Origin of the sequence: Sutcliffiella halmapala (genome assembly GCF_050107295.1) — a bacterium.
In the GTDB taxonomy this organism is placed as follows: domain Bacteria; phylum Bacillota; class Bacilli; order Bacillales; family Bacillaceae_I; genus Sutcliffiella_A; species Sutcliffiella_A halmapala_A.
This window is the reverse complement of sequence record NZ_JBNIKR010000010.1, coordinates 57672-115204: the sequence shown is the minus strand read 5'-3', so window position 1 is coordinate 115204 and position 57533 is coordinate 57672. Positions and strand designations below refer to the sequence as shown.

Sequence of the window (57533 nt, the reverse complement as noted above, 5' to 3'; positions counted from 1 at the left end):
ACTTCTGTAATATCTTCAACAAAGAGAATATCCTGGTTTTCCATTTCCAGTTTGTCGCTTGTTGGCTTTCCTGTCAATTCATCCAATATTTTTCTTTGAATCGGTTCCTTATCCGGCTGCCACGGACCAAACAAAGCAGGATGAACCACCAATGTTGGTTGCAAGTCCTCCAGATGCTTTTGCAGGAGTTTCCCTCTTTGGGCCACGTTGTGGGGAGCAACTAAGTACACCTTTCGCGATAGATTTGACAAATAGGTGAACTTCTCGAGATATTCCCTTTCGTACAGGTCCTCAGCCTCTAGAAAAAAATAGGCAGCATCAAATTTCTCACTGCCATTTAAGTGACCCTTATTTACTTTACCTTGAAAATGAAAGAAGGCATTCCGACCAATTTCCATCAGTTTATCTTCCTCAAGGTCAAACTTCTTTTCTTGAAGTTCCATCCCGTACACTTCCACTTCTCTACTTATCAGCTTCTTACATAGTGAGAAGCCGACAAAACTTGTGGCCCCAGCGACTATTGCATTTTTCATCATGCTTCACTCCAACCAATGTTTAATACTGTATCGTATGCATTTGACCATAATAATAGTCCCTATCAATGGATAATCGGATAGGGACTTTCTATAAATGCTGTTCAAATTTTTTGAAGAATTGGCAAATGGAACCTCCATATGCATAACGCTTTTCCACCAGATGATAGGTGACTGTAATCGGAAACCCGCTTTTTTGTCTGAGTTCTTCGTATCTTTTACAATGAAGGTTTGGGTCATAGCTGATATTGGTGGTTGTTTGCCAAATTTTCACTGGCAGTGAAATCAGCAGTTGCTCCAATGCCGGGAAGTCAGTAAAGTTCTTGAGCTCATCCACAGAAATATCGTATGCCATGGCCAGCTCCTTTTGCAGCTTTTTATAAAAGAACTTCCTATCCTTTTCCTGTTCCATTTGGGCGCTGAGATTAATGCAAGGATTGATAAGTGCGATCGATCGGATCTGCTCTTTCAAGATTCCCGCCAATTGAAGTCCAGTCAGCGCTCCCATTCCTTCAGCCAGAATATGAATCTTATCATTCAAAATTTCCTGCTTTTGAATAATATGATACAGCTGCCTTGCAAGCAGGACGGATCTCGAACTTCCCCAGTGCATCCCATATAAATTGGAGTAGAAAACGGTATATCCAGCTCTTACAATCTCATCTATGATGCGTTTTCTTCCGATATGCTGGATCCATAGGCTGTTATGATCATCAACGAAGTGATTTGTATCACCGATTATCAATACACCAAAGCCATTTGGTTTTTCCGGCACATGAACGGCATTCCATTGTCCGCCCATTTGAAAAAAGCGTTGATTTTCTTCCATATTCCTCACCCTGCCTCCGGATTACAAACTTGTATAGAATATGCTATGTAAAAGAATCCTGCTCTGTTAAAGGCAAAAGGCTTAATTTTACTAAAAAGCACTATTAAACACCGCTATTGATTTCCGCACTAGGCACAGCGACCCAAGGGGCTTGCGAGAGCCTCCTCGGCTGCGCCTGTGGGGTCTCCTCTAAACGCTACCTCCCGCAGGACAAGGAAGGCTGCGGCAGCAATACATCGCACGAAGAAAATGCTCGCATTTTCGAGGAGTCTTCGCCTATTGCTCCAATCAACAGCTAGATTCTTAATAATCAACAATCTTCTTTTACAGAGACAAAAAAGAAATGCATTCTCACAAACACAATTGGGAGAAACGGCATGAACCTAAAAATAAAAAGGGAAAGATTAGCTTGATCTTCCCTTTTTCATTCAGACCCATATTGAAGCTCTTGCTTAAGCCTATGCAAGGTTTCTATTCCTAGCTCAGTCAAATTGCTCTGTTCCTGGGATAGGAGCATTTCAAGCTCCTGCATCTTTTCTTCACTATTCATAAATATTCAACCCCTTTTTTTACAAGCTTAAACATTTTACATTTATTATATGCGCTGGTTGTGGTAAAATATCCGATGGATACACAAAAGCTTGGCACCTGGCTTCTTAAGGTGTTGAACAAACATATTTAATGCTTTATCTATCAAAAGAGAATGGAGGGGAAGTCAAGATGCGAGTATTCTGGACTGTTTTCTGGTCACTTCTTCTGATAAACATGCTTTCATATGTTGTTGCAAACATGGTAGGTGATACATATAATTACATGTTAGCTTCAACTGTTGCTATCGTCTTTTCCGTAATTGTTATGTTAATTGGGGAAGCGCTGCCAAACGAGCCTGTTGAAAAACACTGATAATCACGATTGAAAAAGAACTTGGCCTTCTGGGACAAGTTCTTTTTTCTTTTTTTTTTAGAAAAATGTACACATTAAAATGTAGCCGTTCATTTCCGCTACGGACACTTGCTTTCCGCGTGGACGGATGGGAGCCCGCGGAAAGCGAATGCCTGGAACGAAGACCAACAGGGTGTTTAATGTTGACATCTTATCTTTAGCCTAGCCCTATCTTTAGAACAACAATCTTTCGAAAAGAGCCTATCTAAATTAATTATTTGCCGCGATTTCCAATTTTCCTGCTTGGAGGTCGATAATAATTTCTTGAAAATCCTGGATGGACCCTTTGATGATTTCTTTTGCAATCAGCGTTTCGATATGTTTCTGGATAAAACGCTTCAGCGGACGTGCACCGAATACTGGATCAAAGGCACGGTCAGCGATATGCCTTTTTGCTTCCTCGGTAATCTTAAGTTGAAGGTGCTTGCTTTCGAGCCTCTTTTGCAATTCATTGATCAGCTTTTCCACTATCAGCCCGATATCATTTTTGGATAGCGGGGAGAAGATGACGGTATCATCGATCCGGTTCAATAATTCCGGTCGGAAATGAGCCTTCAATTGCTGTAGCACCCTATCCTTCGTTTCTTCCGTAATCTCCCCCTCAAGAAGAAAATGCGACCCTATGTTGGAAGTCATAATGATGACAGTATTTTTAAAATCAACCGTTTTACCTTGGGAATCGGTTATCCTTCCTTCGTCCAAGAGCTGCAGAAGGATATTGAAAACATCAGGATGAGCCTTTTCTATTTCATCGAGCAGTACGACCGAATACGGTTTTCTCCTCACTGCTTCAGTCAGCTGGCCGCCTTCGTCATAGCCGACATATCCGGGAGGTGCCCCGATAAGCCTGGAAACAGCATGCTTTTCCATATACTCGGACATGTCCATCCGGATGATATGGCTCTCATCGTCAAACAAGGACTGTGCCAATGATTTTGCCAATTCGGTTTTCCCAACACCTGTCGGACCGAGAAAAATAAAGGAACCGATCGGACGGTTCGGGTCTTTAATCCCCGCCCTTGCACGAAGGACAGCTTCTGAAACAAGCTGTACCGCTTCTTCCTGGCCAACTACCCGTTCATGAAGAATATCCTCGAGCTTCAAGAGCTTTTCACGTTCTCCCTCCACTAGCTTCGTAACTGGGATTCCGGTCCATTTGGCCACTATCCCTGCTATTTCATCCTCTGTCACTTCTTCTCTAAGCAGGGAATGTGCCCCTTTTTCCGACTTCGCCTGTCCTTCAATCTGTATCAGTTCCTTTTCAAGAGCAGGTATCTTCCCGTGGCGGAGTTCTGCCGCTTTATTCAAGTCATAATTGCTTTCCGCCGCTTCCAGATCTCTTTTCGCCTTTTCCAATTCTTCACGCTTTTGCCTTACATGCTGAATGGCATCCTTCTCCTGCTGCCATTGCATTATCATTCCGGACGACCTTTCCTTCAAATTCGCCAACTCCTTTTGCAGAAGCTGCAGCCTATCCAAGCTCGCCTGGTCCTTTTCTTTTTTAAGAGCCGCCTCCTCGATCTCAAGCTGCATCACCTTTCTTGTCACTTCATCAAGTTCAGATGGCATTGAGTCGATTTCTGTCCGGATCATGGCACATGCTTCATCAACAAGATCAATGGCTTTATCCGGTAAAAAACGTTCGGAGATATAGCGGTCGGAAAGTACGGCAGCCGACACTATTGCCCGATCATGGATATTAACCCCGTGGTGGATTTCAAATCGCTCCTTAAGTCCCCGTAAAATCGATATAGTATCCTCTACAGTAGGCTCTTCCACAAGGACCTGCTGAAAACGGCGCTCCAATGCTGGATCCTTTTCAATGTATTGACGATGCTCATTCAATGTCGTGGCACCAATACAATGCAACTCTCCACGTGCAAGCATCGGCTTGAGCATATTCCCTGCATCCATGGCACCTTCCGTTTTTCCGGCTCCGACAATGGTATGGAGCTCATCAATGAACAGGAGGATTTTACCATCACTTTTTTTGATTTCCGAAAGCACCGCCTTCAATCTTTCCTCGAATTCCCCGCGGTACTTGGCTCCAGCGACCAAGGAACTCAAATCGAGAGAGAAAATCGTTTTATCCTTCAGACCATCTGGTACATCCCTTCTGACAATTCGTTGAGCCAAGCCTTCCACTATGGCTGTTTTCCCAACTCCAGGCTCACCGATCAGTACAGGATTGTTTTTGGTTTTTCTGGAAAGTATCCTGATGACCCTGCGAATTTCCTGATCGCGGCCTATAACCGGATCAAGCTTACCCGCTTTTACCTCCTCAATTAGATCTCTGCCATATTTCTTTAATGCCTCATATGTATTTTCCGGTTCTTGTGATGTCACTTTTTGGTTCCCCCTTATTTCTAAAATCACTTTCTCCAGCTCTGCTGCCGTAACTGAAAATTTTCTAGAGAGTTCCTGCCATTGTAAAGGGTGGATTGCTGGATCGAATAGCCCCAATAGGATATGTTCGACTGACAGATACTCATCCTGCCATTTTCCTTTCCACTCTTCCGCCTTCTGAAATACCTTTTGCAAGCTTTTACCTATATAAACGTCTGAGGTTCCGCTTATTTCAGGTCTGCTCTTCAATAGATTTTTTATTTCCGTTATTAACAAAGGAACATCTATGTTTAATTTTGAGAGAATTCTTTTCCCTAACCCATCTTCCTGTTGCAGCAAAGCAAGTAACACGTGCTCAGACTCCATTTGCTGGTGATTCATGCTTGTCGCCAAATCCTTTGCCTGGATAATCGCTTCCTGCAGTTTGGTCGTCATGCTTTGAATGTCCATTTTTCAACACCTACCCTCGGTTTGACCTTTTTTGACCTTTTTGTTTTTTATTATAATCCAAAAAACGCCACCTCTGCAAGAAAGGTGACGTTTTATCCTATGGTCTACGCTTTTTAGCCCACAGTCGGTTATGATTGGCAGTCTCTGGAAAAGTATCCCCCGCTTTAAGATTGATTTTCTGCGGGTTTTTCACCATACTTCCCGTTTCGCCTATTTCCAAGTATATTCCATTGTTCGGCGCTTTCTGTCCAGGTCTGAATTGATGATTTTGTCCCATTCCGATTCCCTCCTATAAAAAGAGCCATGTCTATTCACTTCAGGTAAATGGGGTTACATGAGATAACCTATCTCGTTTCTATTTTTCCCAAAGTCCAGATTTTCATGTCATCAATCCATTTAGAGGGGGAGGGATTTTAGGCGATGGTCAGGACTTCATATTCCGCTGCCAGTTCAATAAAATGAGACATTCCACTGATTTCCCCACTTATTAACTGCGCTTCCACCTTGTAGTGGTCGACACATGTTTTACATGCATAGACAGGAACACCAGATTCATGGATCTCCTTTAAATGTACGGAAACAAGGGATTGCTCCGTAAGGGTATACACCCCTGTATTCATCAGAAAAATGGCTTCCGGCTTTTCATCTCTTTGTTTAATAAGGGTGAAAAAAGTTTCGAGAACGCCTTCCCCAAGGGGCTCGTCCCCTTTGCCCAACTGATTGGAACTGACTAGGATTACTTTGTTTTTCATGCTTGATCCTCCCTCTCCAATTTTTTATGTAGATTAATCAGTCACATTCAAAGCGATTTTCGCAAGACGTGACATTCTCTCTTTGCCCCAAGGCGGATTAAAGGTGATGTTTACATCCACTTCATTGACTTCTTCCATTGGTGATAGCTTATTTTTTACTTGTTCAACAATTTCACCTGCAAGGGGACATCCGATGGAGGTTAGAGTCATCGTTATCAATACATTTTGCTGTTCATCCATTTCTACATCATAGACAAGTCCCAAATTGACGATGTCTACGCCAAGCTCAGGATCTTCCACTTCTTCCAGCGCTTCCATAATTTTATCTTTCAATTGTTCGTTCATCAAAAAGCTCCTCCACTATTTATTTTGCAATTGGCTTCCTATCGTGCTTCCCATATGAGCGGCAAACCAATCCACTGCAGCAAGAACACCTTTTCGGGACACCTTATGTTCTGCTTGCTCATCTATAATCAGGCTGATATTCTCCGGTTTATTCTTATAATAACCTCTTAAAGTTTTTACAAACCCTATTACAGGTTCAGAGGGTACTTCCTGATCCTGTGAGCCGTGCCAGCACAGGACCGGACGTTCATTCATTTTTTCAGGTTCCTGCGACAGATCATACGCTGCGAGTTTATTCAGATAGTGCTTTATCTGCTCTTCATCAAAAGGCAATGTAAAGCCCATTTCTATCACTTGATCGATTTTCCACTTGGCAAATTCCTGATAGCTTGGACAACCCATCAAGCTTACTGCCGCTTTAATCCAAGAATATCTTTTCAATGCCCCGAAGGTAATGATTGCCCCCATGGAGGTACCTGCTACACCAATTTCATCTTCCAAGGACAAGCGCTCGTTTATCAAATGATTTTTCAGTAATTCCAGTTCATGAATGGACTGGATGACAACCTCCCAGAAGGATTGAGTCAATTCAAGAGAAGATAGACCACTATCGCGATCACCATGATGGATACAATCCGGCAAAATGACACGGAAGCCCTTTTCCGCCAACAGATAGGCATAGTGCAGATTGTTTTCTTTGGCACTTTTAAAGCCATGGTAAAAGATGACGGTCGGTTTCGGCGCATCCACAGCTAAGTCTTCATATATATGTAAAAAAGAAACTGCTCCTGTCTTCCCTTTGTTAACATGTATCAATTTACTTTCCCCCCTAAGGATCCAACTTATCATGTATTTAATAAGTGTAACATGTAGACAGTTAAAATTGAAAAAGGTTACACTTGGAATAGGAAAGTTTGAACAGGAAACTTTAAAAGGAGTTTGATCTCTTTGGAAAAACATTTAATAGCAGTCGATTTAGATGGAACATTATTAACCGACGATAAAAAAATATCAGCCCGCAATAAACTCGCCCTTCAAAAGGCGCGTGAACAGGGCCATGAAGTGGTCATCGCTACAGGTCGCCCCTATCGTGCAAGCTCCATGTACTATGAAGAATTGGGACTGACCACTCCCATTGTCAATTTTAACGGTGCCTTTGTGCATTTTCCCGGAAATGATGAATGGGGTGTATTCCATGAGCCTCTTGACCTTTCAACCGTAAAGGAAATCATTGAAGTCAGTGAAAAATATCAAATACATAATATCCTGGCGGAAGTGATCGATGATGTTTATTTTCACTTTCATGATGAAAAGCTGTTGGACATTTTCGGCTTTGGTGATCCCAAAATGGAAACCGGAGATCTGCGTCAGGTACTGAAAAAGGATCCTACATGTATTTTGATCCACGCAAGTGAAAGTGAAGTAGCAAAAATCAGAACTTACCTGACAGAGGTCCACGCAGAAGTGATTGACCACCGACGCTGGGCTGCGCCGTGGCATGTCATTGAAATTGTGCGTACCGGTATGAGTAAAGCGGTGGGACTGAAACGGATATCCGACTATTATAATATTCCCAAGAATAACATCATTGCTTTCGGTGATGAGGACAATGACTATGAAATGATTGAATTCGCCGGCATGGGGGTTGCAATGGGAAATGCGATTGACGGCCTTAAAGGGAAAGCAAAGGAAACAACCCTTTCCAATCAGGAGGATGGCATAGCAGTGTTTCTCGAAAAATACCTGAAGCTATAGTCCTGCCAATTATTTGTCCAAATAAATTTGCCCGATTGTCTCACACTATATAGTGGACGCTTGTTGTCCTATATGAAAAGGGGGGCTTTCATAATGGGTAGAAGCAGCAAATCCAAACGTTTTGTACAACAAGGCAAGAACTCTGTACAGCAGCATGATCAGCAAATCCCGTACCATCTGACAATGGAGCAAGCTGAGGAACGCAAAGCCCACAAGGCAGAACAGAACTCGCTTGGAGGGTTTTAGATTATGGGCAATCAGCTTTTTCAATCCGCACGTGAGGCAGTCATGAATGCGGAAAAAGCCAACATGCAGTCTTCATCCGTACAAAATGAAATAGATGTTGCAAAGAACGCATTATCCTCCGCCTATGCAAACACAACCGAGGCAGAACAACGCCAGCTTCGGGAACTGCAGGACCGTTTGCAATCATTAGAAGGTAAGTAAAAAAACAGCGCAGCCACTCTCGGAGGAGGCTGCGCTGTTTTTCTGCTATCAGTCCTTGCGGAAAAATCCAAAGATGCCAGCAGTCTGGACAATATTGGTGAAAGCATTGGGATCAGCATCCTTGATGATGCGTTCTAAGTCATACATTTCATACCGGGTAATGACAATCATCAGCATTTCCTTGTCTTCGCCAGTAAATGCACCCTTAGCAGGGACAGATGTAATTCCACGAACCATTTTTGCATGGATCGCATCCTTGACATCCTTGCCTTTTTTCGTGACAATCATGGCCGTTAATTTCTCATGGCGTGTATGAATCGCATCAATTACCCTTGTTGATGCATATAGCGTCACGAGTGTATAAAGCGCTTTTTCCCAACCGAACACAAGTCCAGCTGTGATAATGATCACGGCATTCAATGCGAAGAAATAGGTTCCAACAGGCTTGTCCTTCATTCGTGAAAGGATCATGGCGATAATATCCAATCCTCCAGTTGAAGCCCCCCACTTCAGGGTTAATCCAACCCCTACAGCTGCAATGACTCCACCGAATACTGCATTGAGGAGAATATCGTCATTCACCTTATAGATAGGGACAATCTCGAGAAACAGGGACATCAGGAACACACTTAAGAAACTATAAATGGTAAAAGAACGACCTACTTTTTTCCATGCTAATATCGTCACTGGAATATTTAATAGAAACAACGAAATACCTGTGGAAATGGTAAACGGTAAATAATCCTCGGAGATCCTGAATATCAGCTGCGACACCCCTGTAAAACCACTTGCGTACACATCTGCGGGTATTAAGAAAAAATTCATTGCAATGGCATTCAGAAATGCCCCGATTAAAACGATCAATACTTTCTTCACATGCTGTTGCATCATCATATGACTCTATAACCTCCTAACCAACCTACTGCCTTATTCTATGTATTTTTCCTCTTTTTACCCATCTCAAACGATTGCTGCGATTTCTTTTCTTGAAGAGTTTTCATTTAATAGGTAAACTGAAAAAAAGGAGTAATCTTCCACGGCAGGGAACAAAAAGAATACATGGATGTAAGTATAATAAAGAAGGTGACAGAATGACAATAAAAATCATTGCAGATAGTGCCAGCGACTTACCAAAAGACTTTTTTATCCAGGATCATGTAGAACTGTTTCCACTAAAAGTCTTATTCGGCGAAACGGAATATGAGGATATGGTAACGATCGACTCCTCTACTGTATATAACTCTATGCGTGAAGGCCAGGTTGTAAAAACCTCCCAGGCATCCCCTAATACAATGAAAGAACTTTTTACCAAAATTGCAGAAAAAGGGCAAACTGCCATCTATATCGCCTTTTCCTCTGAACTGTCAGGTACATATCAAACGGCTGTTTTGATGCAGCAAGAGGTCATGGAGGAACATCCAAACCTTGATCTCACCATCATTGATTCAAAGTGCGCTTCCCTCGGTTTGGGGCTTGTAGTGAAGCATGCTGCCGAATTAGCCGCAAATGGTACTTCCAAAGAGGACATCCTAGCTAATATCGACTATGACATATCCCATATGGAACATGTATTCACAGTGGATAATCTTGAATATTTGGCTCGGGGCGGACGTGTCAGCAAGGCGTCTGCATTTGTTGGCGGACTTTTGAATATAAAGCCTTTACTCCATATGGAGGATGGGAAGCTTATTCCTCTTGAAAAAATCCGCGGACGGAAAAAAGTGCTGCGCCGAATGCTAGAAGTCATGAAAGAGCGAAACGGGTTCTCAGCTGAAAATCAACGGGTGGGAATCAGCCACGGTGACGACGAACTTACTGCCATTGCACTTCAGGAGATGATACAGGAGTCGTCTGATTGCAGCAATTTCACGATAACTACAATCGGATCAGCGGTCGGTGCCCACGCAGGACCGGGCACGATTGCGTTATTCTTCCTGAATGATCACAAAGCATGATTAACAGGCACATAGTAGCTTCAGCATTTGGATAACCTATTCCTATCCTTATTGTGAAAGGGGTACATCTAATGCCACATACAAGCGACAATGATAAAAAAGCGAAAGACAACAACGCCAAACGCCATGAAAAGAACATGGAACGCGAAAAGAGCCGCAAGAACGGCGAACGTCAATATTCCAAGAAAACAGATCATTTATGATGGGAAAGCCCGGCTTTTTGGAGCCGGGCTTTTTGATTTTTCGTATCAGGAGGTATTTTCCCTATCCAAAGGCGGGAGTCCCGTCAATTAATAGACGACCTGAATTGGTATTATTCGGGATATCAACGGTTTTGAGTGGTATATCAATGAAAATTTCCGGATATCAACGATTTCACATGTGATTTCAACGAAAATATTCATTTATCCATGAAAATCACTCTGATATCGACGAAACTACACATCTCGACAGAACGCGAATCCAATCAAATTCCACCATCCAAATACAAAAAGCGCGGGTTCACCACCCCGCGCTTCATTAAACAGTAAAAACTATTCCCCTTGCTCTTCCTCTTTCTTCAAATAAGTCCAGCCTTCCTTCTGTGTAACCAGGCCTTCCTTGAGGAGTTTCCCCATTGCACGCTTAAATGCCGCTTTGCTGATCAGGAAACGTTCTTTGATATCCTCCGGTGCACTCTTATCGCTGTACGGCATTGCTCCTCCACGCATCTCCAGGTAATCCATGATCGCTTTGGAATCATCATCCATGGCATCCTGTTTTCGAGGAAGTAAGGAGACGTTGATGGTGCCATCATCCTTCACACCAATCACTCTGCCTTCGACGATGCCGCCCAATCTCGGCTCTTCCTTTCGTTCCGAGTGATGAATAAACCCGACATATCCCTCATTGGTAATCATATAGCTGCCGACCTTCAGCAGTCGATAGATCGTCCCTTGGACATTCTGGTTTACGATGTCTGTTGGAGCGTTGATGGAGCGATCCAGCATGACATCCTGAGACGCAAGCTTACCAATCAATTTGCCCCTGCGATCTGTCTTCACGCGGCATAGCAGCAGGTCTCCCACTTGTGGCCAAACATCTTCAAATACCGGCAGATCATCCTCTGGAATCAATGCATCCTTGGCAATTCCGATATTGATAAAAACGCCAAGCCCCTGCAGAACCTCCACCACTTCCATCCATTCATGGCCATTAAGCCCTTTAGGAATCGTCATCGTTGCAGTAATGCGGCTTTTCTGATCTGAATAAAGAAAGACCTCAACAGTTTCATCCTGCTGCAGTTCCCTTGTCGCTTCATTCTTATGAAGCAGGATGGTCTCTTCCCCATCCGTGAGCATATATCCAAGTGGGGTTTCCCTATCCACTGTCAACTCTAAAACTGTACCTGTTTCCAAAGCCATTCCTACCATTCCTTTTCATCCGTTCTTATGTAAAGTGTACCCGACTTTCATTAAGTTGTCCAAACCGCTTCATTCTACTATAATTAAGAACAGAATGCGATGTTTTTTTATTCTATTGCCTTTTGGTAAAATTTTAAACATTAAATGGAGGGATTTCCCATGGCTAAAGAAAGCTCCTTTGATATTGTTTCAAAAGTAGATTTAGCAGAAGTAACAAATGCCATCAATATTGCCTTGAAAGAGATTCAAAACCGCTTTGATTTCAAAGGCTCTGTCAGTGACATCAAACTGGAGAAGGAGGAACTTGTCCTGCTTTCCGACAGTGAGTTCAAACTCGACCAGCTGAAGGATGTCCTGGTAAGCAAAATGATCAAACGCAATGTTCCGACGAAAAATATCCAATACGGTAAAATCGAGGATGCATCCAAAGGTGCTGTACGCCAGCGCGGAACATTGGTTCAAGGTATTGATAAAGAGTACACAAAGAAGATCAACACCATCATCAAGAATTCCGGCTTGAAAGTAAAAACCCAGATCCAGGACGACCAGGTGCGCGTAACAGGCAAGAACCGTGATGACCTGCAACAGGTTATCGCCGCATTAAGAGCAGCAGACCTTGATATTGATCTGCAGTTTGTGAACTACCGCTAAAAAATACATAGTGCCAGGCCCATCACAGGGTACTGGCACTTTTTTAGATACTTTTTAATTTTGTCAGAATCGCTTCTGATAGAAATTCATACCCTTTGTAATTGAAATGCAATCCGTCCTCCGTTAGGAAATCCTCATAGCCTGTGTGACCAATCATCTTTGCAAAAAAGTTAAGATAGTGTGCCCCTGTATCAGCTGCAACCTTTTCCACCACACTTGCAAACCCTTGAAGCGTTTCATTTTTCCTTGCATCCTGCCTTGACTCTACAACAGGAGCTGCACTGATTAATAATGTTTTTTCGGGACCAATCGTCCTGGTAATACTTCTCAGGTTTTCTTCGTACAACTCTATGTCTACGTTCCGGTGAATGGCAGAATCATTGGCTCCAAGTAATACTGTGACTAGGTCCGGCTGATGGTCCATAACATCCTCTTTGATTCTCAGCAGGGCATCGACAGTGGTATTCCCAGATATCCCACGGTTCACAACCTTCCAATCATGCATTTCCTTTGCAATCCGAGGTGTCAACCTTTCTCGGCCTTCAACGTCGTATTCATTTGCCGTAATGCTATCACCAAAGCATACCAACGTTTTCATTCATTCCCACTCCCTTTTACAAATCTGCCCATTACATACTCATCTGCATATGTCCCATCATCAAACTTTGCATGCTTTTCTTTTCTGCCTTCCACCTTGAAACCGAGCTTTTCATATACATGTATTCCTCTATCATTGTGTGAGAAAACTTCCAAGGTGACCTTTTCAATGATCGGATCCAAAGCAGCCCAATCCAGAAGCATAGTAATCATCCTTGAGCCGAGCCCGTTATTGCAATAAGCTTCCTGAATGCTGATTCCGAATTGGCAATTGTGCTGGACCCGTTTTCTAGATCCCCTTTGCGCACTCAGCATTCCGATTATCCGGTTATCCTGTTGTGCAACAAGTACGAGATTGTTCTTAGCCCTCATATCTGCAAGCCAGCGGAGCTCCTCTTCGACTGTAATAGTGAATTCTTCCGGTGTGGTTAGAAGGTTCCTGCTTTCTGAATATGCTATTCTGCTATGTTCAATCATTGATGGTGCATCAACCTTTGTTGCCTCACGGACTATTATCTCCCCCATCGTTCCCCCTCATTTCCTCTTGTAATGTTCTAGCTTTATTAGGATAAATTATAAGCGTTTTCCCAATAATATGAAAGAATTATTGGAGGTGTCCACATGTCAAATCAAACAAAGAAAACCTTGCCTGCACAGCATCAAAATCAGCAGCCGGGACTGGAGTCTGAAATGGTTCCAGCACCAAAATCCGAGGATTCTTCCTATAAGGGAAGTGGAAAGCTCAAAGGTAAAGTCGCCATCATTACCGGGGGTGACAGTGGAATCGGGCGTGCAGCAGCCATCCTTTTTGCAAAAGAAGGTGCCGATGTCGTGATAGCCTATTTAAGTGAAAATAATGATGCAAATGAAACGAAAAGGCAAGTGGAGCAGGAAGGCCGGAAATGCCTTTTGATTTCAGGGGATATAGGACAGGAATCGTTTTGTAAGAGGCTCATCGATGAATGTATATCCAGCTTCAATAAATTGGATATCCTTGTAAATAACGCAGCCGAACAGCATCCTCAGGAATCAATAGAGGATATCACTGCTGAACAGCTGGAAAAGACGTTCCGTACCAATATATTTTCTTTCTTCTATCTGACAAAAGCGGCAATGCCCTATCTGACAGGAGGAAGTTCCATTATTAATACCGCATCAGTAACCGCATATGCGGGGAATGAAACCCTGCTTGATTATTCAGCGACCAAAGGTGCAATCGTTACCTTCACAAGATCCCTAGCGCTGCAGCTGGTAGGGAAAGGGATCCGGGTAAACGGTGTCGCACCTGGTCCGATATGGACGCCATTGATTCCCTCCACTTTTTCAGCTGACAAGGTGGCAAGCTTCGGCGCGAATACCCCGATGAAGCGACCTGGACAACCGGAAGAGGTGGCACCAAGCTACGTTTTTCTTGCGAGTGATGATTCTTCCTACATGACAGGACAGATTTTGCATGTGAATGGCGGAAAAATTGTGAATGGGTGAGGTTTTAAAATACAATTCCCATGATAAATAAAAACCAGTCTCGAAATGGAGACTGGTTTTTCATGAAAATCAAATGTATTCCTTGCACGTCTGGCGCTTTACCATACTATGAGGAATGATGATTCGTTTCGTCGGTTCAGTTGGATCCTTCACCTTCTGGATCAGTGTTTTCGCTGCCTGAAACCCAAGTTGAAAGATATTGATGTCCACCGAGGTCAAAGGCGGGCGTGCCACTTCAGCCAACAGGACATTGTTGAAGCTGACTATCGACATCTGTTCGGGCACATCGATTCCCATATCGTGTAGTGTATTCAGGATTCCCAATGCCATCAGATCATCGGCTACCACGAGGGCCGTTGGTGGCTCTTCCAAACTAAGCAGTTCGGATACCGCTTCCTGTCCACCCTCTTTTAGGAACTCCTCGTGGATAATGTATTCATCCTTGTAAGGAATTTCCGCTGTGCGCAACGCTTTTTCATACCCCAGAAGTCGGTCGATTGTCACCACAAGCTGGATGCTTCCTCCGACAAATGCCACACGCTTGTGCCCAAGGTCTATCAGATGCTCGGTCGCTTCTTTTGCTGCCCGGTAATTGTCATTGTCCACATGTGTAATCTCTTCAACCTGCTCAAAAGGCTTCCCGATCACGACAAACGGAAAACACTCTTTTTGCAAATACTTGATAATTTTATCCTCAACTGCTGAGTACAGCAGAATGATCCCGTCTACTCGGCGTCCCTGCACCATCTGCATCACACCTTCGAGAATTTCGTTTGCCGTTTCCCCTGTGGACATTTGAAGTGCATACTGCTTTTCATGTGCCGCCGTACTTATTCCCCTTAGCACTTCCGGAAAAAAAGGATTTTGAAATGTTTTATCAGCTGAAGCCGGCATCACAAGTCCAATAACCTGTGTGGTTTGGTTTGCCAGACTTCTAGCGATAAAGTTTGGATGATACCCAAGCTCTTCCATTGCTTCTCTCACGCGTTTTTTTGTTTTTTCACTTATTCGCGGACTGTTCGCGATCACGCGAGAAACTGTGGAAGGTGCAACATTGGCAATCTTGGCTACATCTTTTATCGTAACTGCCATGCACCTATCCCCTCCCTTTTGAAATGAAACTAAAAATTGTAATCGTGTAAACGGATACATTTATCCACATGGAACATCTTCAATAAATGAAAATGTATCCACAAAAAGTTATTCTTTCTTTTTTCTGCGTCTGACTACAGCAGCCACAATGAATGCGACAAAGCCACCGTATATAAGTGCCATTGCCCCTACGAATGGAACATTCACACCAGAATCCTCACTCACCGTGTAGATCTCTGCTGTTTCACGGTCCAGGCTGATTAAGTATTCGCCGTTGCTATTGCGGACCAGCTCATCACTCAGGGTGCCGCGAAGCTCAAGCTCTTCACCTAACAAGTCCTGTTTTATCGGTGCAACTTGAGTGCCTGTTGTATTATTTATTGCAATAATGGTCGCCTCTTCCTCATATTCACGCTTGAATACGGCCATACCGCCTTCTTCATAAAGCATCTCAAAGCTTCCATGTGTCAATGTCGGCATGCTGCTTCTTAGTTCTGCAAGCTTGGTTACATAGTCCACAATCTCTTGCTCCGCACGGAAGTTCATATCACGGCGGTTATCCGAATCCGGTCCGCCATCCAGGGCAATTTCCGTACCATAATACACAATTGGAATCCCAGGAGCGGTATAGAGATATGCAAGTGCCTGCTTTATTCTTGCAGGGGGATACTGTTTCTTCTTGATTGCTTCTCTTGTAAAGCGCTCCACATCATGATTATCTATGAATTTCCCCATGATATATGGATTGGAGTAGAAATTCTGGTTATGTGCCCATACGGTATCCAATCGACTCAGGGACTGATCAGGTGCAGAGAATACACGAGTTATTTCATTATACGTAGGGAAATCTACGAATGAATCGATTCCCGTTTCCTCATATGAAGCCACATAACGCGGATCATCATTCCAGACTTCTCCTATTAAAAAGAAGTCTTCCTTAACGGATTTCATTTCCTGTGCGAATTCAGTCCAGAATTCCTTAGGGACATGTTTTACGGTATCCAGTCGATAGCCATCGATGTTTGTTTCTTCAATCCACCATTTGGCCATATCCAGTAAATACTGACGCGTCTCAGGATTTTCCTGGTTCAGATCCGGCAAGCCATAAATCCAGCCATTCTCCACCTCATCCTGGTCTTCCCAGTCTCTTACATCCTTCTTTGGATGAAACCAATCAGCTTTGTCGGGTTCCTTTAACCAGGCATGCTGATAGCCTGTATGGTTCACCACAATATCCACAATGATTTTAATGTCACGTTTGTGCGCTTCCTTTACTAGCTCTTTGAATTCTTCAATCGTTCCGAAATGCTCCTCGGTATCATAGAAGTCCTCTGTCCAGTAGCCGTGGTAGCCTTTATCCTCATTTTTCACAATCGGGGTAAGCCAAAGTGCCGTAAACCCCATATCCCTGATATAATCAAGTTTTTCTATAATTCCACGGAAATCCCCGCCATGATAGGCTTTCGGATCATCTCGGTCCACTGCGAAATCATTAGTAGTGTCTCCGTTGTTAAAGCGGTCGATCATAATAAAATAGATCATCTCATCTTGCCATGCGTGTTCTTCTTTTTCAGCTTTTACAGGTTGAACTGGATGTACGAACCATGCAGAAAAAAGAAGAAACGGAATGAGAATGAGCCCCATCACTCTTTTCATCAATTCCGCTTCCCTCCCTTAAATCGTTTTAGTAGTTTTCGCTTTGTGTTCCTTCTATTAAAAGAACGGCTCTGTTAACACCGCTGTTGATTTCCGCACTAGGCTTCGCTTTCCGCGGGGCGCTTGTGGAGCCTCCTCGGCTTTGCCTGCGGGGTCTCCACTAAGCGCTACCTCCCGCAGGAGTCTTCGCCTATTGCTCCAATCAACAGCTAGTGACCTTCAAGAACTATCACTATTCTTCAACACAGCCATAAAAATAAAAGAACCTTTGCTTTCCATAAACGATTATATACTATTATTATCCTTTTGTACCACCGGCAGTTAATCCCGCAATCAGATAGCGCTGCAGGAATAGGAACATCAACGCAATCGGGATGGCGATGAGAATGGAACCTGCGGCAAATCGGGTAAAGTTGTTTGCGAACTGAGCATTGATAAAGTTGAACAATCCAAGTGCCAGTGTGAATTTTTCCGGGCTTCTTAAGATGATACGCGGTAACAGGAAGTCCGTGAACGGTGCCATAAAGTTGAATAGTGCCACTACTGCCAGAATTGGTTTCGCAAGTGGAAGCATGATTTTGAAGAATACACCAAAGTGTCCTGCACCATCCATGCGTGCCGCTTCATCCAATTCTTTTGGAATCGTGTCAAAATAACCTTTTACAAGCCAAGCGTTGAATGGGATTTGTCCACCAATATAAACAAGTGTCAATCCAATCAATGAATCATCTAGTCCAATAAGGTTCAATAGGATATAGATTGCAACCATTGCCATTAAAGCCGGGAACATTTGAAGCAATAAGAATGCATACAATCCATAGGTTCTTCCACGGAAACGGTAGCGTGAAAATGCATAAGCTACAAATGACGTGATCAGAACAGAAAAGAACGAGTTGCCCACTGCAACAAGGATACTATTTTTGTACCAAGTTAAATAATCACTCTGGGGTGAAGTAAACAGCCATTTGTAATGCGTCAGTGACCAGTTTTCTGGAATCATGGAAGCAGAATAAAGACTTGTTCCCGGATTGAGAGATAGACCGACTGTCCATAGTAGCGGATAGGCAATAATGATGAACATGAAACCTATGAACAAGTAGATGAGTGAAACTTCCAGTCTGGATTTAGTTTTTGTGTTCATTAAATATTCCCCTCCTCTTTAAACGAACGAGTACGACGGAACTGGAAGAAGGCAAATCCTGCGACAATCAATCCAAGTAGGATAGAAATGGCCGCTGCCATGTTATAGTTGTTCGTCTCAAACGTTAATTTGTATACCCAGGAGATAAGGATATCCGATCCGCCCGCATTTTGACCACGAACCGCGGGTCCACCTTGGTTGAACAGATAAATGATCGTAAAGTTATTGAAGTTTCCAGCATACTGCATAATCATTAATGGAGCAGTTGCAAAAAGAATATGTGGAAGCGTAATGAAACGGAACTTCTGGAAGCGAGTTCCTCCATCTACATCCGCAGCCTCGTACCAGTCTTTAGAAATACTTTGAAGTACACCTGTAAGTAGTGCAAATACGAACGGGAAACCAAGCCAGGTCTGAATCATGATAATCGCAATTTTTGTATAGAATGGGTCTGTCAACCATGGAAGAGCCATTCCAATCGTGCCAAGAATATCTCTATTGATGGCTCCGAAGCGATCATTGAACATTGCAGCAAAAATCAAGATTGTAACGAAGGCTGGTACAGCCCAAGGTAAAATTAGTATGGTACGTATAAAGCGTTTATATTTAACACGGGGGTCATTAACAAGTAACGCCAATATAAGTCCTAGCACAATTTGACACGTAGTTGCGACAACAGTCCATACGATTGTCCAAGAGAAAACGCTAAGGAAAGTGGATTTCCAGAGTGGAATCGATACCAGATTGGTGAAGTTATCAAATCCTACCCAACTAAGTAAGTTTCTTGGAGGGGAATTGTATAGATTGTAATCGGTAAATGCAAGAGATACCATGAATAGCAAAGGCAATACAACAATAAAAACAAGCATGATAAGTCCTGGAATAACCATAAAGTAAGGGAAACCAGTATCATAGAAGTTTCTCAGACCTTCCATTACACTTGGTTTGCGTTTTCCCAATTTAATATCAATTGCATTATTTTTGGCATCCATGACATTTAAATAGTACAGCCCTGCAGCAAAGATCGTAATGATGATGGAGATAATACCTTGTATTAATAAAAAGATGGAGTGGTCAACCTTAGGTATTTCCCCTAAAGTGAAAATACCCCAGTAGCCCCAGCTCAAAAAATTCCAGAATGTAATCAAAAATGAAGCCTCGATGATAATGAATGCAATACCTTTCGCATATCTGCGGTTATACAGTTGCCCTAACCCTGCAAACAAAATGGAAAGGATCATGGCTAAGGTCGGGTTATGTTTCCTCATTGCAGTTGTTGCTGTCTCAGGCATAGCAGATCCTCCTTCTTAAAGAATAATAGTGGATAGACAAGCTACAAGCTTTATCTATCCACCAACTTCTAACTCTTAATTGTTACTGTGCTCCACTTGCAGCAATTTTATCTTCAATTTGTTGTTTCGCTTCAGCTAGAACGTCTGCAACGTCGTCGCCATTAGCAATGAATTGAAGTGCAGAACCCATAGGATCCCAAACTTGTTGCATTTGTGGAATATTCGGCATAGGCTCACCGTATTGAGTTTGCTCAGCGAATGCACCGATTAATTCGTCGTTAGCGATTTCATCACTTTCAAGAGCTTCTTGAAGGGCAGGCATTTCACCAGCTGCAGAGTAGTATTTCATTGCATTGTCGTAGTTAGTTACGAACTTCATCAAGTCGATTGCCCACTCTTGGTTTTCAGAGTAAGAGCTCAACATCCAAGTCTTAACACCAACGAAAGATTTAGGAACATCTCCATTGTCAAGCTTAGGAAGTGTAGCAGTACCTAATTTGTCTCCTAAAGCTTCTTTATAAGTTGGGATATTCCAAGGACCTGTGATTACAGAAGCAACTTTACCACCTGTGAATAAACCATTCATGATGTCTCCGTTGATTTCTTTAGGAATATAGCCATTAGAGAACCAAGATTGTACCAATTCTCCACCTTCAACTGCACCTTCGTTTGCAAGACCGATATCTTTAGCATCGAAGCCAGATCCATCGTTCTTGAATACGTATCCGCCGTTACCAGCGAAGAAAGGATAGATGAAATAGAAGTTAGTAGCTTCCATTAAGAAACCATATTTGTCTTGTGCTTGATCTGTTTGATCAGCAGCAACTTTCATTAAACCTTCCATAGTAGCAACTTCTTCAGCTGATACTAGGTCTTTGTTATAGAATAATCCGTAAGTTTCAATAACTTGAGGCACACCGTAAACTTCTCCGTCAACAGTTACTGCATCCATAGCAGTTTCGCTGTATTTCGCAGCATCTTCACCTAAGTCGATAGGATCAGCTAAACCTTGAAGAACGATATCACCGATACGATCGTGTGGTTGGAAGTAAATATCTGGACCTTTTCCAGAAGGAGCGTCAAGCGCTAATACTTCGATTTGATCAAGCATTGAAATTCCAGTAGCTTCTACTTTGATTCCAGTTTCTTCAGTGTAAGCAGCAAAGATTTCTTCAAGAGCTGCTTTTTGCTCTTCTTGATCATTTACCCATACTGTAAGCTTTTCTGGTTTTTCTACACCTTCAGTTGTCGTGCCTTCACCATTGTTTGCAGCATTTCCGTTGCCGTTGCCTTCGCCAGTGTTTCTGTCGCGCTGTGGACCACAAGCAGCAAGAACACCTAGAGTAAGGACCGCAACCATTAACATTACTAGGAACTTCTTCATATTGACCCCTCCGTCATTTTAAGTATATCTTTTACTAGTTTGTACAAGCGGTTGCATTATCATGTAAGCGAAATCATTTAGCGCTTACATTTTCGTGAAAACGATTGCACAACTTTCACTTTTTATTATACATGTATTCACCCAATTGACAACCTGTTTTTTTAAAAAATTTGATATATTTATAGAGATCAACGTCTCCTATACTTCCTATCTATCGATAATCCATTGCTACGCCTGGCTTTCTATCATTTTGATAATGAATCCTCCAGACGATCGTCCAACACATTTTCTCCGCACCCCCCGCTCTACTCTGCTTTTCATTGACAACGATTTCAATTTGACTTAAGGTTATGTTGAATAAAATGGCAATGAAGCGATTTCAACCATTTTTTTCTCACATTAGATGCAAGCGATTGCATAAAGGAGAGGTTGAATATATGATGCTGAAAGAAGCGATCTACCATCGCCCTAAAAACAATTTTGCATACGCATACAACGACACTACACTTCACATTCGTCTTCAGACAAAGAAGAATGATGTAGATTCGGTGGAATTGATCCATGGTGATCCATATGTATGGGAAAATTCCGAATGGCTCTCGACAAAAACACCTATGACAAAGTCAGGCTCAGATGATCTATATGACTATTGGCTTGCAGAAGTATCCCCAGAATTCAGAAGGCTCCGCTACGGTTTCTCTCTTACTTCAAAGGAAGAAAATCTGACACTTACAGAAAAAGGCTTCTATGAAGAAGAACCGAAGGATTGCGGTCTATACTTCTGTTTTCCTTTCTTGAATAAAGCAGATGTGTTCCGTGCACCTACATGGGCAAAGGATACAATCTGGTATCAAATTTTCCCTGAAAGGTTTGCAAACGGGAATAAGGATAATGATCCAGAGGGTACTCTTCCTTGGGGAAGCACTGAACCTACTACAACCAACTTGTTTGGCGGGGATTTCGAAGGAGTCATTGAGCACCTCGATCATCTTGTTGACCTTGGAATAACGGGAATCTATTTCACTCCTATCTTCAAAGCACGTTCCAACCATAAATACGATACGATCGATTATATGGAAATCGATCCTCAGTTCGGAAATAAAGAGACATTCAAAAAACTGGTAGAAACTTGTCACGAACATGGAATCAAGGTGATGCTCGATGCGGTATTCAACCATAGCGGATACTACTGGGCCCCATTCCAGGATGTATTGCAAAATGGAGAGTCTTCCAAGTATAAAGACTGGTTCCACATTTGGGACTTCCCGGTTCAAACGAAGCCAAAGCCAAACTATGACGCATTTGCTTTCGTATCGGATATGCCGAAATTAAATACGGAAAACCAGGAAGTGAAAGACTATTTACTTGAAGTGGGACGCTACTGGGTAAGAGAGTTCAACATCGACGGCTGGAGACTCGACGTAGCAAATGAAGTGGACCACCAGTTTTGGAGAGAATTCAGACAAGCAGTGAAAGCGGAAAAAGAAGATGTCTATATCCTAGGGGAAATCTGGCACGATTCCATGCCGTGGCTACAAGGCGACCAGTTCGATGCGGTCATGAACTATCCTTTTACAACTGCAACATTGGACTATCTTGCAAAAAACAATACAAAAGCGGAGGATTTCGCTCAATCGATTACGAAAGTTCTCCACTCTTATCCGAAGAACGTAAATGAGGTAGCCTTCAATCTACTAGGAAGCCATGACACTCCACGGATCCTGACGATTTGTGACGAAGACAAGAACAAACTGAAGCTTTTATTTCTATTCCAGCTTTCCTTCATCGGTGCACCTTGCATATACTATGGAGACGAAATCAGCATGACCGGCGAGCAGGATCCAGGCTGCCGCAAGTGTATGATTTGGGATAAAGAGGATCAAGACGAGGACATGTTTGCTTTTGTGAAAAAGCTTACCCATCTTAGAAAAGATCGTCCGACATTCGGGAACCACGGGGACATACGATTTATCCAAGCGAACAATGAGACCAATCATGTGATGTACGAAAAAACATCCGAAGAGGAAACAATCTTGTTCATCGTTAATAACAGTGATCAGGAATTGGTAGTGACGCTGCCTGATGGGACGCAAGGAAAAGTGCTGCATGATATTTGGAACGACGAGGAGTTTGCTGCTGATGCAGATGTTTTGCAGGCAAAGCTTCCTGCATATGGGTTCAAGATTTTAGCTTATAAATAAGTATTAGCGAAAAAAGCCTTATCTGCACGCTTGGCTGCTTGCAGATGAGGCTTTTTTGATTTTGTCCACGGTCAACTATTTCCGATGCACAAGCCTTCTATACTCCATCGGCGTGGTCCCTTCCATCTTTTTGAACAGCTTGGAAAAATAGGTGACATCCTCTATGCCTACTTCGCGCGAAATTGTGGATACTTTATATTCCGTCTCGACCAGCAGTCGTTTTGCCTGATGCAGCCTGAAATGGGTCAAATATTGTACAGGGCTGATCCCTATCGTTTTTTGCATGCATCTTGTGATGTAATCGGGATGAAAATTCAGCTCTTCCTTCAACCATGTCATGCTTATCGGACTCTGGTAGTTTTCCTGTATCAGTTTCATGGCCAGCTCGCATACCTTTTCTGTAGCGCTCGGGATGGAAAACGCTTCTTTTTGAAGCTGTAAAATGAACTCAGAAAAATAGATTTGCTGCTTCAGATAGTCGTCCGGTAGATGTGCATCCCCGTCACTGATACTCAACATATTTTCAAGCTGCTGTTCCACAATCTCTCTTCTTTTCACCTCGGCATACTGGGGTATGTGAAACCGATAGTGGCCAGGTTCTATGAATGTCGGCTCCTTTTTATAGACGTAGGACCAATCCAATTCCTTTGTGCCCACCACTTGATACTCATCGTTCGGAATGACAAAGTGCAGCCAGAAATACGTGGTATCCTCTTCACACCCTTTGTATCCTGTATGCCTTTTTCCCGGAACCAGGATTACATACTGGCCCTCTTTCACTTCAAATCTTTCTTCATTCTCCTGCATATAGAGTGTTCCTTTTGTTACATATAGCAGATCAAAGACGGTAAACACTCTGGTAAAGTGGCTCTTCCCCTTCTGGAAGGTGAATTCTCCCCCTCTGATAAAAGTCGGGAAAGGAGGAATCGAAAGCGCAATCATTGACATTCTTTACACCTCATGTCGTAATACTCCAATAAGTATCGAAATCATCTCTTTCTATTATAATAAAATCCGGTTAAACTATAAATTGTTTTATGTCGGAATCATCAAAAGGAGTAACGTAATGAAAGACACAAACACGAAGAAATTGACCCTTTTTGCCTTAACCTGGCCAATTTTCATAGAAGTATTATTGCATATGGTAATGGGAAATGCAGACATCCTGATGCTGAGCCAGTACTCGGATGACTCTGTAGCAGCCGTCGGGGTTGCAAATCAGCTGTTATTCATGCTTATTGTCATGTTCGGCTTTATCGCAACGGGTACCTCCATCCTGGTCGCTCAGTACCTTGGAGCAAAAAATAGGACCTTAGCGTCTGAAGTGACTGTTGTTTCCCTCGGTGCCAACCTTGCATTCAGTATTGTCATAAGCCTGATCGTCTTTGGTTTCAGTTCACAATTACTGTTGCTAATGAATCTTCCTCCGGAGCTCCTGGCAGAGGCTGATTCCTATCTGAAAATCGTCGGGGTATTCTCATTTGTTCAGGCACTTGTCATTACTATGGGAGCCACCATCAGAAGCTATGGATTTACCCGGGATGCAATGTATGTGACGATCGGAATGAATATCCTGAATGTCATCGGTAATTACCTGTTCATTTTCGGGCCATTCGGAATCCCTGTACTCGGAGTGGAGGGAGTAGCCCTTTCGACCGTTGTGAGCCGTGCACTTGGACTCATCGTAATCACAGTCTTGCTATTTAAGCGCATTGAAGAACCGCTTCCTTTCAAAAGAATTTTCAAATTACCGATGGACCATTTGAAAAATCTGTTGAGAATCGGCATTCCTTCTGCAGGAGAACATCTTTCCTATAATACCTCCCAGATCGTCATCACCTTTTTCATCGTGATGATCGGAACGGAAGCGTTAACCACCAAGGTATATGCACAAAGCTTGATGATGTTCATTTTCCTCTTCGGTGTTGCCATCGGTCAAGGTACGCAAATCATGATCGGCCACCAGATCGGAGCAGGCAATATAGAGGATGCATATAAACGGTGTATAAAAAGCTTGCGTTTGGCAATTTTAATAAGCATCCTTACGGCAATACCAATTGCGATATTCTCTGATACCCTTTTAGGATTTTTCACTACCAATCCTGATATTATCGCACTTGGAGGTACCCTGATTCTCCTTACGATCATATTGGAACCCGGCCGCTCCTTTAATCTGGTGGTCATCAGCTCGCTGCGTGCTGCAGGGGATGTAAAATTCCCTGTGTATGTAGGAATCCTATCCATGTGGGGCATTGCCGTAACTGTCTCCTATGTGCTTGGGATCCATTTCGGCCTTGGCCTTGTAGGGGTTTGGATTGCCATGATCATAGATGAATGGCTCAGAGGCCTGATCATGCTTCGACGCTGGAGGTCCAAAGTCTGGGTAAATAAATCTTTTGTTGTATCAGAATCGAAAAATGCTTCCTGATAAAATACAAATAACAGATGCACTCCCTTAATAGGGGGTGTTTCTTTATGTTTTTAGACGATTGTCAGGATTCCTTACATACTTGTAAACGTTTTCGCCTGAATTTTTCGAAAATTCGTATTGCAATGTACATAAATATGAAATATGATAATAAACATACCATATGATGTTAGGAAATATAACATTATAGAAAAAGGAGAGATGATAATGAAAAAGGTGGAAGCAATCATTCGTCCAGAAACATTTCGCAGCCTTCGTGAACGCCTCGAAGAAGTAGGAATAAACGGCCTGACCGTTTCCGAGGTGGCAGGATGCGGTCAGCAAAAAGGACAGCAGGGTGTATTTCGAGGAAATACGTTTGAAATCAAACTCCTCCCGAAAGTAAAAGTCGAAATGGTCGTAGAATCGGAGTTTGTCGATGAAATCGTCCAGATCATCCAGGAAACATGCAGTACCAATTCTGTTGGGGACGGAAAAATATTTATCTACCATATTGAAGATGCCATTCGTATTCGTACCGGGGAAACTGGCAAACTTGCAATTATCTAACCATTCCAGAAAGGGTTGATCTATATGAAAAAGAAAATCGGTTTATTGATGACAGGCGGCTTATTGCTTGGTTCTACAACACATGCCCAAGCACCTACAGTGGAAACATTGAGCATTTCCATGGATATGGTGTGGATCATGATTGGTGCATTGCTCGTATTCTTTATGCATGCAGGATTTGCGATGGTGGAGTCAGGGTTTACACGTTCTAAGAACTCTCTTAATATCCTGATGAAAAACTTTCTTACCATTTCCATCGGTTCCATCCTCTATCTGGCAGTTGGATATGCCTTTATGTTCGGTTCATCTTCTGGGGGCTTCATCGGGACAGAAGGATTCTTTCTTTCAGGACGTGAAGGGGACATCGGCTTCTTCGTCTTCCAGGCAATGTTTGCTGCCACATGCGCAACAATTATCTCCGGGGCAGTGGCAGAAAGAATGAAGCTTAGCAGTTATATCCTTATCACGGTTGTGATGACCGCTTTGATCTATCCAGTTGTGGGACATTGGGTTTGGGGCGGAGGCTGGCTGGCTGAAATGGGCTTTACTGACTTTGCGGGGTCCACGGTCGTGCATCTGACTGGAGCGCTCGGTGCTGTTGTGGCAGTTCGATTCTTAGGTGCAAGACTTGGCAAATATTCAAACGGTAAAGTGAATGTCATTTCGGGTCATAATATCCCTTTAGGCGCTCTGGGAGTTTTCATTCTTTGGTTCGGATGGTTCGGATTTAACGGAGGGAGCACGCTGGCTGCTGATCCAGAGCTTATCCCCCATGTCATTACGACCACCCTATTATCGGCTTCTGCAGGGGTAATCGCCTCCGCTTTTTATTCTCAGTTGCGCTATAAGCGAGTGGATGCATCCCTTACGCTGAACGGAGCATTGGCAGGTTTGGTAGGGATTACTGCAGGAACCGGTGATGTTTCACCGGTCGGCGCCATCATAATCGGTCTTATCGCAGGTGTGATACTGGTTGAATCGGTTTCCTTCATTGACAGAGTGTTAAAACTGGATGATCCTGTCGGGGCGATTGCCGTACATGGAGTGTGCGGTATTTGGGGTACACTTGCTGTAGGATTATTCTCCACTTCAACCGGACTTTTCTATGGCGGCGGTGCGGGTCAATTGGGAATCCAGGCAATAGGAATCTTGGCGGTAATAGCATGGACCGTAGCAACAGTAGCCCTTTTCCTTTTCCTTGTTACCCGCTTTGCCAGCATCCGTGTTACAAAGGAAGAAGAAATTTCAGGTCTGGATTTTGCTGAGCACGGTTCCTCCGCCTACGAGCTCAGAGAATCTGTATTCTCTGATAACAGCTCTGCACCGGAATTCGGAACTGGTCTCGTCCACCGGTTAAATAACCTGGGAAGCACCAAACAGAAAGCCAAGCAAGTTTAGTTTTAAATAAAAGGAAATTATAATACATCAAAAAGCGATCCATTCTGTTTGGATCGCTTTTTGATGTATTATATCAAGTAGACAACCGAAATCGAAACACAGAACAGGAAGAAAATATAGGTGATTCCCGTCCCCTTTCCAACGGCTCTTTCTTTCTTCTGTAAGATGACATCGATCAGGTAGAAAAGAATAAAGTGAATGACCAATAGCAATCCAAAGCTGACCAATAATGACATTTTATAATAATACTTATCTACTAGATTCACTACTAATAATGCAATGACAGAAGAAGAAAGATATAACAGTGTTTTGAGCTTCATTTGATCTACCCCACCTTACCCAGCCAATTTTCTAACGCCGATATTTACCTAATCATACCATATTCCCCTATAATCTAGGAGGTATTCAGCTTCATTTTTGCCTGATAGGTTGCGGGAAATCAAGTATTAAGGATAGCCTTATTTAAGGCAATAAACTTTATGAAAAAAAAGCAAAAAATAACCTTTCCGCTCCACCTACATATGCTTGTTTTACCATAACTGCAACTCCATGTCCGCTTGCCGATAGTAGATCAGGGCATGTCCTATTTTTTCAATAAAAAATCCTCCCTCAGTCTAATGTTTGAGGGAGAGCAATACCAATATACTGTTAAACCATTTATTCTTTTATCGTAACACCGTATTCTGTAAACCATACGTGAATTTGTGCAAGATGCGCCAATAATTGGGGACCTGTCATCAGCTGACCAAACCAGGGAACCTGAAAAGCTTTTCCTTCAGAATCGACAATCTGCTGCAGTTTTTCCTTTTGGAAGAATTCAAGCAATGGCGTCTGTTTATATTGAAGAATTTCATTCAACCATTTTTTAACTCCTTGCGTATAGATCGGATGATGGGTTTTGGGGTAAGGACTCTTCTTACGGTACAGTACCTCATCAGGCAATACACCCTCCAGTGCTTTTCGAAGCAGACCTTTTTCCCTGTTGCCATGCATCTTCATTTCCCACGGGATATTCCAGACATACTCTACAATGCGGTGGTCAGCAAAAGGTACTCGCACCTCGAGGCTCGCTCCCATACTCATTCTGTCTTTGCGATCAAGCAATGTCGTCATGAACCAAATCATATTCAGGTAAAATAGCTCTCTTCTCCGTGCCTCCAAACTGCTCTCGCCATCTAAACGCGGAGTTTCTGCAACCGTCTCTTCAAAACGGGCTGTAATATAATCGTCCAGTTGCAGCTTTTTCTTCCATTCCGGACGAAGCAGGTCCATTCTCGCATCCGTTGATCGCATCCAAGGGAAATTCTTTGCAGCAAGGTCCTCAGGTCGATGGAACCAAGGATAACCACCAAAAATTTCATCGGCGCACTCTCCGGATAGACTTACCACATAATTCTGTTTGATTTCCCTGCAGAACCACAACAGGGAGGAATCGATATCCGCCATCCCCGGCTGATCGCGCACAAGCACAGCCTCTCTCAGATTCGCCACCAAGTTATCCTGTGAGATGACGGAGTAATGGTGGACCGTTCCAAAGGACTCTGTCATTTTCCGAATCCAATATTCATCCGAGTTTGGCTGGAATTCATTGGCTTTAAAATATTTATCATTTTCTTCATAATCGATGGAATAGGTGTGTAATGGAGATTTTCCTTCTTCTTTGAATGCATTTGCGGCAATCGCTGTAATAGCGCTCGAGTCCAATCCCCCTGATAGAAAAGTACATACAGGAACGTCTGAAACCAATTGTCTGGTAACGGCATCCGTAAAAAGTGCGCGGACCTTTTCCACCGTTTCATCAAAGCTATCCGTATGCGGATTGCTTACTACATTCCAATAGCGGCTGATTTTAAGCCCTTTTCTGGAATAGGTTAATAGATGGGCAGGCCGAAGCTCCTTGATATCCTTGAAAAGTCCATGTCCCGGAGATCGTGATGGCCCGAGTCCGAAAATCTCGGCCAAACCGTCATGTCCCACTGCACTTGTAATGGTTGGATGTGCGAGAATTGCTTTTATTTCAGAACCGAATAATAGTTTCCCGTCCTTTTCATGATAGAATAATGGTTTTACCCCCAGGCGGTCCCTGGCAATAAACAATTGCTCCCTCTCCTCATCCCAAACAGCAAAAGCAAAGATTCCATTGAGATGATGAACACACTCCTCCTTCCATTCCATATAGGATGTCAGCAGCACTTCCGTATCGGAATGTCCACTGAAGTTATATCCCTTTTTCAGGAGCTCTTTTCGGATATCCTCCGTATTATACAGCTCCCCGTTGTAGCAGATGGTGAACTGATGACCGTTCTTCTTTCTGGTCATCGGTTGCACGCCCCCCTGGGGATCTACCACTACAAGGCGTTTATGCCCAAATCCCACATGATCCTGCATCCAAATATTTGTATCATCAGGCCCTCTGAACGATAATGTTTCAGCCATTTTTTTAACCGTATGCTCCTCTTGCATGATTGATTTCTGATAATCTATCCATCCAGTAATTCCACACATAGTATGCTTACCACTCCTTTTTTAAAACAGAACAAGGCTTTTTTATACTATGCAATTGGGGCTTATACCATGAATTATTGCTACACATCCATCATTTTTCCATGTTCGTCTTTCTACCATATATTTTTTCAAAAGATGGGGAATGTAAGTAAGTAAGAGAGTCCCTGTTTAAAGGTTTTGAAAGTGGGACAGAATTGGGAAAAGAGAAGATTCCTAAGACTACTATGTTTCGCATTGGAGGAAGCCCTGTGAATCTGCAAAAAAGAAAAAACATCATATACGGACAAAAACGTTCCTATACCTGTGGGACCATCGAGAACATTAATGAGCAGTGGATTTTTTTTGAAGCGGAGGATGATGAAGCCTTTTTGCTGGAGGAAATAACAGAGGACGGAATAGAAGTCTTATTATCCAATGAATGGGTTCCTGGCGTCCTTCTGGAAACAGGAGAGGTATTGCTTCAAACCCAGCATTTATATGAACTGAATAATGGAGATGCGGTCAGAGTCAGAAAACGGCTTCCATTGGCATATATGGAATTTTTGGAAGAACTTTCAGAGGATGCCTTTTTCCATTTTACAAAGCTCCTTAATTCCTCCAAGATTTCTCTTTATGACTGCATCTTTTGCCATAATGCGATGCAATTCATGGAGACCGGCAAAGACCATAAAGGCGTAAATTTCTTTGTCTATGACAATGAAACCTTCATATGCAGTGTGCAGCATCACTTTACAAGAGGAAAGCATCACTCCGACCGTTTCGAATATACGCTACAGACCGGCAAACGCTACTTGTTTACGAACTTGGAGCGCCGGAAAGCGGAATGAAAAGCACCGTTTATCAGCAATTTTGCTGATAAACGGTGCTTTTTCCCTTTATATGAAACTCTGGAGACGCTCCTGGATAAACCTTTCAAACTCTTCCTGCTCACGCGGCTTGGATAGGTGATATCCCTGTGCAACGTCACAGGATAGTTTTTCCAATAACTGCAATTGGTCCTCGGATTCTATCCCTTCTGCAATCACTTTGAGGTTCAACCCTTTCCCCATCGTAACAATTGCATTTACAATAGCTACATCTTTAGAGTCAAAACGGAGATTCTTGATAAAACTCCGATCAATCTTCAAATTATTGATGGGCAAGTCCCTCAAATAGCTTAGCGAGGAATATCCGGTACCGAAATCATCAACCGAAAGCTGGACTCCAAGCTCCTGCAGTTCCTTCATGACCGCTATGCTGTATGTGGCATTGCGGAGCATGACGCTTTCGGTAAGCTCCAGCTGAAGATAGGAAGGTGCGAGACCACTGGCCTCCAATGCCGTTTTCACTTCCTCAATAAACGTTGGCTGCTGGAATTGATGAGCTGATACATTAACGGATATGGTCATATAACCGAGACCTATCTGCTGCCACCTTTTGGCCTCGCGACATGCTGAACGGAGCACCCATATCCCGATATCGGTGATAAGGCCAGTTTCTTCCGCTAATGGGATGAATTCCGCCGGAGAGACCAGACCCAATTTAGGATGATCCCACCGAATCAACGCTTCGGCACCAATCACCCGTTTCGACTGTATATCGATAAAGGGTTGGTAGCAAAGGAAAAACTCGTTCTTTTCCAATGCTTTTCTCAGATAACTTTCAAGCTCAATCCGGAACATTGCCTGGTGGTTCATATCATTGGAATAGAATTTTATGCGATTCCCTCCAAGTTTCTTTGCCTGGTTCATGGCAGCGTCCGCATTCTTCAATAAACTTTCTGCATTCACACCATCACAAGGGAAAAGGCTTACTCCGATGCTTGCTGTGACATAGAATTCCTGCTCATTATAAAGAATAGGCTTATTGATTGTATTCAATAGTACCTGGGCAATGTTGATGACTTCATCAATGCTCTTGTAGTCGGATATAGAAAGGGTGAATTTATCTCCGCCAAACCTGCCGAGATAGCTTTTGTTTGGCAGCATCTTCCTGATTCTGTCAATGATGTGTATCAACAACTTATCCCCTACGTAATGCCCCAAACTATCATTTATGAGCTTAAATCGGTCAAAATCGATGAACAGCACTGCCAGCTTCTGCTTTGATTTGGCTTTTTTGAGCTCTTCCATTTCTTCTGTTAATCGATCACTGAAATTCTGCCTGTTCGGCAAGGCTGTAGCAGCGTCAAAATAAGCCAAGTATGCGACGCGCTCTTCCGCTTTCTTCTGGGCTGTAATATCTCTGCCTATTCCATAGACCCCTGCGCGTTCCCCGTGAACAATAATGGGAATGTGCTTGATCAGATAGGTGCGTTCCTGGCCTTCCCGTTCCATGAGGTCCACTTCATAAGTTTGCTCTATCCCTTGCAAGGCCTGAAAGAAATGATTAGATACCCTTTCCACGTCACTTGGCTTCAAGAAGCTTAACGCACTTTTCTTCAATATCTGCTTTTCGGTGAACCCGAAAATTTCCGAGAATCGGGGGTTGACACTTAGCACTCTTCCGAAAAGGTCAATGGAAAACACAATATCTGAATTGTGCTCAAACAAAGACTTATACCGCTGCTCCGATTTTTCAATACTCTTATTAAGTTTTGCAATATCACGCGAGGACGCATCAACCAAATGTGATAGTGCCAGAACCGCCTTTGTTTCATTCGGCATTTCAAAATCAACCTTCAAAGGGGACCTTTTCTTGATCTCCGTTGATTCGCTCATTGCGAGGGTGATGCTTGAAAAGCTGACGTAATCCACTTGCCCCCTTGAGGAATGATCGATCTCGCCATAAGAAAAGAATCCTATTGTTGGGGCAACCTCCTGCAGTGCAGCAATTTCCTTTTCAACAAAATGACCGAAATATCTTCTTCGTGCCATACAGTTAAAAATAAGGATGGATTCCACCGGTTTATTAACCAGATCTTCTATCTGTAGTTTCGTCGTATCAATAATTCCTTGGGCATCTGCATAGGAAAAGGTGAAGGATTCCCCTTCGTATACCCTTCTATCCACCTTGACTCCACCATCCTCCAAAACCTGTGTAATAAATAAAGGAGTTTTCTTCCCATTTCGGACCGTCATCATGGGAAACTGCGTTCCACTCTGCGGCAGTTCTTTTACAAACTGCTCCCCGAGATATTTTTTCAGAATGGTAAGGGGAGTCAAGTGATTAATGGATTGAATGATGTTCCCTGCTGCACTTGTCATGAGAAATGTGGTGCCAATCTCTTTCCAGCAGTGATTCGATAATGGGTAAACCTCAAGTTCCTCACTATCAAGAGCAATCGCCACTATACCATTGACTGTAATAGTGTCATTCAACCAAACATAGGTCTCCCCAAATTCACCGTTCGCACCTGCCAACGCACCAAATATTTTCGCTTCCATTTTATCTGAATATTGTCCCAGCCCCTGTGCCAACCGATCGTAGTCGAAATGCAGACCATTAGCCAAAAGAAGAACAAGCTTCGTCTTTTCCGTTATCATTTCCTGTACAATCTGCTGCCCTAATTTATCCAAGGCTTGACATTCCTCAAGTGGATACATCGAGGTATGAACACGCGTCTTATCAAATAGCATAAATGAGATGATTATCTTATTCGTGGAAATCACTCCATTGGAAATTTCCCCATCAGTTGAAGCACCTACTATCTGTGCCTGAGGGAGATTCCCTTTGATTTCCTTAATAATTCCATTTAGTTCTTCCTTATCCATAGATCCCGCGTACATATGGACAAGTACCTCAGAATGGGAGTCTATATCATGCTCTTGAATAAAAAGAACTATATCTTTTGGATTGTTGTATGTAAGATTTAAAGTTTTCATAAGCACAAACTCCTATGTGTTCTACATCTTTTTGCAAAACAAGTGCATATTTTACAATTTATTCAGTTTAACTTTACCATAGTTATAGAGTGGAAAACATGTAAAATTGAAAACATTCGTAGAAGAATATTGGGGATGTATGGCAAAAAAAAATGTCTGACATCAATAGATGATGATCAGACATTTTTGTGGAAAATCAGAAGAAGTTCATTCCCATATCCAAACTGAAACCTAAATATAAAACATATGCAAACGCAGCAGCAAAAATGACCCACAGGACTGTGGTGGATTTGCCCTTTCTTGTTCGAACAGAAATCATCTCCATCAGACCGATGACAACAATCCCCATTAACCCTTTAATGACATAGTCCCCTGTAATATTAATGTTCCAAAGCAGAAGTACCCCTGTAACAACAATCAATATGTAGAACAATCGTAAAACCATGGAGACGATTTTGGCACCTTTGGCTTTGCCGCTTTTTTGCAAAGCAATAGCTACAACAAATAGAATCAGTGCAACTGCCCACGTTGAAATATGTGCATGTGTCATGCGTATTTCCTCCTTACATTCAAGTAAAATACAATACTTGTATCATACCATGTTTTGCTAAAAAACCTAAATAAATCGTCTTTTTTCCCTTAATATAAGATTTTGAATTTTAACAATGCTATAATATTTTTGAAAGCCATTACACTGATTAGATGGAGGTATTTCATACATGACCACTAAAACTCACGACATCATCAGCATTACAGAAAAATTTGGAGCAAACAACTATCATCCGCTTCCGATCGTCATTTCCAAGGCGGAAGGAGTTTGGGTGGAGGATCCGGAAGGCAACAAATATATGGATATGCTTAGCGCATATTCCGCTGTAAACCAGGGCCACCGTCATCCAAAGATCATTCAGGCACTGAAAGATCAAGCCGAAAAAATCACATTGACTTCCCGCGCCTTCCATAATGACCAGCTTGGACCGTGGTATGAAAAAGTCGCAGGACTGACAAATAAAAACATGGTATTGCCGATGAACACTGGAGCTGAAGCTGTAGAAACAGCGGTCAAAGCAGTTCGCCGCTGGGCCTACGAGGTGAAGGAAGTGCCTGTCAATCAAGCGGAAATCATTGTTTGTGAGGACAATTTCCATGGACGTACCATGACAGCCGTTTCCATGTCATCAAGTGAAGAGTACCAGGAAGGCTTCGGACCGATGCTTCCGGGAATCAAAGTTATTCCATATGGAAGTATTGAAGCTTTGGAGAGTGCTATCACCCCTAATACAGCTGCATTCATTTTTGAACCGATCCAAGGGGAAGCAGGCATCAACATCCCTGCTGATGGTTTCCTGAAAGCTGCGTACGACGTTTGTAAAGCGAACAATGTCCTGTATGTAGCAGATGAAATACAGGCAGGCCTTGGCCGCTCCGGTAAACTGTTTGCGTGTGACTGGGAAAATGTAGAGCCGGATATGTATATCCTTGGCAAGGCACTGGGCGGAGGGGTCTTCCCTATTTCATGCGTTGCAGCAAACAAGGACATCCTAGGCGTATTCAACCCTGGTTCCCATGGCTCCACTTTCGGAGGAAATCCGCTTGCATGTGCCGTTTCCATGGCAGCCCTCGAAGTCATCGAAGAGGAAAAGCTGGTGGAAAGATCATTCGAGCTTGGCAACTATATGCAAGAAGAATTGCGTAAAATAAACAACCCTATCATCAAAGATATTCGCGGCAGAGGATTGTTTATAGGTGTGGAGTTAACGGAAGCTGCCCGTCCGTACTGCGAGAAGCTGAAAGAAGAAGGACTCCTATGCAAAGAAACACATGAAACGGTGATTCGTTTTGCTCCACCTCTTGTGATTTCACAGGAAGATCTTGATTGGGCAATCGGTAAAGTGAAGAAAGTGCTATCTGTTTAGGATTATAGTAAGAAATTGAACCAGGCACTCCTTAATTTTTGGGAGGAGTGCCTGGTTTTTTATTGTGGATTGGCTGCGGAATTCGGTATTCTATCCAAAACACCGGTTAATCTAGCGAAAACCCCGCTTATTCTATCCACATTTTTGGGTAATCTATCCAAAAACGGATGTAATCTATCCAGACTAGGTAACAATCTATCTACTTTACAATAAATAGGAATTCCGGACTTGCACCGCCAACTTCTATACACAAAAAAGCTTGCTCCTAACACATAAAGTGCGGCAACACGCTCCATACCATCCACAATCCACTCAATTAACTGTATTCGTAAGCTTACCTATCCCTTCTACATATACCTCCACTACATCCCCACGCTTCAAAAACCTTGGTGGATTAAAGCCTTTACCGACTCCGGCTGGTGTCCCGGTTGCAATGATATCGCCCGGTTCCAGCGTCATCCCTTTGGACAACGTGGCAATCATCTCGGATATGGAAAAGATCATCAGGTCAGTTCGAGCATGCTGCCTTATTTCACCGTTAACGCGGGTACTGATTTCAAGATCATGGGGATCATCGATAGCAGACTTATGAACAATAACCGGTCCCATAGGGCAGGATGCATCAAGGCTTTTTCCAAGAAAGAACTGTTTATGACGCGCTTGCATGTCACGGGCCGTAATATCATTGATGATCGTGTAGCCGAAAACGTAATCATAAGCCTCTTCCTCTTTTATCCCTATTCCTTTCTTTCCGATTACCACTGCCAACTCCCCTTCATAGTCTAGCTGGCTTGTCAGACTTTCATGGAGGAAAATATCATCCCCATCCCCAATAACCGAAGTTGGCGCTTTTGTAAAAATCATGATGTGTTCCGGAATGTCCCCTTCGCTTCCCATCTCCAATACATGATCTTTATAGTTTTTTCCGACACACAGTACATTTTTGGCAGGTCGAGGTAGGGGAGCTAAAAGGGTGACCTCCTCCATTTTATAGAAATAGGTTGGCGCCTCCCTCTGTGTTAACACCCAATCTCTTAAATCTGCAGCCTTATCCAGGAAACAATCTCCCAGTTCAATACATCCTTCCAGTGTTTGCGGCAAGGTCTGTACACCATTCTTCACCCGATCCGTTTCATGAAGATCAATGACATACTGTTGTGCTTCGTCTGTTAAGCCTACAAATGTTTTCCCTTTAAACTGTGCAGTAAGAAAATGCATAATGGTTGATCTCCCTTTCCTATCGAAACGTTTTTTGTAGTATTTTGTTATATTATGACTTGTTTTAGCGAAGTCCTTTTTTTCTTTTTCTAACCATGCCATAATTAGGACAATCGATTGCATCTTATAAAAATGGAGTAGAGTCGTATGTTAGCTTTGACAATTGAATTAAAGAGAAAACAAATGATTCATTATGCGAAAGAGTATGGATTTACCGCTGCTGAAACGGTTCAATGCAGTCAGGAGTTAGATGCTTTATTGAACAAACAATGGGAGCAGCAATTGCTTTCCATTCCCATTCATCAATCAAATAACTATTCTTTTGCCCAATAGGAAGATGCGAGATGTTATTCTCGCATCTTTTCATTTGTGCTTTTTCTAAGCGGAGATCTCCTACCATACGTCCCCATTCTCCATAGCCACTCCATTGGACCGTAATGAAAACGGGACAGCCATACCTTGCTCAAAAGTATCTGTACCGCATATACCGCAATAACAAGAAGTAGCCCCTGGAACGGCCGGAAACTTCCATACAGTCCCAATCCATAGCTGTAAAAAATGAAGGTACAGAGCACGGACTGAAACAAATAGTTTGTCAAACTCATTTTCCCTACATATCTCAAAGGAGAAAGCAGTTTAAGAACTATACCCTTCCTTGTTGCAAGGACAATGGTCAGAAAATAGAAAACAGCACTTGCTGGTCCCCCAATAGAATCCTGCAGATAATCCACCGCAAGGTTTTTCCCCGCATAATAAGGAAGCAACTTAAAGACCAATGTTAAAACCAAGGTCAGCACCCATAGCTTTTTAAAGAATCCGAGCTTATCCTCCACCTTTTGAAGCCATTTGGCCTTGGCTGCCGCTGCACCGAAAAGGAACAAGGGTAAGATGGATAGAATAATAAAGACCGAGTTGGCTATATTTACAAATGCCCAGTCTTCCATTCTCTGTCTGGTAATCTCCATGAACGTTCCATTCGCATACACCTCCAGTGACTGCAGCACTGTACCGTGATACCCCTTGTAAACGTTGAAGCCCCCATCCATCATCATCATGGATAGTAACGTTAACAGAGTCAACAGGAAGGTAGGGATGGCAATCAGAAGCATGCCGGTCCATACCATTGCTTTTGATGTCAGGTTTCTCATGAGCAATAACAGAAAACCGGTGATGGCATATGTAATCAAAATATCACCATGCCATATCAGGAATGCATGAATGCACCCTATTGCGAGGAGTACCAATAGCCTTCTGGAAAAATACTTTGGAACGGATAAATTCTTTTCTTTCAGACGGTCCATGAAAATGATGAATCCGTACCCGAACAAAAAGGAAAACAAGGTATAAAAGCTTGCCTGTGCCACTATGTCTACAAAATTTACCGTCCAGATATCCAATCTGTCAGTCCAGTATGTACGCTGGTCCACATAGAGCATTGGCGAAAAAAAAGATGGCATGTTAACCAGGAAAATCCCGAGTATCGCCAAACCTCTAATAATATCTAAAGCAATGATTCTATCTTTCTCTTGTATCGGAGCAGCTTTCATCCTATTCCTCCCATCAAATGATACGTATATTATAGCTGATTTACCTAAATATTCCTATACGAGATATCTCTTATAGAGAATCACCCAATTTCTACTCACCATACCGGGCATTTGTCATAGGATAATAGCAAATGCGCAGGGTAGACCACTTTGTGACGAAATGTTGAAAAGGAGATGCCGAGTATGCCAGCTATCGTCGGAGCTGTAAATGTGAACAGTATAGGGAATTCAGGCATTTTCCATATAGGGGATGTATTTCAGATGTCTCCTTATAGTGCAGCCAAAACATTTGCAGGTTCGGGAAGTTTTAACACTGGAGATAGAGTCACCATAAGCAACACAAATAGTCAGACTAATACGTATGATCAAGATGTCAATGACCAGCCAATTGCATTAAATATGTAATGGCAGAGGGAAACGGAGGATGCAGGATGACCACCAATTTTTTTATCAACCAAAGCATAAACATTCATCAAATCAAGATTGGGGGAGTGACCAACTCCTCCGTTTTTCAAATTGGAAGCGCCGGTGTCATTAAAGCACTTTCCAATTTAAATAATACTGGTGGCTTTACCGGACCTGCACCGACTTCCAGCGCTGCAATACAGCAAGGACAGGAAGAGCAGGTTTCAGATCAGCAAACATATTCCGGACCATTCGTCCCGTTGGAAGGGACAGTCAGAGAGAAAAAATAATCTGGGCATTCACCCAACTACACTCATTTGCATACAGTAGTACTGAATCTCGTATTGCCAATTTGTAAGTGAAAGGGGTGGTCGAATGTACTATAATATTCAGCAATATTTATACGAATCGCAGCAGCAAATGCAGAAATTTTTGGAGATAACTGCTAAGCAGGCAAAGCAGATTACAACCTTGGAAGAGGCTCTCACACAAATGCAGCAGGAGATCATCCGGATCAAAGAAAAACCAAGCATGAATATCGAACGGATTGAATATAAGTTCGACCAATTAAAAGTGGAGACTCTCGAGGGGACTCTAAATATTGGTCTTACACCCGGGTCAGCAGGTGAAATAGAGGATTTTGTCGTCACGCAAAACAACATGGAGGTTCCTGTACCACAAAGGAACCAACAGTTGGCTAAGTCCATTGAATCAAACCTGAGAGATTACCTGACAAAGAACGGCCATCAGGAGATCAGGGATATCGCAAAGATTCAAGGCAAGTCGCTTGAGGAGCACTACTACGACTTCATGATACAGGATGTCTGCAAACAGCTTCCGAAAAGGATAGAACACACGTTAAACCAGTCTACAACCGAAGCAGTGGAAAAAGGGTTGAGTGATGAAAAAATAAAAGAGTTAGCCGAACAGAAATTAAAAGCGGATATGCAACAGGCATTTGTAGCATTTATCCAAAATCTCCCAAATAAAATATAAAGAGTGGTGTTTTCATTGAATTTTAACGTGGTCAATCATGGACTTTATGTTCAGAACATAGATATTCTAGGAGTATCCTCCTCCTCCATTTTCTTGGTTGGAGACACGCAAAATATCTGCCTCTCCTCGTACTTCGACACGCCGGCGGAATCCCTCATAATTGGTCCATTTGTACCGCTGACGGTGGAATAGACAATGAGAATCTCTATGGTCGATGAAGTGAATGTTTTATCGCTTTCATTCAGTTCCTACTTGCATATCGGAGATTCATATTGCATCAATGCAAAAAGCAAGGCCTTGGCTGTGAAAAGGGAATATCCACGCTACTACGGGAATGAGGGCAGTTTTGCCGCATATCCTATTTTCAATATGAATACGCCGACTCCCGTTATAACAGAGAATATAAATACACAAATTTCCAATGTGAATCCAAATATTATTGTAAACAACATTTCTGTTAAAGGTGTGTCCTCTTCATCAATCTTACAGGTCGGATCTTCCAATTCCATTTTTGCCGAAGCAAGGATAAAGCATATACGCCAGCTAATAGGAAGTTCTTCTTCTACCTAGTTGGATGAATAGGAGGGAAATAAATGCCAGCCATTGTAGGGCCAGTTCAAGTAAATAGTGTCGGGGGAGGAACAATGAATTTCGGGGATTCCTTCTATATTTCACCAAAGGAAACCGGCAAAACCCATGGAGGATCGGGTTCCTTTAACACCGGAAATTTTATTATCTCAAATAACGGTTTAAGTGCCACCAATACCATCGACCCTGATGTAAATGACCAGAATATCGCAGCCAATGAATAGTACTAAGCGCATTGCTGAACATATTAAACCCTAAATCATATACTGTACTATCACGTATACAAAAAAGGATGTCTTACATGCCAGCTATTGTCGGTCCTGTAGCAATCAACAGTGTCGGGGGAGGCGTCATCAATTTTGGGGATTCCTTCTACATCTCTCCAAAAAGCGCCTCCAAGACCTCAGCAGGCTCCGGAGCCTTTAACACCGGTAACTTCATCATCACCAACAACGGCCTCAGCGCCACCAACACAATCGACCCAGACATCAACGACCAGGATATCATCGCCAACAATTAGTTTAATTTTTTGTTAAATTCTTAAGTAAAATTTTTAAAAGGGGCCAGACCCCGGCAGGAGTTTCCCCTTTTATGTCGACGTATATTCAAAAGGCCTTGCCCCGAAACCTGGGCAAGGCCTTTTGCTATATGGTTACTTAAAGCTTCCATTAAGCTCACATTGTATTATCTATATTTATCTTCTTTTCTTTCTTTCGTTTGATTTCCGGGTGACCGGTATTCTGGTGGATGGCTGTTTTTGGATCCATTTGAGGAACGAGGCTATCTTCGGATCATCCTGCAGGAGGCCGATCGTATTTAGACGGATAGCCAGTTCAGCATTGGTATATAGAGCATGAATCTGCTTATGGCAGGGGATGCAAAGATCTGCTGTAGGCAGGAATGTTCCGCCCATCTCTTTTGGTGTCAGATGATGGATGGTCGTCTCCACCTGTTCCCGCAGACACAGCTCACATGTTCCAATCGCCTTTTTCTTCTTCCCCATCTGAAAACCTTCCTCCGGTCCATTTCGTTAAACTTCCACTATCCCTATGCTACCCAATTACAGATTTTCCAATGTGACCACGGAACCTGTCCCTTCCGACTGGGCTGGGGTGACCACCAGGCGCCTTGGGAGTCTGGCTCTCAGTTCTTGCACATGGCTGATGACTCCTACTGCCAGATGATTGGATTGAAGTTTTTCGAGAGCGGTTACTACAGCGTCCAACAGTTCGGAATCCAGTGTTCCAAAGCCTTCGTCCAGGAAGAAGAATTGAAGCGGATATTCTCCTCTTAGTTGGATCTGTGCCGAAAGTGACAATGCCAATGCTAAGGAGGTCAGGAATGTCTCTCCTCCGGACAAAGAGGATACAGGTCGTCTTACTCCGCCATTTGCATCATCCCGAATGATGAATCCGCCCTGGGAATCCATCTCGAGCGCATAGCGTTGTCGAGTAAGATGCCCTAGACGCTCGGATGCATCGCGGCTGATTTGATGCAACTGTTCTTCAGCCAAGTATTCAACAAAGCTGTTCCCCTTGAAGATCGCCTGCAGCTTCTGATAGGAGCCTATTTCATCGGAAAGCTGCTCTTTCTTTTCTTCAAGACTACGGTATCGTCCATTTCTTTCCTTTACTGCGGAAAGGTGATGATGTGCGGCACTTTTTGCTTCAATTTCCATTCGTAGCCTTTTTCTGTTTTCCTGCACTCTTCCTTGGATGTCCATCCATTCCGTTTCATTTATGGACTCTTCCCCGATTAAGGCACTCAATCGATTCCGATCTTTTTCCAGCATATTGCGCTCATCCCAATAGCTTTTCGTCTCTTTTTCCCAACTATCCATATTATCTAGGAACCTGATGGCGGTCTCCACTTCCTCCTTGGATGTGAAGGTACTCTTCTCAAAGGCTGAACTCCACTTAACTAAAAGAAGGTCCTTGCGTGAAGAGGTTTCGGCAACCATATGTTCACTCTGTTTCACTTTTTTATCCCATTCGTGATAGTCGTTTTGAGCTGAAGTCCATTCCTGATAGGCATCTTCTTCCATTTTATTCAGCTTCAGCAGGTTCTCTTCCACCTGCTGCAGTTCATGAAGAATGGATAGATCTCCCACAACAGCTTTTATTTCACCACTTGTTTCCTCGATTCGGTTGAGAAGTTGCTTCTTTACGAGATTCTCCTGGAATACAAGCTTTTCTACTTCCTGCTTACGCTCCTGCACCGTCCGTAATTCCCGCTCTTTTTCTTCAATAAATTCAACACTTGTGTTAATTCGCTCCTGCAGTACTTTCATCTGCTTTTCCACATCTTTTGCAGCCAGATAGTCTGCTTCAATTGTTTCCAGCTTCAGATTAGGGAATTGCTCTTTCCAGGCGGCGCAAAACTCTGCATGAACATTACGCAATTCTACCAATCTTTCATTCCAGCCTGCCCACTGCTCCTCGAAAGATTGCATGAGCTTTGCCGTTTCACTGACATCTTGGCTTGATTTTCTTAGAGAAAGATCGAGCTGTGCCTTACGTTCCTGAACATGGATCAGGTCCTGCTGCAAGCCCTTCTGCTCGGTCTCAATCTTATGGAATCTATTTAATAATAGTTCCGCAGGTTCAGCAGTTTCACGGTATTCCTTTTCCCACTCGTCCATTTGCTCCGTGGAGGGATTCGGGTCCGGCAAGGAATAGGATCCTTCGAGCTCTTGATACAATTCGGTAGCCAGCTGTTCAAGCTTCAGCTTCACGGTAACATTTTTCTGCCTTTCCGCTTGAATGGAAGGGATCAGAGCTTCCATTCCGTTATCTTCCTTGCTGCTGGCAATTTCCTTCATGCTTTCATGATCAGGTCGACTAGGGTGATGAGTGGAGCCGCATACAGGACATGCCTCTCCTTCTTCCAACGATTTGACAAGTTCCATGGCAAGCTGATGGATTTTCAGTTCTTCCTCCAAATTCCTTTCATCTTGAAGGAATTTCTCAACCTGACGTCCAACCCAATCGAGCTCAACTGTCAGGCGGGAGCTGGCCGCATAATATTTTTCCGTGCTTTTGAAAAATGCCAAAAGCCCTTTTTTCCCTTCTTGAAGCCCAGTCTTTGCATGACTGTTATCTTTCTGATATTGCTGCAGTTTTTCAAACAATTTCTGCGTTTCTTCGTTGGTATCTTGCAGCTTCTTTTGGTTCTGGGAGATTTCCTGCTTTTTTTCAAAAGCTTGCTGGAGCTCATCCATTCTATTCGCTGAAAGGGAGATGCCCGCCAATTCCGCCTTCAAGCTTTTTTGCTTGGCTAGTGCCTTCTGATGAATATCCCTTGTCCGATTTTCTAAAAGCTCTTCTTTGGATAAATTTTCCTTTTTATGTTCTAGCTCTTCTTCAAGCTTCTTCAATTCCGTTTTTAACGGAGCCAGACCGTCTTCTAATGTCTTAGCCCTTGTCAGCCGCTCCTTTTTCCGGAGAAGCTCCGGATGTTGCAATTCTTTTTTCTTTCTTGCTGCTTCATAGATCTCCACCGCTTTTTTCAGGAGCTCTTTTGCCGTACTATGTTTGATGGTGTCCTGTTCAAACTGACACTGCCACTTATCCAACGATTCCTCGACTTCCATCAGGTCATCCAATAGGGGCTTCAATGAAGAGGCCTGCTGAGCAAGAGAGACCTTCTCTTCCAAATCCTTCATGTGGCTCTCGACTTCTAGCATCCTATTAAGGGAAAGCTCGACCTGACCTCTTTCTGCCTGCCACTCCCACTTTTTCTTTTTTTCCTCGAAAAGTATTTCGATTTCCTGAAGGACTTTTTCGGAAGAGGTTACAGCCCCTTCCAATTCCTTATAGGCCTCTTCTGCCGTCTTTACAGCTTCATCCGATGCTTCTCCAAGCCCCAGCTGTTCCGCTTGGATTTCACCATGGAGGCGGGTTTTCCCATGAAGCTCTTCCTTGATTTTGCGGGAAAGCTCATCGCCGTATTTCTCCAGTTGAAATAGTCGCTGCAGCATCTGTCGTCTATCCGCACCCTTTAGAGAGAGAAATTCCGCAAACTTGCCCTGGGGAAGCACCACCGCACGGGTAAAGTCATCAATGGTCAAGCCGAGGATTTCCTGCACCGCCAGGTTTACTTCCCCCGCTTTATCGGCAATCACAAGATGCTCCTCATCCCTGATTTCCGACAGTCGGCAAATGCCTGATTTTACACGGATATCATCCGTTCTTTTGAACGTACGCTCCACTTTGAACCGCTGCTTGCCTTTGGCATTTTCCAATTCAAATACATAGGAAACTTCCAGCACATTTTCAGCATGATTCATGATTCCTTGTGTATTATTGGAAGCGCGCTCCACTTTTCCGTAAAGGGCAAGTGTCATCGCATCCAAAATGGAAGACTTCCCGCTTCCTGTCGGACCGAATATCCCAAATACACCGCCTTGGCAAAGGGATTCAAAATCTATTACCTGCCTTTCGCGAAAGCTGTGCAAACCAGCCACTGTCAAACTTATCGGCTTCATGCTTCCACCTTCTTTCCCGTTTTTTCTTCATTCAATAGGGATAAAAATAAACGTACAAGCTCTTCTTCAGGCTGCGCCCCGCCCGATTGCTTTTCATAAAACCGTACAAACAGCTCTTCGATCGGCATGCTGTCCATTTTCACCATATTACGTTCTTCCACCATTTCCGGGAAGACGGGCCTGATGTGAAGGATGCCATCATGCAGCTTTCTAACACGGTGAATTTCCTCCATGGATAGCGCGTTTGTCACATGTATCTCCAGGTCAATCCAGGCATTTGAATCCCTTTTCTCCTCTAGCCAGCCAAAAACTTGCTGTAATCCTTCAGTTGCCTTCCAACGCACCAGAGGTTTTCCGCTAGACAAAAAGACCTCGTTTGTCGCAACTTCTTTCCCTGGCACAGCGTCTATGATTGTTACACTCTTTGCATAGCCGGCCTCCGAAAAGCTGTAGGCAAGCGGCGAACCTGAATAGCGTGCCTGCGTTTTCGCCCGCTTGATTGTCTGGGGTCTGTGCAGGTGACCGAGTGCAACGTACTGAGCCTGATGCGGCAGGCTTTCGGCAGCAACCGTAAATGCCCCTCCCACCTCGATCGGCCTTTCTGAATCACTGGAGCTGCCTCCTGCAACGAACAGATGACTCATCGCAATATTCACCGAATCAGCTGTAAAACTCTCACACATCTTTTCAAAAAGTTGACGGATCCGTGCATCATAATGGTCGCGAATAACTTTTTCATCAAAAGTTTCCGAGAGCACCTCGTTCAGCCTTGATTCGGAAGGATATGGCAGGGATGCAAGCTTCAGCAGTTCACCTGTAGTTGGAATATGAATGGATTGTACATCCGTGATAGGGTAGCCTAGTAAGGATATGCTCTGAGTGGATGCGAGTGGCTGGGATGCGGAAAGTCTGTCCGGATTATCGTGATTCCCGGCAATCACAGCTACAGGTCGTCGTCCTTTGTCAGAAAGCTTTTGCAAGGATTCGTAAAATAGCACCTCCGCTTGTGCTGGCGGATTTACGGTATCATACACATCACCTGCCATCAGGATGACATCGATCTTTTCTTCTTCTACAATCGTAGCTAGCTCATCGAGAAATTGAGCCTGCTCTGGTAATCTGCTTCTCCCTTCGAGTGTCTTGCCCAAATGCCAATCGGCCGTATGCAGTATTCTCAATCTTTCTTCCCCCTATCGGAAAAGGACGCAAGCGGATCGGAACCTTCTCCTCTCCGCCTGTGCACTTTTTCTATTCTTCTATCTTCACCAAATGATTTCCATCAAAGAAATAAAGGTATTTGGCAGTAAGCTTTTTATTCCAGATCTGCTCCACCGCTTTGCCGTATAAGGAAACCTGTTCCCGGTAGCGATTTCTCAAAATCGGTTCTGCCTCTTCAAAGCCGTTTGCAAACCTTCCTTTAATCGCATCTGTTTTATAGTCAAGCAGTATCAGTCCATCCTCATCCTCGATCAGACAGTCGATGACCCCTTGTACAAGAACGGTTTCTTCTTTTAGCTCTGCATCGTTCCCAATCTCGCTTCCTTTTAAGGCAAAGCTGAATGGAACCTCACGATGGACCTTTTTGGCATGCAACATCCGCTTGCCGATCGGTGTAGAAAAGAAGGACTGTACAGCGCTTATATCTATAACTTCAGCCTGTTCACTCGTAAGCAGTTCTTTTTGAACCATTTCCAGGATCATTCCCTGCAGCTCTTCCCGGGTGAAGCTGCTTTGGTCCAGTCGGATGTTCTGCATGAAGGAATGCATCGCTGTTCCAATTTCTGATGGGGACAAACGTTTTTTCTGCAGAAAAGTCGGTCTGTCCAAAAAGTATTTTCGTTCGGTCTGGACAAGAGAGTGATCCGCATAAGGATCCTGCTGCTCCTTCATCCGTTTCAGCTCGGATACCGACTGCTTCGAGCGGTGCCTGCTCGCATCCTTAAATGGATATTGCCAATGCAGCTGCGATTTTACCTTCTCAAAGAGGGGGCTTTGGATATCTACATGAAGGCCATGCTTCACTTTTTCCAGAAGGTCATTCTCTTCCAGTTTGGCAGCCTCCAGTTCTTCCAGCAATTCCTGCACATTGGTGACAGTAATCTTCCAAGAAGCAGGGTGTTGGGTTATCTCCTCTGGTACGAGCGTAGATGTAGCCCCTTCGCGGAGCTCGTCAGCGTCTTGATGTCTGACCAATGCCGGTCCTACCCAATCCATATAGGATTTTGCCGCGGCTCTTGCATAGTCAGGCAACAGCCAGTTATTGGAGTCTGCAGACTCATTCCATTGTAATCTGGATTTTTCAAAATCCTTCACCGTTCCAACAAGATAAAGCTTCTCTTTCGCCCGGGTCAGTGCTACATAAAGCACCCGCATTTCCTCTGCAATCAGCTGGGCCTTTGCTTTGCGCTTCAATGCCAGCTGCAATAGCGTCGGGTAGGTGATGCGCAAGCGTGCGTTTACATATTTCGAACCGAATCCAAGCTCCTTATCCAGGAGATAGCTGCTGTTTAAATCCATCATATTGAACTGCCTGGATAGGCCTGCAACAAAGACGATTGGAAACTCGAGCCCTTTGCTGGAATGGATGGTCATAAGGCGGATGACATCCTCCTGCTCACCAAGTGCCCTTGCCGCTCCCAAATCCTCGCCTCTATCCTGCATTCTCTCAATGAAACGCAGGAATCGGAACAGTCCCCGGAAAGAGGTCGATTCGTATTGTCTTGCTCGGTCATACAGAGCACGCAGATTCGCCTGACGCTGCTTGCCGCCTGGCATCCCCCCGACAAAGTCGTAGAAGTGGGTATCCTGGTAGATCTGCCAGATAAGCTCAGATAACGCCCCTTCCCTGGCTGATGTCCTCCAGTTCTGAAGCATCTCATAAAAGGCCTTCACCTTTCTGACAACCTCTTTTTCTTCTACACTATCAGGAGTTTTATTCAGGAAAACCAAAAGTGCGTCAAAATAGTTCCCTTTCCTCTGCTGAATTCGTATGAGTGCGAGTTCATTGGAATCAAGTCCCACAATCGGGGACCTTAAAACAGAGGCAAGCGGGATATCCTGATATGGATTATCGATAATTTTCAATAATGAAAGCATGATTGCAACCTCTGTTGCCTCGAAATATCCCGTGCTCAGGTTTGCATATAATGGGAGCCCCTCCTGCTTGAACTCTTCCATGAATTGCGGAGCCCATGGCATCGAGCGCATCAGGATGACAAAATCCCTGTAGGTAACAGGACGCATGCGCTTTTCATCTTTATCATAGATCTTGTAGCCGGACTGAATCAGCTTTTTGATTTTCCGTGAAATCAATTTTGCCTCCACCTGAGCCGTCTCCAGTTCCACCTTGTCAAAGGCGGAGGGACTGAAATCATCTTCTGACACTCCGAATGATTCATCGGCGGAATGGTCGCTCCGGTCAACAAGCAGCAGTTCCGTTTCCCTATCGTCGGCTTGTGGATAATTGGCTGCACCAAACTTCAATTCGGCCTCTTCATTGTAGTCGATCTCCCCGACCGTCTCTCCCATGATCTGCTTGAAGATAAAATTGGTGGCATCCAGCACCTCTGTTCTTGAACGGAAGTTGCGGTTAAGATCGATGCGAAGCCCACCATTTTCCCCTGTGGTGCCGAACCTCTTGTATTTGCTCAGGAAAAGGAACGGCTCTGCCAGACGGAAGCGATAGATGGACTGCTTCACATCTCCTACCATGAACATATTTCCAGCCTCTTCCTCTTCCTTCGTCACAAGCTTCAGGATTGCCTCCTGCACCATATTCGTATCCTGGTATTCATCCACCATCACTTCTTTAAATGTGGCTTGATACCTTAGAGCGGCTTCCGATCTTTCGAAGCCTGAGCCAGTCGGCGTACGTAGGATACTTAAACAGAGGTGCTCCAGGTCAGAAAAATCCACCAGACCCTTCTCCTGCTTCAACATGCTGAACTGTCTTCCATATTCCTTTACCAGCTCCACCAAAGTGCTCATGACAGGAGCCAGTTCCTCCAGGTCCTTGAGGAAGGATTCAGGTCGTCTGGAAAACAGCTCGTCCTTGATGCCTTGAACGATTCCTTTGGCCTTGTTTCGCACCTTGGTCCAGCTTTCGATCAGTTCTTTATCAAATTCATCTCCACGGCATGTTTTCGCCCTTGGAAAATCAAGGCTCTGCATCTCTTCATATAGCACACTCCATGATTCCCCAAGTGCAGCCTGCAGTCTTGCCAGCTGCTTTGTGTCCTCTTCGATATTGACGGAACGGGGAGCTGGCCCTCCAGGTTCAAGGGTTATCTCCATCGCTCTTTCCAATAGACTCTGTGCCCCAAGAAATTGCAGCTCCATCTCACTTTTAAGCATGGAGATAAACGGAAGATCATCGATAGGAAGCTGGCTGGTAGACTGATAGAAAGCAGCGATATCTTCCAGCCACTTCTCAGGTGCCGGATTTGCCCTTGAAAACTCATGTAGATCCAGTACCAGCTTTTGGAGCGCTCCATCTGTCCGGTCGTTCGTATAACGATCCACCAGGTCGAAGAAAGCGTCATTCCCCTCTTTTCCATACTCTTCCTCAAAGACGTTCTCCAGTACTTCTTCCTGCATCAGCTGGATCTCCGTTGTATCTGCAATGCGGAAGCTCGGATCGATATCGATCAGGTAATAGTATTTTCTCACTACATCCAAGCAAAAGGAGTGGATAGTCGAAATGGAAGCACGGTTCAGCAAGGATAGCTGCCTGCGAAGATGAAGCGATGCGGGCCTTTTTTCCAGCTGACCTTCCAACGCTTCCCCGATTCGATGCCTCATTTCAGCTGCTGATGCATTCGTAAAGGTCACAACAAGGAGGCGGTCCACATCTACATGCTCCTGCACAATCTTATGAATCATCCGTTCTACCAGAACCGCCGTCTTCCCGGATCCGGCAGCCGCCGCAACTAGTATATCCCTGCCGCTTGCGACAATTGCCTTCCACTGGTCATCCGTCCATTGTGCATCCACCGGTTTTGGTAATAGTTCCATCCCCATCATTGACCTCCTCCTTCCACTTTTCTTTTGATGGAATCCATGATTTCATCCTTCGGTATATTTGTCAGCAATCTATAGTCGTTCTCGTCAAGCGAGGTATCAAATTGACAGAACGATTTATAGGAACAAAAGGTACATGGTGTTTGGTTTTTCAGCTTGTAAGGGGCAATGCCCGTTTCACCTTCTGATATTTTCATCCCGATGTCTTCGAAGGTCTGTCTCACATAATTTCTTAAATAGGTGAATTCCGTTTCACTTGCCACTGACGAATTGGAGTAGAACTCCCCATTGGTCTTAAGGCCTGCGGAAACAATTTGGGAATGCCCTTTATCAAGCGTCTGATCCATGAGACGGACAGATTCCTCTTCTCCTAAAAGAAGTCCCTTCATTTTGAAGCTTTTGAAGATCTCCTCTTCAATGATATCCTCAGGTGCCATGCCATTGGTTTTTATCATGGGATTATGCACGTGGAAATAAAGGACCCCTGCAGGTGACGCCTGAGTTCCAAGCCAACCCTCTGAATGGGAGATGACGATATCCAGATAGGTCAGCATCTGCAAGGCCAATCCATAGTACACTTCCGTCAGATCCAATGCTTTATTGCTGGATTTATAGTCGATGATCCGAAGCAGCAAGCCATTGGAGCCTTCTGCCTTATCAACACGGTCAATTCGCCCGACAAGCTCCATGGATACCCCATTAGGCAGATCCACCCTGATCGGAGGCAGCTCTTCCTTCTGGCCGAATCCAAGCTCAAGGCCAACTGGCGTGAATTTACTTGCCCTTGAATGCTCACTCAGGATTTGTGTTGCTCTCGTAATGATGGTTTCTAGCTTTCTTTTTATATATTGGAAACGGTTGGAGCTTAAAAGAATTTCCCCTTGCAGCTTAGGTGCAAGTAGATCTACCGCTTCTTTTGCCAACAGTTCACAATCAGACTTTGTCAACGACTTCCAGTCACTGCCCTTATGGCGGAGACTATCGGAAATAGTTTTCAGTGCAGCATGAAACAACTGTCCGATATCCGGTGCCTCCAGGCGATAGATTTGCCTGTCCTTTAGCTTCAACCCATGGGAAGCGAAGTGTGAAAAAGCACAGGCACTGAATTTCTCCATTCTTGATACACTGGCTTCCATATGATCGCCGTAAAGCTGTCTGCTGACGCCCACTTCCAGCTTTTTCGCTTCATTTCTATAGAACAGACTCTGCAGCACCTGCTCGGTTCGCCCGTTCCACTGTTCATCCTCAAGAAGAGTGTTATACACATCCCACCATACAGGATCGACGGGATATTTTTTCATCCAAGCCTGTAGCTGAACCGCCAGATTGGAAAGCGTAGTGCCCGGGGTATGGACAAACATCAGCTGCTCCTCCTGGGATAGCTCTGCAGGTTCATTCATCATCAGCCTTTCCTCCACTTCCGGGAACATCTCCTTCATTCTCTTTATATAGGAGGAAGCCAAAAGTGATTTCCCTTCTTCATCAGCCAGGGAATAGCTGATATAAAGCTGATGTGAAGGAGAAAGGAAAGCAGAATATACGAGAAAATGGTCATCTAGCAATCTTTCCAGGCTAGTTGGTGCAAGCTCCAGTCCGAAGCTTGCGAGAAGCTCCCTCTCTTCCTCTGACACAAAGCCTTCATCCTTGATTTTGGCAGGAATGACCCCTTCGTTTACACCAATGACAAAGCTGTGCTTGATATCCGTCAGTCTTGACAAATCAAAGTTTGCAACAATCACCTGATCGATGGCTGGCGGTACAAGGCTGAAGCGCAGGCTTTCCAACCCGCTCTCCAGCATTTTTGAAAACAGCGCCATGCTTATAGGCTGATCTCCAATCAGCTCCACCATCTGATCGAGCATTCCAATGATCGCTTTCCACACCTGCTCATTTTCTTTTGCGAATGATAGGTTCCCTGCTTGTTCGGCCATTTTCATCCGGTTCTCCAGTTTCGCTGGAATTCCAAGGTCCTCCATATATTCGTATAGCGCCTTGCAGTAGCCTTCAATGGACTTCGAACGCTTCCATCGCTTCTCAAGCATCGACAGCGGCTCCACAATCATACTTCTCAGTTCATTGATTTCCTGTTCGTAGGCAAGCTCTTCATCTGTCTGCACATAAGGGCCTTCGGTATCAATACTGAAAAAACGACGGTATCTCCAAGATTCTTTCGCCGTCCACCTTTTCCCCTGAATTCCATAGGAAAGGCAATAGTTCTCCAGCTTGTCCGTCTTCTCCCGCATCTCTTCTATATCCTGATCCATCGAATAAAAGAAATCCGTTTTTACACAGCGGAAAACAGATTCATAGCGCCAGTTACGAGTGATGACCTCGATACTCGAACGTAAAAGCTCTACAAGCGGATGATGAAGCATCGTACGCTTCTGATCGATGAAAAAGGGAATCTCATAATCTTTGAAAACCGTATTGATCAAATCCACATAGGACTCGGCATTGCGGACAATGACAGCAATATCCTTATAGCGGTTACCCTTGTCACGAACAAGCGATGTGATTTCCCGTGCTATTCCTTCGATCTCCGCTCTTCTGTTTACAGCCTGCAAAATGGAGACCTCACCTTTACCGGGGTAAGCCACGGTAGGTCTTACATCAAAATATTGTTCCAAATGCCGCAAGGAATCGGATTCCGTAAAGCGGTGGGCATCTTCCATTAAAATAGGCGCCTCCACTTCGCATCCTTCTTCAAGTGCAATATTTTTCAGTTTCTGGTAAGTGGTGCCCGTTGACCGGAACAGATGGAGATCATATGGCGCCTCTTCGTCATAGGGCTTGTCCAATGTAAGAGCAACGGTAACAGACCTGGCATGCATCATAAGTTGCTTCAGGACCTCTACTTCCTGTGGTGTAAAACTATGAAAACCATCTATAAAAATATCTGCTTGTTTTATATAAGAGGAAAAAGGGATCTTTTCAACCAGCAACTGCAGATAATCCTCTCCATCCACATATTTGCCTTCAAGGGTTTGCTCCAATTGGCGGTAGACCACCAAAATATCCGTCAGCTTCTTGGCGAGCATTCTTTCATGTTCTGAAATGGTGCTATCATCCTTTATACGGACAATCTCTTCCTGCAATAGCTCAGGTGTTACACAGTAACGCTTGAATTCCGTTACCATACCTTCCATCTGTTCAATAAAGCCAAACTGCTCGGCAGAACGGCCAAACACATGAAACTCATTTTTATGCTCCTCGACCACCTTGCGAAGAAGCATGTGTATCCCGGTCTGATCAATATGAAAACGGCTGATTCCCCCAACCTCCTGCAGGATTCGCCAAGCAAGGCGGGTAAAACTGAATACCTGTGCCCGGATCATTCCCTGGATATCAGGCGATTGAACCATCCGATATTCCGATTGGAAGGTCATCTGTTCTGGAACAAGATAGACAATCGGAGGGCCTTCCGGATCGTCTTTCAACTGCTGAAGGATCTGGTCGCTACACCATTTTGTTTTTCCACTTCCTGTTCTTCCTATCAAAAAACGAATTGACACAGCATTTCCCCCAAACTTCTCTATGGTTAAAATGGCGACCGGCTCTCACTACTCCGGTCGCACTAAATCTATGATTATATAATTAATTTCTCACCTCTATTGTACTTAAAAAATGGCCGTTATGCCAACCAGCCGCATACAAATATTAGGATGTTGCACTGAATTCCATGTACCTCGTCTTATAATTGATTCAGCTTACATGGATAAAAAGAAAAAACACTTGAATAAATCTGTCATTCAAGTGTTTTTGTCGAAAAATTAAGTGGTCGCAACAGTGGGTTCTGAAGAGTTTTCCTTTAAATTCTTCATTCGTTTTTTCAGGAACAGCCCTTGACCGATCCCGAAAAGGTTACCGATCACCCAGTAAAGGGCAAGCGCAGATGGCAGAGTCAGACCTGCAATAAGGATGAATACCGGCATGATATTCATGACCATTTTCATTTGCGGCTGAATGTCGGGGGGCAGGCTCACTCTTGTTTGGATAAACGTAGTGGTGGCCGCCACAACCGGCAAGATGAAATAAGGGTCGGATTGACCGAGGCTGAACCAGAGAAAGGAATGCTCGGCAATTTCCGTTGTTCTTCCTATCGCATAATAGAACGCCATAATGATTGGCATCTGGATCAAGACAGGCAGGCATCCACCGACAGGATTGATTTTATGGGCCTGGTAAAGCTCCATCATTTCCTTTTGCATTTTCTGCTGATCAGCCGGATCCTTCTTGCCTTTATATTTCTCCTGTAGTGCCGTCATTTCAGGTCGAAGCTTTTGCATCGCGATTGTGCTCTTCTGTTGCTTCATCACAAGCGGAAAAATAAGAAGGCGAATCAGAATAGTCACCACGATGATGGACAAGCCATAATTACCTCCCGAAAAATTCGCTACTGACGTCAAAAGAAGTGACATCGGATAGATAAAATAGTGATTCCACACTCCCTGTGTATCAGAAGTGATCGGTTCACTCATACTACACCCGGTCATTACTGTCACAACCAACAAGGCTGCCATAGTTATTTTTTTCAATATAGATTCCTCCTACTGATTCTCAAAGTTTTTACTTTTCTATTAGTAGAAGGAAGGGTGTTCCTCATCATCGAGAGTTTCCTTGGTAGGACGTTTTCTGTAAACGAAGGCTAATCGTTTTCTTCTTTTCCTATCCACCTGATAGGAAACCGCCCCGCTCGTATCAAGGGATGGAGAGCAGGAACGAGACTGATACCAAACCTGCCTGGACTCCAGATAAAAGCAATACGTGAAAAAACATAATAATGTAGCAGTTACATATGGTGCATAAAGCAACAAATCCAAATAAAATTCCATTTATAAAAACCTGCCTTACAGGTAGTAGTTTTACTCTATTAGTTAGTACGAGTTCATCTTGTAAAAGTTTCAATAAAAGTATTTCCCTATAATAAAAAGATACACCTAGTCCGGTAAAAAAACCAGGTGTATCTTATTGTAAATTATAAGCGTTCCTTTTCATAGATGAAGATCTCCCGGTACCTTTCCATCAGAAGCTTCTTATCTATTTTTCCGACTGCTGTTTTAGGGATCTCTTTTACAAAAACGAACCTTTTGGGTACTTTATATTTTCCCAGCCTTTGAGAACAGAAGGTGGTCAGCTCCTTTTCGGATGCCGGACTCTTTAGTGAAACAACTGCGAGAACCGCCTCTCCCCACTTTGGATGAGGTATCCCCACCACACTGACCTCTTTAACGGCAATATGCTGAGAAATTGTCTGCTCCACCTCTGTGGGATACACATTCTCCCCGCCGGAGATGATCATATCCTTCGCCCGGCCGACAATATAAAAATAACCGTCTTCATCTTTTCTTCCAAGATCCCCTGTGCGCAACCAGCCCTCACATTTCACCTTTTCCGTTTCTTCCTGATTCGACCAGTAGCCAGTAAACACATGTGGACCTTTAAGATATATTTCACCGACTTCATTCGGGCCTGCTTCCACATTGTTCTTCCTTACAATTTTCACCTCATTGAACATCATGGGTTTTCCTACAGAACCTTTCTTCCCGTAGGCTTCTGTAGGATCGATATAGAAATTGTTAGGACCAGCTTCCGTTAGTCCATAACCCTCCTTGAACAGCTTGCCTTTTTTGTAAAAGGCTTCATAGACCTCCAAGGGGCAGGGAGCTCCTCCGGATAAAAATGTTTTCATGGACGGAAAGCTCTCTTTTAAAAAATCCGGGTGTTCAATCAGCATATGGTACATCGTCGGAACCATCAAAACCACTGTGCACTGATAAAGATTCAATAAGTCTATCACTTTATCCTTCTGGAAATCCCTCATGATGACGACAGTTCCTCCTGCCATCAAAAGCGGTGTGGACAGGGCATTCAATCCTCCCGTATGGAACATCGGCAGGCAGGTGAGTGTAATATCCCTTTCACTCAAGCCCCAGCTGATAATCGTATTGATTGCATTGCTCGCTATGTTCTGATGGGAAAGGATGACTCCTTTAGGCTTTCCTGTCGTCCCTCCCGTATAAATGATTGCGGCATGTCTGCAAGAATCCCTCAAAGAGATTTCAGCAGATATGGAATGGTAATCGGTCTGTGTTTCTTCCAAAGGAAACGTTTCACAAGGGAAATTCTTCAATAATTCCTTATACTCCGGATGGACAAAGACGCACTTAGCCTCGCAATCTTTCAAGATATAAATGAGCTCCTCTTCAGATAGCCGCCAATTGAGCGGAACGAATATCGCCCCAGCTACCTGGCAGGCAAACAGCAATTCAAAGTAAGAAGGATCATTCGGAGACAGCAAGGCCACTCTATCTCCGTGATCGATGCCAAGTTGACACAATCTATCTGCCAAATTTATAGTGCGGTCATACAATTCTTTGTAATTCCATCGCTCTCCAGTTTCCCCATCAATAATGGCGACTTTTGCAGGAGACAGTTGTGAACGCTTCTGTAGCCACGATCCATCAAATGCCACTTCCATCTCTCCCTTATCCTTTTCAAGTAATTACCACTATAAAGGTGTGTGGTTACAATAGGGTTACAAAAAAAGGTGAACCCCCTTTACAGGAATTCACCTCGACTATTAAGCGGCTTCATTAAATACCGCTGTTGATTTCCGCACTAGGCTACGCTTTCCGCGGGGCGCTTGTGGAGCCTCCTCGGCTTCGCCTGTGGGGTCTCCACTAACCGCTACCTCCCGCAGGACAAGGAAGGCTTCGGAAGCGAAACATCGCACGCAGAAAATGCTCGCATTTTCAAGGAGTCTTCGCCTATTGCTCCAATCAACAGCTAGATTCTTAAAATAACAGCACTAGACACTAACAGAGAGCTTCATGTAAAAAATCTACATCATGATAAATGAAATATAGTGTAGACGTTATGCGCCACCTGCCGCCCCTGTTGATTGTAGTGCAAGGTGTGAGACTCCTTCGGGAGATAGCGGTAGACTTGAGACCCCGCAGGCATGCCGAGGAGGCTCAAGCACCGCCCCGCGATCGCTGCCACCTGGAACGGAAATCAACAGGGTGTTTAATGTGGCTACCTTTTTTTCAGGATGGCCACGTTAAACTTCCTTCACTTTTCTTCTTTTGATTACAAAATAAAACGCTGGGACGAACAGTAGGGTGAAGAAGGTTGAGAAAAAGATTCCCGAGATGATCGAGATTGCAAGTGGTGTGAATAGCACATCTCCACTGAACGCAATCGGGATTAAGGCCGCAATGGATGTAAAGGCAGTCAGTACGATCGGCCTGAATCTCGCCTTCCCGGAATCGATGACCGCTTCACTAAGTGTTGCACCTTCCTGTAATCGCTGCTCCATAAACTCAATGAATACCGTTGCATTACGGACAACAATCCCAGCAAGCGATACAATCCCCATCATCGCCATAAATCCAAGACCTGTCTGTGTCAGGAACAGAC

The 57533-nt window shown here is 43.8% G+C and carries 55 protein-coding genes (2 of these 55 cut by a window edge); 22 read left to right on the top strand and 33 right to left on the bottom strand.

Going from position 1 to position 57533, the window contains the following annotated elements:
• From ACQCT5_RS16740 to ACQCT5_RS16730, 3 genes are all read right to left on the bottom strand, one after another.
• Nucleotides 1-536: the 5' portion of a hypothetical protein gene (locus ACQCT5_RS16740; RefSeq protein ID WP_499643313.1), read on the bottom strand. Its footprint begins 253 nt before the window's first position; 536 of the gene's 789 nt are visible here — the first part of the coding sequence; the start codon lies at nt 534-536; its stop codon lies beyond the left edge, outside the window.
• 88 nt (nt 537-624) lie between these two features.
• Nucleotides 625-1362 carry an alpha/beta fold hydrolase gene (locus ACQCT5_RS16735; RefSeq protein ID WP_499643311.1) on the bottom strand — a complete coding sequence of 246 codons (738 nt, stop codon included), beginning with the start codon at nt 1360-1362 and terminating at the stop codon, nt 625-627.
• A gap of 424 nt (nt 1363-1786) precedes the next feature.
• Nucleotides 1787-1912 (bottom strand): hypothetical protein, encoded by a 126-nt coding sequence (locus tag ACQCT5_RS16730; RefSeq protein WP_386641598.1) that lies wholly within the window; start codon nt 1910-1912, stop codon nt 1787-1789.
• 170 nt (nt 1913-2082) lie between these two features.
• Between ACQCT5_RS16730 and ACQCT5_RS16725 the strand changes: the two genes are divergently transcribed.
• Nucleotides 2083-2265, top strand: coding sequence for a YjzD family protein (locus tag ACQCT5_RS16725; RefSeq protein ID WP_204416588.1), 183 nt, complete (start codon nt 2083-2085; stop codon nt 2263-2265).
• A gap of 249 nt (nt 2266-2514) precedes the next feature.
• On the opposite strand, the gene clpB is transcribed toward ACQCT5_RS16725, so the two are convergent.
• The 5 genes from clpB to ACQCT5_RS16700 all read right to left on the bottom strand — a co-directional run bounded on the left by clpB (nt 2515) and on the right by ACQCT5_RS16700 (nt 7013).
• Nucleotides 2515-5100, bottom strand: a complete 2586-nt coding sequence (clpB, locus tag ACQCT5_RS16720; RefSeq protein ID WP_499643308.1) for an ATP-dependent chaperone ClpB — start codon at nt 5098-5100, stop codon at nt 2515-2517.
• Nucleotides 5101-5197: 97 nt separating this feature from the next.
• Nucleotides 5198-5377 (bottom strand): YjzC family protein, encoded by a 180-nt coding sequence (locus ACQCT5_RS16715; RefSeq protein WP_386641589.1) that lies wholly within the window; start codon nt 5375-5377, stop codon nt 5198-5200.
• Nucleotides 5378-5513: 136 nt separating this feature from the next.
• Nucleotides 5514-5852, bottom strand: a complete 339-nt coding sequence (locus tag ACQCT5_RS16710) for a DsrE family protein (RefSeq protein ID WP_499643305.1) — start codon at nt 5850-5852, stop codon at nt 5514-5516.
• A 33-nt stretch (nt 5853-5885) separates the two neighbouring features.
• Nucleotides 5886-6197, bottom strand: a complete 312-nt coding sequence (locus ACQCT5_RS16705) for a metal-sulfur cluster assembly factor (protein WP_499643303.1) — start codon at nt 6195-6197, stop codon at nt 5886-5888.
• Nucleotides 6198-6212: 15 nt separating this feature from the next.
• Nucleotides 6213-7013 carry a prolyl oligopeptidase family serine peptidase gene (locus ACQCT5_RS16700; RefSeq protein WP_499643301.1) on the bottom strand — a complete coding sequence of 267 codons (801 nt, stop codon included), beginning with the start codon at nt 7011-7013 and terminating at the stop codon, nt 6213-6215.
• Nucleotides 7014-7145: 132 nt separating this feature from the next.
• Here ACQCT5_RS16700 and ACQCT5_RS16695 point away from each other — a divergent pair, with 132 nt between their 5' ends.
• The 3 genes from ACQCT5_RS16695 to ACQCT5_RS16685 all read left to right on the top strand — a co-directional run bounded on the left by ACQCT5_RS16695 (nt 7146) and on the right by ACQCT5_RS16685 (nt 8399).
• The gene (locus ACQCT5_RS16695; RefSeq protein WP_499643299.1) at nt 7146-7952 is read left to right on the top strand and encodes a Cof-type HAD-IIB family hydrolase; all 807 of its coding nucleotides are present in this window, start codon (nt 7146-7148) and stop codon (nt 7950-7952) included.
• A gap of 93 nt (nt 7953-8045) precedes the next feature.
• Nucleotides 8046-8198, top strand: coding sequence for a hypothetical protein (locus tag ACQCT5_RS16690; protein ID WP_386641577.1), 153 nt, complete (start codon nt 8046-8048; stop codon nt 8196-8198).
• A 3-nt stretch (nt 8199-8201) separates the two neighbouring features.
• Nucleotides 8202-8399: a DUF3813 domain-containing protein gene (locus tag ACQCT5_RS16685; protein ID WP_499643296.1), complete on the top strand. Its 198-nt coding sequence runs from the start codon at nt 8202-8204 to the stop codon at nt 8397-8399.
• Nucleotides 8400-8447: 48 nt separating this feature from the next.
• Here ACQCT5_RS16685 and ACQCT5_RS16680 read toward each other — a convergent pair whose 3' ends face one another.
• Complete coding sequence (locus ACQCT5_RS16680) at nt 8448-9293, bottom strand: YitT family protein (RefSeq protein WP_499643294.1); 846 nt, start codon at nt 9291-9293, stop codon at nt 8448-8450.
• A gap of 197 nt (nt 9294-9490) precedes the next feature.
• Here ACQCT5_RS16680 and ACQCT5_RS16675 point away from each other — a divergent pair, with 197 nt between their 5' ends.
• A complete protein-coding gene (locus tag ACQCT5_RS16675) occupies nt 9491-10354 on the top strand; it encodes a DegV family protein (protein ID WP_499643292.1) in 864 nt (287 codons plus the stop codon).
• A gap of 71 nt (nt 10355-10425) precedes the next feature.
• Complete coding sequence (locus ACQCT5_RS16670; RefSeq protein ID WP_386641564.1) at nt 10426-10557, top strand: DUF3941 domain-containing protein; 132 nt, start codon at nt 10426-10428, stop codon at nt 10555-10557.
• A 330-nt stretch (nt 10558-10887) separates the two neighbouring features.
• Here the strand turns inward: ACQCT5_RS16670 and ACQCT5_RS16665 are convergent, their stop codons facing one another.
• On the bottom strand, nt 10888-11757 hold the full coding sequence (locus tag ACQCT5_RS16665) for a CvfB family protein (protein WP_499643289.1): 870 nt from the start codon (nt 11755-11757) through the stop codon (nt 10888-10890).
• Between the two features lie 159 nt (nt 11758-11916).
• On the opposite strand from ACQCT5_RS16665, the gene ACQCT5_RS16660 reads away from it, so the two are divergent.
• Entirely contained in the window at nt 11917-12408 is a 492-nt protein-coding gene (locus ACQCT5_RS16660) for a YajQ family cyclic di-GMP-binding protein (protein WP_417897334.1), read from the top strand.
• 43 nt (nt 12409-12451) lie between these two features.
• On the opposite strand, the gene ACQCT5_RS16655 is transcribed toward ACQCT5_RS16660, so the two are convergent.
• Entirely contained in the window at nt 12452-13006 is a 555-nt protein-coding gene (locus ACQCT5_RS16655; RefSeq protein ID WP_499643287.1) for a GDSL-type esterase/lipase family protein, read from the bottom strand.
• Nucleotides 13003-13530: a GNAT family N-acetyltransferase gene (locus ACQCT5_RS16650; RefSeq protein WP_499643285.1), complete on the bottom strand. Its 528-nt coding sequence runs from the start codon at nt 13528-13530 to the stop codon at nt 13003-13005. Before ACQCT5_RS16650 ends, ACQCT5_RS16655 begins: the two co-directional genes overlap by 4 nt.
• Before the next feature lie 96 nt (nt 13531-13626).
• On the opposite strand from ACQCT5_RS16650, the gene ACQCT5_RS16645 reads away from it, so the two are divergent.
• A complete protein-coding gene (locus tag ACQCT5_RS16645) occupies nt 13627-14490 on the top strand; it encodes an SDR family oxidoreductase (protein ID WP_499643283.1) in 864 nt (287 codons plus the stop codon).
• 69 nt (nt 14491-14559) lie between these two features.
• Here ACQCT5_RS16645 and ACQCT5_RS16640 read toward each other — a convergent pair whose 3' ends face one another.
• From ACQCT5_RS16640 to ACQCT5_RS16620, 5 genes are all read right to left on the bottom strand, one after another.
• Complete coding sequence (locus tag ACQCT5_RS16640; RefSeq protein WP_499643281.1) at nt 14560-15582, bottom strand: LacI family DNA-binding transcriptional regulator; 1023 nt, start codon at nt 15580-15582, stop codon at nt 14560-14562.
• 108 nt (nt 15583-15690) lie between these two features.
• A complete protein-coding gene (locus ACQCT5_RS16635) occupies nt 15691-17238 on the bottom strand; it encodes an alpha-amylase family glycosyl hydrolase (protein WP_499643464.1) in 1548 nt (515 codons plus the stop codon).
• A gap of 298 nt (nt 17239-17536) precedes the next feature.
• Nucleotides 17537-18379 (bottom strand): sugar ABC transporter permease, encoded by an 843-nt coding sequence (locus ACQCT5_RS16630; protein WP_499643279.1) that lies wholly within the window; start codon nt 18377-18379, stop codon nt 17537-17539.
• On the bottom strand, nt 18379-19671 hold the full coding sequence (locus tag ACQCT5_RS16625; RefSeq protein ID WP_499643277.1) for a carbohydrate ABC transporter permease: 1293 nt from the start codon (nt 19669-19671) through the stop codon (nt 18379-18381). Before ACQCT5_RS16625 ends, ACQCT5_RS16630 begins: the two co-directional genes overlap by 1 nt.
• Before the next feature lie 82 nt (nt 19672-19753).
• Nucleotides 19754-21055 (bottom strand): sugar ABC transporter substrate-binding protein, encoded by a 1302-nt coding sequence (locus ACQCT5_RS16620; protein WP_499643275.1) that lies wholly within the window; start codon nt 21053-21055, stop codon nt 19754-19756.
• Between the two features lie 440 nt (nt 21056-21495).
• Here ACQCT5_RS16620 and ACQCT5_RS16615 point away from each other — a divergent pair, with 440 nt between their 5' ends.
• Nucleotides 21496-23256 carry an alpha-glycosidase gene (locus tag ACQCT5_RS16615; protein WP_499643462.1) on the top strand — a complete coding sequence of 587 codons (1761 nt, stop codon included), beginning with the start codon at nt 21496-21498 and terminating at the stop codon, nt 23254-23256.
• A gap of 75 nt (nt 23257-23331) precedes the next feature.
• Here the strand turns inward: ACQCT5_RS16615 and ACQCT5_RS16610 are convergent, their stop codons facing one another.
• A complete protein-coding gene (locus tag ACQCT5_RS16610) occupies nt 23332-24204 on the bottom strand; it encodes a helix-turn-helix transcriptional regulator (RefSeq protein WP_499643273.1) in 873 nt (290 codons plus the stop codon).
• Nucleotides 24205-24322: 118 nt separating this feature from the next.
• On the opposite strand from ACQCT5_RS16610, the gene ACQCT5_RS16605 reads away from it, so the two are divergent.
• The 3 genes from ACQCT5_RS16605 to ACQCT5_RS16595 all read left to right on the top strand — a co-directional run bounded on the left by ACQCT5_RS16605 (nt 24323) and on the right by ACQCT5_RS16595 (nt 27631).
• A complete protein-coding gene (locus ACQCT5_RS16605) occupies nt 24323-25684 on the top strand; it encodes an MATE family efflux transporter (protein WP_499643271.1) in 1362 nt (453 codons plus the stop codon).
• A 207-nt stretch (nt 25685-25891) separates the two neighbouring features.
• Nucleotides 25892-26233: a P-II family nitrogen regulator gene (locus ACQCT5_RS16600; protein ID WP_499643269.1), complete on the top strand. Its 342-nt coding sequence runs from the start codon at nt 25892-25894 to the stop codon at nt 26231-26233.
• 24 nt (nt 26234-26257) lie between these two features.
• Complete coding sequence (locus ACQCT5_RS16595) at nt 26258-27631, top strand: ammonium transporter (protein ID WP_499643267.1); 1374 nt, start codon at nt 26258-26260, stop codon at nt 27629-27631.
• Between the two features lie 68 nt (nt 27632-27699).
• Here the strand turns inward: ACQCT5_RS16595 and ACQCT5_RS16590 are convergent, their stop codons facing one another.
• Both ACQCT5_RS16590 and asnB read right to left on the bottom strand, forming a co-directional pair.
• The gene (locus ACQCT5_RS16590) at nt 27700-27951 is read right to left on the bottom strand and encodes a hypothetical protein (RefSeq protein WP_499643265.1); all 252 of its coding nucleotides are present in this window, start codon (nt 27949-27951) and stop codon (nt 27700-27702) included.
• Between the two features lie 337 nt (nt 27952-28288).
• Entirely contained in the window at nt 28289-30136 is a 1848-nt protein-coding gene (gene asnB, locus ACQCT5_RS16585; RefSeq protein WP_499643263.1) for an asparagine synthase (glutamine-hydrolyzing), read from the bottom strand.
• 248 nt (nt 30137-30384) lie between these two features.
• Between asnB and ACQCT5_RS16580 the strand changes: the two genes are divergently transcribed.
• The gene (locus ACQCT5_RS16580; RefSeq protein ID WP_386641503.1) at nt 30385-30963 is read left to right on the top strand and encodes a DUF2777 domain-containing protein; all 579 of its coding nucleotides are present in this window, start codon (nt 30385-30387) and stop codon (nt 30961-30963) included.
• A gap of 48 nt (nt 30964-31011) precedes the next feature.
• Here the strand turns inward: ACQCT5_RS16580 and ACQCT5_RS16575 are convergent, their stop codons facing one another.
• A complete protein-coding gene (locus ACQCT5_RS16575; RefSeq protein WP_499643261.1) occupies nt 31012-33939 on the bottom strand; it encodes a bifunctional diguanylate cyclase/phosphodiesterase in 2928 nt (975 codons plus the stop codon).
• A 196-nt stretch (nt 33940-34135) separates the two neighbouring features.
• On the bottom strand, nt 34136-34489 hold the full coding sequence (locus tag ACQCT5_RS16570; protein WP_499643259.1) for a YisL family protein: 354 nt from the start codon (nt 34487-34489) through the stop codon (nt 34136-34138).
• A 169-nt stretch (nt 34490-34658) separates the two neighbouring features.
• On the opposite strand from ACQCT5_RS16570, the gene ACQCT5_RS16565 reads away from it, so the two are divergent.
• On the top strand, nt 34659-35855 hold the full coding sequence (locus ACQCT5_RS16565) for an ornithine--oxo-acid transaminase (RefSeq protein WP_499643257.1): 1197 nt from the start codon (nt 34659-34661) through the stop codon (nt 35853-35855).
• A 312-nt stretch (nt 35856-36167) separates the two neighbouring features.
• Here the strand turns inward: ACQCT5_RS16565 and ACQCT5_RS16560 are convergent, their stop codons facing one another.
• Nucleotides 36168-37073, bottom strand: a complete 906-nt coding sequence (locus ACQCT5_RS16560; protein WP_499643255.1) for a fumarylacetoacetate hydrolase family protein — start codon at nt 37071-37073, stop codon at nt 36168-36170.
• A gap of 147 nt (nt 37074-37220) precedes the next feature.
• Here ACQCT5_RS16560 and ACQCT5_RS16555 point away from each other — a divergent pair, with 147 nt between their 5' ends.
• A complete protein-coding gene (locus tag ACQCT5_RS16555) occupies nt 37221-37406 on the top strand; it encodes an aspartyl-phosphate phosphatase Spo0E family protein (protein ID WP_499643253.1) in 186 nt (61 codons plus the stop codon).
• Nucleotides 37407-37420: 14 nt separating this feature from the next.
• Here ACQCT5_RS16555 and ACQCT5_RS16550 read toward each other — a convergent pair whose 3' ends face one another.
• The gene (locus ACQCT5_RS16550; protein WP_499643251.1) at nt 37421-38620 is read right to left on the bottom strand and encodes a DUF418 domain-containing protein; all 1200 of its coding nucleotides are present in this window, start codon (nt 38618-38620) and stop codon (nt 37421-37423) included.
• A 183-nt stretch (nt 38621-38803) separates the two neighbouring features.
• Here ACQCT5_RS16550 and ACQCT5_RS16545 point away from each other — a divergent pair, with 183 nt between their 5' ends.
• The 7 genes from ACQCT5_RS16545 to ACQCT5_RS16515 all read left to right on the top strand — a co-directional run bounded on the left by ACQCT5_RS16545 (nt 38804) and on the right by ACQCT5_RS16515 (nt 41129).
• The gene (locus ACQCT5_RS16545; RefSeq protein ID WP_499643249.1) at nt 38804-39025 is read left to right on the top strand and encodes a spore germination protein; all 222 of its coding nucleotides are present in this window, start codon (nt 38804-38806) and stop codon (nt 39023-39025) included.
• 26 nt (nt 39026-39051) lie between these two features.
• Entirely contained in the window at nt 39052-39315 is a 264-nt protein-coding gene (locus tag ACQCT5_RS16540) for a spore germination protein GerPB (protein WP_499643247.1), read from the top strand.
• An 85-nt stretch (nt 39316-39400) separates the two neighbouring features.
• Nucleotides 39401-40021, top strand: a complete 621-nt coding sequence (gene gerPC / locus ACQCT5_RS16535; protein WP_499643245.1) for a spore germination protein GerPC — start codon at nt 39401-39403, stop codon at nt 40019-40021.
• A 15-nt stretch (nt 40022-40036) separates the two neighbouring features.
• Nucleotides 40037-40213: a spore germination protein GerPD gene (locus tag ACQCT5_RS16530; protein ID WP_499643244.1), complete on the top strand. Its 177-nt coding sequence runs from the start codon at nt 40037-40039 to the stop codon at nt 40211-40213.
• Nucleotides 40214-40216: 3 nt separating this feature from the next.
• Entirely contained in the window at nt 40217-40591 is a 375-nt protein-coding gene (locus ACQCT5_RS16525; protein WP_499643242.1) for a spore germination protein GerPE, read from the top strand.
• Nucleotides 40592-40614: 23 nt separating this feature from the next.
• Nucleotides 40615-40833, top strand: coding sequence for a spore germination protein (locus ACQCT5_RS16520; protein WP_499643240.1), 219 nt, complete (start codon nt 40615-40617; stop codon nt 40831-40833).
• A 77-nt stretch (nt 40834-40910) separates the two neighbouring features.
• A complete protein-coding gene (locus ACQCT5_RS16515) occupies nt 40911-41129 on the top strand; it encodes a spore germination protein (RefSeq protein WP_499643460.1) in 219 nt (72 codons plus the stop codon).
• A 174-nt stretch (nt 41130-41303) separates the two neighbouring features.
• On the opposite strand, the gene hlpB is transcribed toward ACQCT5_RS16515, so the two are convergent.
• The 9 genes from hlpB to ACQCT5_RS16470 all read right to left on the bottom strand — a co-directional run.
• A complete protein-coding gene (gene hlpB, locus ACQCT5_RS16510; protein WP_499643238.1) occupies nt 41304-41612 on the bottom strand; it encodes an HNH nuclease-like protein HlpB in 309 nt (102 codons plus the stop codon).
• Nucleotides 41613-41669: 57 nt separating this feature from the next.
• Complete coding sequence (locus tag ACQCT5_RS16505; RefSeq protein ID WP_499643236.1) at nt 41670-45095, bottom strand: AAA family ATPase; 3426 nt, start codon at nt 45093-45095, stop codon at nt 41670-41672.
• The gene (locus ACQCT5_RS16500) at nt 45092-46273 is read right to left on the bottom strand and encodes an exonuclease SbcCD subunit D (RefSeq protein WP_499643235.1); all 1182 of its coding nucleotides are present in this window, start codon (nt 46271-46273) and stop codon (nt 45092-45094) included. The genes ACQCT5_RS16505 and ACQCT5_RS16500 overlap by 4 nt, the downstream gene beginning before the upstream one ends.
• 70 nt (nt 46274-46343) lie before the next feature.
• On the bottom strand, nt 46344-50114 hold the full coding sequence (gene addA / locus ACQCT5_RS16495; RefSeq protein ID WP_499643458.1) for a helicase-exonuclease AddAB subunit AddA: 3771 nt from the start codon (nt 50112-50114) through the stop codon (nt 46344-46346).
• Nucleotides 50114-53626: a helicase-exonuclease AddAB subunit AddB gene (gene addB / locus ACQCT5_RS16490; protein WP_499643233.1), complete on the bottom strand. Its 3513-nt coding sequence runs from the start codon at nt 53624-53626 to the stop codon at nt 50114-50116. The genes addA and addB overlap by 1 nt, the downstream gene beginning before the upstream one ends.
• A 258-nt stretch (nt 53627-53884) precedes the next feature.
• Nucleotides 53885-54649, bottom strand: coding sequence for a membrane protein insertase YidC (gene yidC / locus ACQCT5_RS16485; RefSeq protein ID WP_499643231.1), 765 nt, complete (start codon nt 54647-54649; stop codon nt 53885-53887).
• Nucleotides 54650-54691: 42 nt separating this feature from the next.
• Nucleotides 54692-54946 (bottom strand): hypothetical protein, encoded by a 255-nt coding sequence (locus ACQCT5_RS16480; RefSeq protein ID WP_499643229.1) that lies wholly within the window; start codon nt 54944-54946, stop codon nt 54692-54694.
• A 143-nt stretch (nt 54947-55089) separates the two neighbouring features.
• Entirely contained in the window at nt 55090-56592 is a 1503-nt protein-coding gene (locus ACQCT5_RS16475) for a class I adenylate-forming enzyme family protein (protein ID WP_499643227.1), read from the bottom strand.
• Nucleotides 56593-57174: 582 nt separating this feature from the next.
• On the bottom strand, nt 57175-57533 hold the 3' portion of the coding sequence (locus ACQCT5_RS16470) for an efflux RND transporter permease subunit (RefSeq protein WP_499643225.1). 2695 nt of this gene lie beyond the right edge of the window; 359 of the gene's 3054 nt are visible here — the last part of the coding sequence; its start codon lies beyond the right edge, outside the window; its stop codon occupies nt 57175-57177.

What these genes read in the sequence shown, in the direction of transcription:
- ACQCT5_RS16710 (WP_499643305.1), bottom strand. Translation starts at nt 5,852, where the DNA reads ATGAAAAACAAAGTAATCCTAGTCAGTTCCAATCAGTTGGGCAAAGGG.
- ACQCT5_RS16570 (WP_499643259.1), bottom strand. Translation starts at nt 34,489, where the DNA reads ATGACACATGCACATATTTCAACGTGGGCAGTTGCACTGATTCTATTT.
- ACQCT5_RS16590 (WP_499643265.1), bottom strand. Translation starts at nt 27,951, where the DNA reads ATGAAGCTCAAAACACTGTTATATCTTTCTTCTTCTGTCATTGCATTA.
- hlpB (WP_499643238.1), bottom strand. Translation starts at nt 41,612, where the DNA reads ATGGGGAAGAAGAAAAAGGCGATTGGAACATGTGAGCTGTGTCTGCGG.
- ACQCT5_RS16615 (WP_499643462.1), top strand. Translation starts at nt 21,496, where the DNA reads ATGCTGAAAGAAGCGATCTACCATCGCCCTAAAAACAATTTTGCATAC.
- ACQCT5_RS16640 (WP_499643281.1), bottom strand. Translation starts at nt 15,582, where the DNA reads ATGGCAGTTACGATAAAAGATGTAGCCAAGATTGCCAATGTTGCACCT.
- ACQCT5_RS16725 (WP_204416588.1), top strand. Translation starts at nt 2,083, where the DNA reads ATGCGAGTATTCTGGACTGTTTTCTGGTCACTTCTTCTGATAAACATG.
- ACQCT5_RS16560 (WP_499643255.1), bottom strand. Translation starts at nt 37,073, where the DNA reads ATGCATTTTCTTACTGCACAGTTTAAAGGGAAAACATTTGTAGGCTTA.
- ACQCT5_RS16565 (WP_499643257.1), top strand. Translation starts at nt 34,659, where the DNA reads ATGACCACTAAAACTCACGACATCATCAGCATTACAGAAAAATTTGGA.
- ACQCT5_RS16525 (WP_499643242.1), top strand. Translation starts at nt 40,217, where the DNA reads ATGAGAATCTCTATGGTCGATGAAGTGAATGTTTTATCGCTTTCATTC.
- ACQCT5_RS16650 (WP_499643285.1), bottom strand. Translation starts at nt 13,530, where the DNA reads ATGGGGGAGATAATAGTCCGTGAGGCAACAAAGGTTGATGCACCATCA.
- asnB (WP_499643263.1), bottom strand. Translation starts at nt 30,136, where the DNA reads ATGTGTGGAATTACTGGATGGATAGATTATCAGAAATCAATCATGCAA.
- ACQCT5_RS16625 (WP_499643277.1), bottom strand. Translation starts at nt 19,671, where the DNA reads ATGCCTGAGACAGCAACAACTGCAATGAGGAAACATAACCCGACCTTA.
- ACQCT5_RS16685 (WP_499643296.1), top strand. Translation starts at nt 8,202, where the DNA reads ATGGGCAATCAGCTTTTTCAATCCGCACGTGAGGCAGTCATGAATGCG.
- ACQCT5_RS16660 (WP_417897334.1), top strand. Translation starts at nt 11,917, where the DNA reads ATGGCTAAAGAAAGCTCCTTTGATATTGTTTCAAAAGTAGATTTAGCA.
- ACQCT5_RS16545 (WP_499643249.1), top strand. Translation starts at nt 38,804, where the DNA reads ATGCCAGCTATCGTCGGAGCTGTAAATGTGAACAGTATAGGGAATTCA.
- ACQCT5_RS16515 (WP_499643460.1), top strand. Translation starts at nt 40,911, where the DNA reads ATGCCAGCTATTGTCGGTCCTGTAGCAATCAACAGTGTCGGGGGAGGC.
- gerPC (WP_499643245.1), top strand. Translation starts at nt 39,401, where the DNA reads ATGTACTATAATATTCAGCAATATTTATACGAATCGCAGCAGCAAATG.
- ACQCT5_RS16595 (WP_499643267.1), top strand. Translation starts at nt 26,258, where the DNA reads ATGAAAAAGAAAATCGGTTTATTGATGACAGGCGGCTTATTGCTTGGT.
- ACQCT5_RS16505 (WP_499643236.1), bottom strand. Translation starts at nt 45,095, where the DNA reads ATGAAGCCGATAAGTTTGACAGTGGCTGGTTTGCACAGCTTTCGCGAA.
- ACQCT5_RS16540 (WP_499643247.1), top strand. Translation starts at nt 39,052, where the DNA reads ATGACCACCAATTTTTTTATCAACCAAAGCATAAACATTCATCAAATC.
- ACQCT5_RS16605 (WP_499643271.1), top strand. Translation starts at nt 24,323, where the DNA reads ATGAAAGACACAAACACGAAGAAATTGACCCTTTTTGCCTTAACCTGG.
- clpB (WP_499643308.1), bottom strand. Translation starts at nt 5,100, where the DNA reads ATGGACATTCAAAGCATGACGACCAAACTGCAGGAAGCGATTATCCAG.
- ACQCT5_RS16680 (WP_499643294.1), bottom strand. Translation starts at nt 9,293, where the DNA reads ATGATGATGCAACAGCATGTGAAGAAAGTATTGATCGTTTTAATCGGG.
- ACQCT5_RS16735 (WP_499643311.1), bottom strand. Translation starts at nt 1,362, where the DNA reads ATGGAAGAAAATCAACGCTTTTTTCAAATGGGCGGACAATGGAATGCC.
- ACQCT5_RS16555 (WP_499643253.1), top strand. Translation starts at nt 37,221, where the DNA reads ATGTTAGCTTTGACAATTGAATTAAAGAGAAAACAAATGATTCATTAT.
- ACQCT5_RS16670 (WP_386641564.1), top strand. Translation starts at nt 10,426, where the DNA reads ATGCCACATACAAGCGACAATGATAAAAAAGCGAAAGACAACAACGCC.
- ACQCT5_RS16575 (WP_499643261.1), bottom strand. Translation starts at nt 33,939, where the DNA reads ATGAAAACTTTAAATCTTACATACAACAATCCAAAAGATATAGTTCTT.
- ACQCT5_RS16475 (WP_499643227.1), bottom strand. Translation starts at nt 56,592, where the DNA reads ATGGAAGTGGCATTTGATGGATCGTGGCTACAGAAGCGTTCACAACTG.
- ACQCT5_RS16630 (WP_499643279.1), bottom strand. Translation starts at nt 18,379, where the DNA reads ATGAACACAAAAACTAAATCCAGACTGGAAGTTTCACTCATCTACTTG.
- ACQCT5_RS16665 (WP_499643289.1), bottom strand. Translation starts at nt 11,757, where the DNA reads ATGGCTTTGGAAACAGGTACAGTTTTAGAGTTGACAGTGGATAGGGAA.
- ACQCT5_RS16655 (WP_499643287.1), bottom strand. Translation starts at nt 13,006, where the DNA reads ATGAAAACGTTGGTATGCTTTGGTGATAGCATTACGGCAAATGAATAC.
- ACQCT5_RS16610 (WP_499643273.1), bottom strand. Translation starts at nt 24,204, where the DNA reads ATGTCAATGATTGCGCTTTCGATTCCTCCTTTCCCGACTTTTATCAGA.
- ACQCT5_RS16550 (WP_499643251.1), bottom strand. Translation starts at nt 38,620, where the DNA reads ATGAAAGCTGCTCCGATACAAGAGAAAGATAGAATCATTGCTTTAGAT.
- ACQCT5_RS16730 (WP_386641598.1), bottom strand. Translation starts at nt 1,912, where the DNA reads ATGAATAGTGAAGAAAAGATGCAGGAGCTTGAAATGCTCCTATCCCAG.
- ACQCT5_RS16715 (WP_386641589.1), bottom strand. Translation starts at nt 5,377, where the DNA reads ATGGGACAAAATCATCAATTCAGACCTGGACAGAAAGCGCCGAACAAT.
- ACQCT5_RS16690 (WP_386641577.1), top strand. Translation starts at nt 8,046, where the DNA reads ATGGGTAGAAGCAGCAAATCCAAACGTTTTGTACAACAAGGCAAGAAC.
- ACQCT5_RS16620 (WP_499643275.1), bottom strand. Translation starts at nt 21,055, where the DNA reads ATGAAGAAGTTCCTAGTAATGTTAATGGTTGCGGTCCTTACTCTAGGT.
- ACQCT5_RS16600 (WP_499643269.1), top strand. Translation starts at nt 25,892, where the DNA reads ATGAAAAAGGTGGAAGCAATCATTCGTCCAGAAACATTTCGCAGCCTT.
- ACQCT5_RS16480 (WP_499643229.1), bottom strand. Translation starts at nt 54,946, where the DNA reads ATGGAATTTTATTTGGATTTGTTGCTTTATGCACCATATGTAACTGCT.
- ACQCT5_RS16645 (WP_499643283.1), top strand. Translation starts at nt 13,627, where the DNA reads ATGTCAAATCAAACAAAGAAAACCTTGCCTGCACAGCATCAAAATCAG.
- ACQCT5_RS16635 (WP_499643464.1), bottom strand. Translation starts at nt 17,238, where the DNA reads ATGAAAAGAGTGATGGGGCTCATTCTCATTCCGTTTCTTCTTTTTTCT.
- addA (WP_499643458.1), bottom strand. Translation starts at nt 50,114, where the DNA reads ATGGGGATGGAACTATTACCAAAACCGGTGGATGCACAATGGACGGAT.
- ACQCT5_RS16520 (WP_499643240.1), top strand. Translation starts at nt 40,615, where the DNA reads ATGCCAGCCATTGTAGGGCCAGTTCAAGTAAATAGTGTCGGGGGAGGA.
- ACQCT5_RS16705 (WP_499643303.1), bottom strand. Translation starts at nt 6,197, where the DNA reads ATGAACGAACAATTGAAAGATAAAATTATGGAAGCGCTGGAAGAAGTG.
- ACQCT5_RS16675 (WP_499643292.1), top strand. Translation starts at nt 9,491, where the DNA reads ATGACAATAAAAATCATTGCAGATAGTGCCAGCGACTTACCAAAAGAC.